The sequence below is a fragment of the Streptomyces sp. E11-3 genome (assembly GCF_046540415.1).
Lineage (GTDB): Bacteria > Actinomycetota > Actinomycetes > Streptomycetales > Streptomycetaceae > Streptomyces.
Genome location: NZ_JAZGRL010000001.1, coordinates 914654 through 970438, shown reverse-complemented (window position 1 = coordinate 970438; position 55785 = coordinate 914654). Strand labels below are relative to the sequence as shown.

The window sequence follows — 55785 nt, the reverse complement described above, 5'->3', positions numbered from 1 at the left end:
CCGGGAGGGGCAGGCGGATCAGGGGGCAGATGGAAGCAGGAGGGTCAGGAGGACGTCGGCGTACGCTCGGAGCCGGTCCGCGGCAGGGCGCAGGACTCCTTGAAGCCCTGGCTGGTCAGCCCTACCGCGGCGTTGAACCGGGAGCGCAGGTTCTCGACCGCCACCATCATGGTGAGCTCGACGAACGCCTCCTCACCCAGACGGCCGATCAGCCGGTCCGCCAACGAGTCGTCCAGGGCGTACGGGTCGGTGGTCACCGCCTCCGCGTACTCCAGGACGTCGCGCTCCAGCGGTGTGTAGACCGCGCTTTCGCGCCACACCGGGACGTCCTCCAGCTTCCGCGGGTCCATGCCGCTCTCGTGGTGCTTCCAGTAGCCGAAGTCCATGCACCACGAGCAGCCGATCGCGGCCGCCGACGCCATGACCGCCAGCGCCTTGAGCTCGTGATCGAGCGTGTTCCACCGGGCGATGGACTGCTCGTAGCGCACGGTGCCCCACAGCGCCTTCGGGTGGTGTGCCATGGCCTTCAGCGGGTCCATGGTCCGGCCGTACGCGCGCTTCGAGTACCACCGGACGAAGCGGTAGACGAGGGACGGGCGCGGAGCGAGCGAGATACGGGCCATGTCGGCCACCTCCCATGCGTGACGTTCGCTGTCACCCCTGCGACGGACGGGGGCCCGTGGAATGTGACATCGAGGCGGCCGCGGCCGGTGTGAACCGGATCACCGGATGCGGAATCCCTGAGCCGTCCGGCACGTTGAGCAGGGCATGACGGCATCTGAGGTCCCCCAGGAAGCCCTGCTCAAGCTCCTCTCCGAGTACGACGGAGGGGTGTTGGCCACCCTGAGGCGAGACGGTCGCCCCCAGCTGTCGAACGTCAACCACCACTACTACCCGGACGAACGGGTGCTGCGGATCTCGATCACCGATGGCCGTGCCAAGACCCGCAACCTCCGCCGAGACCCCCGCGCGAGCTACCACGTCACCAGCGACGACCGCTGGTCCTGGACGACTGTGGACGGCACCGCCGAGCTGACCCCGGTCGCTGCCGACCCGCAGGACGCCACCGTCGAAGAGCTGATCACCCTGTACCGCGATGTGCTGGGCGAGCATCCGGACTGGGACGACTACCGCGCGGCGATGGTGCGCGACCGGCGCCTCGTGCTGCGCCTGCACGTCGAGCGGGCGTACGGGCAGCCGAGCGCCTGAACCCCGAGTGCCCATAATGGAAACCCTGACCGACCCACCAGGAGGTCCCGTGACGGCCAAGCCATCCCTGCGCTCCGGGCTCCGCTCGCTGCGGCCTGAGGCCTTCGGCGCGGACGCGACGGGTGAGCGACTTGAGCGCATCCGCCGATCGCCGCATTTCGCCCAGGGACAGTTCCAGAACCCGGTCGGGGCGACGGTCCGCCCCGCCGGTTCGACGCTGGAGCTCGCCAAGCGGTACTTCCGCAGGGAGGAGCGCGCCCGCCGCGCCCCCACCGGTCCGGTGCCCGTGCATGCCACCACCCTCGCCGACCTGGCCCGGCCCCCGGCGAGCGGACTGCGGCTGACCTGGATGGGTCACTCCAGCGTGCTCGCCGAGATCGACGGCAAGAGGGTGCTCTTCGACCCGGTGTGGGGCGAGCGCTGCTCGCCCTTCGCCTTCGCCGGGCCCAAGCGGCTGCATCCGGTGCCGTTGCCGCTGGCCGCACTGGGGCCGGTCGATGTCGTCGTCATCTCGCACGACCACTACGACCACCTCGACCTCCCGACGATCAAGGCCCTGGCCGGTACGGACACGGTGTTCGCGGTGCCGCTCGGCGTGGGCGCGCACCTGGAGCGCTGGGGCGTCAGCGCGGACAGGCTGCGGGAGCTCGACTGGCAGGAGAGCACCAAGGTCGCGGGGCTCGAACTGACCGCGACCCCGGCCCGGCACTTCTGCGGCCGCGGCCTGCGCAACCAGCAGATGACCCTGTGGGCCTCCTGGGCGGTCGCGGGCGACAGACACCGGATCTACCACAGCGGGGACACCGGCTACTTCCCCGGTTTCGCGGACATCGGCGCCGAGCACGGTCCGTTCGACGCCACGATGATCCAGATCGGCGCCTACAGCGACTACTGGCCGGACATTCACATGACGCCCGAGGAAGGGGTACGCGCGCACCTCGACCTCCAGGGAGGTCCGCACGGCACCCTGCTGCCGATCCACTGGGCCACCTTCAACCTGGCCCCGCATCCGTGGGCCGAGCCCGGCGACGGCACCCTCGCCGCCACCCGGCGCGCGGGCGTCGACATCGCGCTGCCCCGGCCGGGCGAGCCGTTCGAGCCCGGTTCCGACGCCATGCCGTCCACGCCGTGGTGGCGCTCGGTCGCGCCCCCGGCGGAGGCGGAGGTGGCGGCGCCGGTACCCGAGAAGCCGGCGCTGGCCGAGCCCACGCGCGCGGCCGAGGGCACGGGCGAGCCCGAGCCGACACCGGCCGCGTAGGACTGACACCGGCCGGTAGGACCGACACCAGCCGCGTAGGACCGCCCGACCTGCGGTCATGTGCGCGTAGGACCGCCCGACCTGCGGTCATGTGTCCGTGGCCTGCCTCGGGGCGGCACGGCCGCGTGCCGCACCAGAGGCGACGCCGGTGCGCCCCGGACCGCCCGTTCCTATCCTGGAGAGGTGCCCACCCAACAGCCGGTCACCGTCGTGGAACGGGCCCGTGTGGCGGTCGCCCAGGAGGACTGGGCGACAGCGCGTCGGCTGTTCCGCGCCCAGGACCCGGCCACGCTGGGGCCCGCCGCGCTGGACGAGTTCGCCGACTCGGCCTGGTGGACCGGCCACCCGGAGGAGTCCATCGACCTGCGCACCCGGGTCTACGCCGCGCAGCACGCGGCCGGTGACCTGCGCGCGGCCGGCGCCACCGCCTGGATGATCTTCTACGAGTGCCGCGACATCGGCCGCCCCGCGGCCGCCGCGGGCTGGCTGCGCCGAGCCCGCCAGGAACTGGCCGCCACCCCCGACTGTCCCGAACGCTGCTACCTCGACTGGAGCGACGCGGAGGAAGCCCAGGAGGAGGGCCGTCAGCAGGACGCCCTGGAAGCCGCCCGCCGGATGGTCCGCACCGCGCACCGCCATGGCGATGCCGACCTGCTCGCGATGGCCCGGCAGGTCCACGGCAGCGTGCTGATCGCCCAGGGCCACGTCACCGAGGGCCTGGCGCTGCTGGACGACGCGATGTGCGCCGTCACGGCAGGAGAGCTGTCCTCGCTGTTCACCGGGTGGATCTACTGCCTCGCCCTCAGCGACTGCATGGCCGCCGCCGAGCTGGAGCGGGCCGTCGAATGGTCCGACGCGGCGATGCGCTGGTGCGAGGTGCTCGGCGGCGACAACCCGTTCCGCGGCCTGTGCCGCGTCCACCGGGTACAGGTACTCCAGCTCCAGGGCCACTGGAGCCGGGCCCAGACAGAGGCCGACCGCGCCCGCCGCGAGATGGCCCAGCTGATGCCCACCGACACCGTGACCATCGGCGCCGCGTACTACGAGACCGCGGAGATCCACCGGCGTCGCGGTGACCTGACCGCCGCCGCGCAGGCCTACACCCGCGCGCACGCACACGGCCACCACCCCCAGCCCGGCCTGGCCCTGCTCCGCCTCGCCCAGGGCCGTGCCCAGGAGGCCCTCGTCGGGCTGCGCCCGGCCCTAGGGCGTGTGTCGGAAGTCCCTCCTGCCCCGCGACGCCTGGCACGCACTCTCGCCGCACCGGGCGAAAGCCCGAATACGTCCAGTACGAGGGCTTCCACCCGGCACGCCGAGAGCACGCACCAGCCGCCGCAGGGCCCACCCTCCGGGCGGACGGAGGGACTTCCGACACACGCCCTAGCCGCCGTACCGGCCACCGACCGTCTCGCCCGAGCCGGCCTGCTCGCCGCCCTGAACGAGATCGCGCTGGCCAACGGCGACATCGCACAGGCGGCCGAGGCCGCCGACGCCCTCACCGCGCTCGCCACCGAAGCCCACCACCCGGCCCCGCTGCAGGCCATGGCGTACACCGCCCGCGGTGCCGTCGCGCTAGCCCAGGTGCAGCGCCCCGGTCGGCTCGACGAGGCGCTGCGGCTGCTGCGCCGAGCCCTCAGCCACTGGCTGACCCTGCGCGCCCCGTATCAGGCCGCCCAGGTCCGGATGTTGCTCGCCTCCGCCTGCCGGCGCGCCGGGGATCCGGAGGGCGCACGGCTGGAGCTGAGTTCCGCGCGGGATGTCTTCGAGAGTCTCGGGGCCGCCCCCGACGCCCGCCGCGCCGCCGCGCTGCTCGGCCGCGAGCCACCGCTGCCGGGACACCTCACCGCCCGGGAAGCCGAGGTACTGCGGCTGGTCGCCGCCGGCCGCTCCAGCCGGGAGATCGCCACGGACCTGAGCATCAGCGAACACACCGTCGCCCGGCACCTCAACAACATCTACGCCAAGGTCGACGTCTCCTCCCGCGCCGCCGCCACCGCCTACGCCTACACCCACGGACTCGTCTGACCCGGTCGACCGATATGGGTGATTCCGCCCATACCGGCCCGGGAACTGGGCTGTTTCCGCGATGCCGCCGCCCTGCCCCAGGAGGTACACCGGCCGTAGTGAAGCACCTGACCCGTCCCCGAAAGCCGGTGCCACCATGACCACCCTCACCGCCGACCCGCTGCTGGAGGCCGTCCACGGCGAGATCATCCGGCCCGCTGACCCGGCGTACGACGAGGCCCGCCGCGTCTACAACGCGATACACGACCGGCACCCCGCCGTCATCGTGCGCGCCGCCGACACGGCGGACGCCATCGCCGCCGTCACCTTCGCCCGGGACAACGACCTGCTCCTCGCCGTGCGCGGCGGCAGCCACGCCGTCGCCGGCTACGGCACCTGCGACGACGGCCTGGTCCTCGACCTCGGCCGGATGCGGGGCGTCCGCGTCGACCCGGAGCGCCGCACGGCCCGCGTCGAGGGCGGCGCCACCTGGGCCGACTTCAACCACGCCACCCACGCCTACGGTCTGGCCACCACCGGCGGCGTCATCTCCACCACCGGTGTCGCCGGTCTCACCCTCGGCGGTGGCATGGGCGTGCTCTCCCGCCGCTGCGGCCTGAGCTGCGACAACCTGCTGTCCGCCGACGTCGTCACCGCCGACGGCCGCGCCCTGACCGTGGACGAGGAACACCACCCCGACCTGTTCTGGGCGCTGCGCGGCGGCGGCGGGAACTTCGGCGTCGTCACGTCGTTCGAGTTCCGCCTCCACCCTGTCGCCGACATCCTCGGCGGCCCCACGGTCTACCCCCTGGACGGCGACGTCATCCGCCGCTGGCGGGAGCTGATCGCCGAGGCACCGGAGGAGTTGAACGCCCTGCTGGTGCTGGCACTCGGCCCCGTCGTGCCGTTCCTCCCCGAGCGCTGGCACGGCCGCCCGGTGTGTGTCGTCCTCACCTGCTGGACCGGCCCGTCCGAGCACGACGACCGGATCCGCGCCCAACTGGACTCGCTGGGGCCGGTTCTCGGCCAGTACGTCGACCGGATGCCGTACCCGGTGATCAACACGCTCTTCGACGAGGATCTGCCGCCCGGTCTCTACCACTACTGGAAGGGAAACTTCAGCCGCGAGCTCTCCGACGGCGCCATCGACGTCCACCTCACCTACGGCGAGACCATCCCGTCCATGGAGTCCGACACCGCGATCTTCCCCATCGACGGCGCCTGCCACCGCTTCGGCCCCGAGGACACCGCCTTCGCCTACCGCGACGCCGCGTTCTCCACCGCGTTCGGCCCGTCCTACCGCGACGCGGCCGACACCGAACACAACAAGGCCTGGTGCCGCGCCTACGACACCGCGCTGCGCCCGCACACCGAGGAAGCCGGCTACGTCAACTTCATGGACACCGACGACCAGCACCGGGTCCGCGCCAGCTACCGGCAGAACTACGACCGGCTGCGCGCCATCAAGCGCCGCTACGACCCTGGCAACCTCTTCCGCCTCAACCACAACATCGCGCCCTGAGCGCCCTGACCACTCTCGCCGCCAGCTGCCCGAGCTGCGGCTCACTGTCCGTGGTGGCGCGCTCGTCGGGAGCCGGCGCCGAGCGTACGGCCCGACGGGGCTGAGCGGCGGTCCGCGGGAGGCGCACGGCGTACGGGGGTGGACAGGGCTCCCGTACGCCGTACTGGCTGAAAACCGCAGGCGAACAGGCGTACGTGCGTCATGCGTACGGGTTCCGGGGTGATCCGGATGACCGTGCGGGGCGTCATACCAGAGCGGGAGTCTCTTCGCTGGACTTTGCCAACTGACTCTCGCACACGGCATGTTGGCGACTACTGTGTGTGCCCGCTGGGGCGACGCCGCGATGCCTTCCGATGGCTGGCGTGACCCCGCGCGCGATGCCGCATGCCGTCATCCGACCAACGTTCAGCCGAGCCCTACGCACCCCTCCCCGCCGCCGCCTCAGGAGCGGGGAACCCCCATCCGAGGACGCTGATGTCTCACCCTCGTGAACCCGCCGCACGCGCAGACCGCCGTGAGGGCGGGCGGCACGGCAGGCCGGGACCCCGCACCGCTCAGCCGCTGCCCGAGACCCTGATACGCCGTCAACTCCAGCGCAGCGCGGTCCTCCCGGCCGTCGCGGTGGCCCTGTGCGGAGCGGGCGCCGTCCTGTTCGCCCTCCGCCTGACATCCGCCCGGCCGACACTCACCCAGTGGGCCGTGCTCGCCGCCGCGGCGGCGGTCGCCGTCGCCGGGATCGCGGCCGCCGCCGTGGCCGCGAACCGCGCCGCGCAGACCGTGCTCGACCGCCTCATCGCACTGCGCCGCACCAGCGCACGCGGCCAGTCCGAGCTGCGTGGCGTCGTCGAGGGGCTGCGCCGTGGCGAACGCCCACCGGCCCGCACCTCACCCGCGCCCCCCAGCGCGTCGGCCGACGAGTTCGACCTGCTCACCGACGAGTTGAACCGCGCCCACGACATGGCGGTGGCCTCGGTCGTCCAGGCCGCACAGCTCTCCAGCCACGCGGGCAACGAACAGAAGGTCGAGGTCTTCGTCAACCTCGCCCGCAGGCTTCAGTCCCTGGTGCACCGCGAGATCCAGCTCCTGGACGAGCTGGAGAACGAGGTCGAGGACCCGGAGCTGCTCAAGGGCCTCTTCCACGTCGACCACCTCGCCACCCGTATCCGCCGCCATGCCGAGAACCTCGCCGTGCTCGGCGGCGCCATCTCCCGTCGGCAGTGGTCGAATCCGGTCACCATGACCGAGGTGCTGCGCTCCGCCATCGCCGAGGTCGAGCAGTACTCGCGGGTCAAGCTGGTGCCGCCGATCGACGGCACGCTGCGCGGCCACGCCGTCGCCGACGTCATCCACCTGGTGGCCGAACTGGTCGAGAACGCCTCGGTGTTCTCGGCCCCGCACACCCAGGTACTGCTGCGCGCCAGCCATGTCACGGCCGGGCTCGCCGTCGAGGTCGAGGACCGTGGCCTCGGTATGTCCGTCACCGAGCAGAACAAGATGAACTCCCTGCTCAGCGACCCCGACCAGGTCAATGTCGCCAGCCTGCTCTCGGACGGGCGCATCGGGCTCTTCGTGGTCGCCGCGCTGGCCCGCAGACATGGTGTCGCGGTGCGGCTGCAGACCAACATCTACGGCGGTGTCCAGGCCGTCGTCGTACTGCCCCAGGGGCTGCTCGGAGCCGAACAGCCCCAGCAGGGCCAGCAGGGCCAGCAAGGCCAGCAGGGCCAGCAGGGCCAGCAACCCCCAGGGGCCGTGCCCGCGGGGCCCGCACCGAACCGGGTCCAGGCCCCGCCCCCGCCGGTCGGCGCACCGGAACCGGCGCAGCTGTCAGCCGCGCCTGCGCCGCCGCAGCCCCGTACGGTCACCACCGCGCCCTCGCACGGCCCGGCGGTGTACCTCCCGCAGCAGGCGCGGCGGGACGACGCCCTGGCGGCGGGCGGCACCAAGGCCGCCCCGGCCCCCGCCAACGGCACCCCGCTGCCCGTACGCGCGACGCACGAAGCGCGGCCGACACCCGCCGACGCCGTACCCGGCATCCGCCCCGAGGACCGCGCGGCGGCCGCGGAGCACGCTCTGGCGGGCCCGGCCGACGGCGCGGCACGCGCCGAACAGGGCCGCCCCCGGCTTCCCAAGCGGCGCGCGCAGGAGCACATGGTGCCGCAGCTGCGGGAGGCGCCCGCCGCGCCGCCGCGGGACAGCGGCCATCTGGTGGGCCACGACCCGGGCCTGATGGCCGCCTTCCAGCGGGGCATCGGCCTCGCCGAAGACCAGGACCGAGACGAGCACCAGGACCAGGACCGGGACCGGGACCTGGACCTGGCTGCCGGGCAGGACCGTCAGGAGAGGAGCGAACCGGCCGGATGACCTCCATATGAATGCCGTACGACCTCGCCCTTCCCCAATCGCCGTACCCCCAAGGAGTCGATCCACCATGGCGAGCGATGTGCCGAGCGGCCACGCCTCCGACCTTGACTGGCTGTTGAGCGGGCTGGTGCAGCGCGTGCCGCACACCCGCAGCGCGGTCCTGCTCTCCTGTGACGGGCTGGTCAAGTCCGTGCACGGCCTGGAACCCGACAGCGCCGACCACATGGCGGCCCTGGCCTCCGGTCTCTACTCACTGGGCCGCAGCGCCGGCGCCAGATTCGGGGACGGCGGTGAGGTGCGCCAGGTCGTGGTCGAGCTCGCCGACACACTGCTGTTCGTGTCCACCGCGGGCTCCGGCACCTGCCTGGCGGTGCTCGCCGGGCGCGACGCGGACGCGGCCGTACTCGGCTACGAGATGGCGATGCTGGTCAAGAGCGTACGTCCGTATCTGGTCACCCCGGCCAGGCAGCCGGCCGTAGCCCCCGCGGCGCACTCCGCCCCGAGGTCCTGAGCGTGGCGGCCCCGCAGGACGGGCCGTGGCTAGACGACGCGGCCGGTCGGCTTGTCCGCCCCTACACGGTGAGCAACGGCCGGACCAAGCCGTCCGCCCCGCTGGACCTGCTGTCCCTGGTGATGCCCACCGGGGCGCTGCCCGCGGGGCAGTTGGGGCCCGAGCACAGCCAGGCGCTCGGGCTGTGCGACGGCCGCCCCACCTCGGTCGCGGAGATCGCGGCGCAGCTGCGGCTGCCCGCGGTGGTGACCAAGGTGCTGCTGGCCGATCTCGTCGACTGCGGGGCGCTCACCGCGAAGGCCCCCGGTTTCCGCCACCATCCCACCGACCGGTCCCTATTGGAGGCAGTGCTCGATGGTCTACGACGCAGGCTCTGAGCCCTTCCCCTCTGAGCCCCTTCCCGCTGAGCCTTTCCCCAACGCACTGAAGATCCTGATCGCGGGCGGCTTCGGGGTCGGCAAGACCACCTTCGTGGGCGCGGTCAGCGAGATCGAGCCGCTGTGCACGGAGGAGTTGCTCACCACGGTCAGTGCGGCCACCGACAGCCTGGACGGCGTCGAGCACAAGACCACCACGACCGTGGCCATGGACTTCGGACGGATCACGCTCGACGACCGGCATGTGCTCTACCTCTTCGGCACTCCGGGGCAGGAGCGGTTCTGGTTCATGTGGGACGAACTGTCCGAAGGCGCCCTCGGGGCGATCATCCTCGCTGACACCCGACGCCTTGAGGACTGCTTCGCTGCCGTCGACTTCTTCGAGCACCGAGACATCCGGTTCGTCGTCGCGGTCAACGAGTTCGACGGCGCGTACCGCTATGAACCCGACGAGGTGCGCGCGGCCATAGACCTCAAGCCCGACGTGCCGGTGATGCTCTGCGACGCACGCATCTCAAGTTCCGGCATCCAGACCCTGCTCGCACTGGTCGAGCACCTGCTCAACCCCATCCCGGCATCGAGCCACGGAGCGCGCACATGATGTACGACCCGACAGGGCACCTGCTGCTCACCCCCATCGACAACGACGCGCCCACCCGAGTGCAGCGGCTGCGGCGGCTCGGCCTCGGCGAGCACGCGGACCCGGCCTTCGACGCGTTCGCCGACCGGCTGGCCGAAGTCACCGGAGCGCCGTACTCGATGGTCAACTTCATCGACGAGAACCGGCAGTTCTTCGCCGGACTGCACACCCCGGCGGGCAGCCAGTCCGGTGCCGAACTGGGGGCGGCGGCCGCCAGCAGCGGGGTGAGTCGCTATATGGCCAGGGACCACGGCTACTGCCCCCATGTGGTGGTGCGTCGTAAGGCACTGGTCCTTGAGGACGTCTGCGACTACCCGCGGTTCGCGGGGAACCCGGTGGTCGACGAGATCGGCATCCGCTCCTATCTGGGGGCGCCGCTCATCGACCGTACGGGCATCGCGCTCGGCACGATCTGTGTCGTCGACACCGAGCCCCGCCCGTGGGGGCGGGCAGGGCTCGAGACGATCAAGTCGCTGGCCGCGGAGCTGGTCGGGCAGATCCACCGCCGTGAGGACGGCGGCATCTGATGGTGGGCCGCCTCAGCCCGCCATACGGCGGGCTATACGGCGGGTTCCAGATCGGTGCGCACCAGGTCGGCCAGCCGCTCCGACCAACTGCCCTTGGCCCTCCCCAGCGCGACCTCGGCCAGCCGCAGCAGCTGGACGTCCGAGGTGCCGGCAGGCGCGAAGATGTGGTGCGCGTCGCGCAGGAAGCGCTCGACGGGCCGGTCCGTGAAGAGGCCCGCCGCGGCGTGCACCTCCATGGCGTTGCGCGCCGAGTCCAGCGCCGACTCGACGTTCACCACCTTGGCGTTCATCAACTCGGCGTCGCAGGAGCGCCCCTCGTCAAGGAGATGCGCCGCGTGGTACGCGGCGAGTCGGCCGGTCATCACCCGGGACTGCATCTGGCCCAACTTGAGCCTGATGTTGGTCAGTTCGTGCAGGGGTTTGCCGTAGCGGTGCCGTTCCGCGCTGAATCGGACGGTTTCATCGAGCAGCGCCTGGTGGATGCCGAGCGAGACCGCGGTCAGATTCGGTCGGCCGTACAGCACGCTGGAGGAGTACGCGACGGCCAGCCCGTCCCCCTCCTCGCCGAGCCGGTTGGCGGCCGGGACCCGGCAGTTGTCGAAGACCAGCTCGCCGAAGCTGAAGCCGTGCAGGCCCATCGTGGGCCGCTCGTCGGCCAGCGAGAACCCGGGCGTACCGGACTCGACCAGCAGCGCGGTGAGGCCTTTCGAACCGGGTCCGGTACGCACCACGACACCATGGAGGTCACCCACATGGCTGTTTCCCACGTACACCTTGCGGCCGTTGACGATGTAGTCGTCCCCGTCCCGTACGGCGCTCGCCGTCATCCCGAGTACATGGCCGCCCGACTCAGCCTCCGTGACGGCGATCGTCGGCAGGCACTCACCGGCCGCCACGGCGGGCAGCCAGGTCTTCTTCTGCGAGTCGCTCCCGAAGTGGACGATCTTGGCAACGCCCAGCTGGGAGGCCTGCACCATGGCGCCCATGGCGCCGCTGACCCGGGACAGCTCCTCGATGACGATGGTCTTGGCGAGGTGCCCGGCCCCCATTCCGCCGTGCTCCCGGGCGATGGTCACACCGATCCAGCCCTGCCGGGCGATCAGCCGCGACAGCTCGTACTGAACGGTGCGGGCGGCTTCCATGGCGGCTATCCGGGGACGGACCTCCTGTTCGGCGAAGCCTCGTACTTCTTCCCGGAGCTGATGGTGACGCCGACTGGTGAAGTAGCTGTCCATCGCGAGCCCTCCTCCGCGAAACGCCTGCCCGCATAGTTGTTCGAGCAGGTGGTGCCTCCGCAGTGGCCCCGTCCCGAACCGGCCACCCCCTGCCGTCCGGTCCACTCCCCAGACATGCCCACCGGACATCTGACTGCCACATGCCGCAGGCAAAGCTTTCGCAGGTGAGTGGCCGACAGCAGTCGTCGATGCGGACACAGACGCGCGAAGTGTCATCAACAAGAGAGGGAATTCGGACACCACCGACCGCGGGTGTACGGCTCGCGTGCGGCGCCGTTCCATCCCGCGGAACCCCTGCGGCACCCTCAGGGCGCACGCCGTGTATCGCACGCCCCGCGCGTCACGCTCGCGGCCCAGTAGTACCGCACCGGGCGGTTCGTCCGGTAGGGGTCCCATGGCCGGAAGTCGAGCGTCAATTCCGTACGCGGGCGGTTGTCGGCCACACATCGGCGGCCGACGCGGCGACGGCGCGTGGGTGCACACGACGGCGCACACGCGGCGTGTGCGGATGCCGACTCGGCTCCCGGCGTGGCCACATGGGCACCGACGCGGCCCGTGCACGGCGATTGTCAGTGCGGTGTCCTACCGTCGTGCCATGACCACGTCCGACGATGTCCGTAAGCACGCGCTCGCCCTACCGGAGACCACCGAGAAGATCGCCTGGTCCATGCCCACCTTCCGGGTCGCCGGGAAGATGTTCGCCACCCTTCCGGAGGACGAGACCTCGATAGCCGTCCGCTGCCCCAAGGAGGAGCGGGACGAACTGGTGCTGGCCGAGCCGGACAAGTTCTGGATCGCCGACCACGAGGCGATGTTCGCCTGGGTCCGGGTGCGCCTGGATGCGCTGGAGGACACCACCGAGCTACGGGACATCCTCACCGACTCCTGGAGGCAGGCCGCGCCGAGCAGACTCCTTGAGGCACACCCGGAGTTGGACCCGCCGACGACGGCCTGATGCGCTCGCCGCCGTATCCGTCTCCGCCTCGCCCTCGCCCTCGCCTACGCCGCGACCCGCCGCCGGGCCAGGAAGTCACCGATCCGCGTGCGCAGGGAGGCCGGGGCGAGGCCGTGCGCGGCCAGGTGCTCGTCCGTGTCGCCGTAGTGGCGCAGCTCGCGCCGGGCGACGCCGGGACCGACGACGCGGTGCGGAAGGTCGGCGAGGGCGTCGCCCGCGGCGGCGGTGGCCTTGGAACCCGGCCAGGCCGATCTCGGTGAGTACGACGGGAAGCCTCGGGTCCTCGTCGAGCAGCCGCGGTCACCGCCGACCAGCCCGCGGCCTCGAAACGGGCGGAGATCCCACCGGGCCTGGCATGGCTCGCGGAGCGGTTGTCGATCACCAGCACGTGCGGCCGCTCCAGGGCGGCGGGGCCCGCGAAGGCGATGGCCTCGTGGTTGCTGCCCTCGTCGAGCTCGGCATCGACGACCAGCACCCAGACCCGCGGGTCAGTACGCCCCTGCGCCCGCAGCCCGAGCGCCGTACCGAACCCGATCGGCAGCCCGTGCCCGAGCGAGCCGCTGCCGATCTCGGCGCTCCGCGGTCGCGGGGGAGACACCGGAGCGTGCGACCTCAACCAAACTTGAGGTCAGCCCTCCGCCTGCCACCGTGGAAAACGGGTTCACGACCACCGCCCCGAGTGCGGTATTGTTTCCGTGCGCGTTCGGCCAGGGGAAACCCCAGGTCACACGGGCATCGGGACGTGGCGCAGCTTGGTAGCGCACTTGACTGGGGGTCAAGGGGTCGCGCACTTGACTGGGGGTCAAGGGGTCGCAGGTTCAAATCCTGTCGTCCCGACTCGAGAGAGTCGCAGATCAGGGGCCGTTTCAGAGCAATCTGAAGCGGCCCCTTGATTATTTTTGCTAGGCCGTTATGCGCTCAGCCGTTCCCGAGCGGGCGCAGGCACATGGCCACCGCGTCGACGGAGTCCTCAAGGCGCATCAGATACTCGTCGCCCGTGCAGTCCTCGACCCGTGCGGTGCGGTACTGCGCCTGGGATGAATCGCAGTCCACGCGCTGGAGGTTCTGCTCCGGCCAGGTGCTCAGGTTGCGTACGCAGTCCCCGACACCGATGGACGCCTTGCCCGACTCCCCGGACGAGTCGGAGTCGTCGCCGACGATCACACCGACCGTGATGAAGAACGCGAGCGCGAGCACCAACAGCACCATCGGCGCGAGGATCACCAGGGCAGGCGGGCGCAAGAGCACCCGGCGGCCCGGGTCGAGCGGTGGACGCCAGCCGCCGCGCGGCTCGGGCAGCCCGCGGAACAGGGCGCGCGGGCCGAGATTCATCAGGACCGTGATCGGCGTGAAGAAGAACGACAGCGGACCCCACCAGCCCTGCCACAGGGTGTCGCTGGTCATACGCCGCTGGATCGCCGTGCCGCACGAGCGGCAGAAGACCCCTTCGCGCTTCAGGAAACGCATGAGCACGACAATGCCCTGGTGACCGCGGACGACGGCGTACGCGGCGGGCAGCGCCCCGCACACCTCACACGGCGTCTCGCCGCCCGGTCCCATCCAGGGGTACCCCTGGTACGGGTGCTGCATCGAGGGCACGGGGCCGCCGGAATGTGCGGGGCCCTGATGGTAGGGCGGCGTGGACACGGTGTTGTCTCCCCCGTTGAGTCGGTCCCGGCGTGTCGTCGGCCGAGGGGATCACCCTAGACGTGTCCCGTGGGTCACCCTCCAGGGGGAGAACCGGCGTCTTCAGGCGGCCGGACGGTCCGCGCCGTAGCGCCGCGTGGCCCGCAGGGATCAGCTGTCTCGTAGCGTCCTGACGACCGTGATGGCTTGATCGAGCAAGTCGATGGGACAGCCCCAGTAGTCATAGATGCCGCCGCGGGCGCGGTTGCTGCCACAGACGACAAACACGCCGGTCCCCAGCTCGGTCTTGAGGTGGGTGGCCAGCCAGCCGACGAAACCGCTGTTGTCCACGTGATCGGGGAAGTGGAAGGAGAAGAGTCCGAAGCGTTCGACGTCGTCGCCTTCCTGGGTGAGCGGGACCAGGCGGCTCCAACTCTCCCCGTCCCGAACGACCGCAAGCGTCTCGGCGGTGAGCGCCGGTGGCTGGTCGGCCGGAGACTCCTCAAAACACCAGACGCCGTCGTGCACGACGAGTTCAGCCCGAGCGATCTCACGGCGTAGCCGCTGCTCGGTCTGTTCCGCGGACTCCATGCTCACACTGACCATCAGCGAGACTCCTTGATTGCGATCTTCCAGTCCTGGGCCAGGAGCCCGAGCAGCACCTCGTCCAGGAACTCGCCCAGCACCCAGGTCGAGGAGCGCAGCACGCCCTCGCGGACGAAGCCGTTGCGCTCGGCGGAGCGCAGCATCGCGGCGTTGTCCGACAACGTCTCGATCTGCAGCCGCTGCAGGCCGCGTACGACGAAACCGTAGTGGCACAGCACCGCGACCACGTCGGTGCCGAAGCCCTTGCCGCGGGAGGACGGCAGCAGCCCGAGGCCGATGTGCGCGGACCGGTTGTGGTTGTCGATGCCCCACAGCGCCGAGGCGCCGACCAGCGTGCCGCCGTCCAGCTCCACCACGGAGAACGGGACGTGTTGTTGCGCAGTGTCGTCCACCACGAACCGTGAGTTCTTCGAGCCGGGCGTGATCGGCCGCCATGGACGGTTTTGGGACCGCGAGTGGTGGACCACATCGTCGTGGAGCTCGGCCTGCAGGATCGGGATGTCGTCCTCATGCCGGGCCCTGAGCCCGACCTTGCTGCCTCTTAGCATGCGAGCTTCCTATCCGACCGGGCCGGCCGGCGGCAAACCAATAAGGGGTGGGCAGTTGGTGTAGCGGCGGAGCAGATGAGGGCGCCGGCGATGCAGACGAAGGCCAGGAAGCGCTCGGCTTCGGCCTGCGGGTCTGTGCCGAGGCGGAGGATCTCATTGTTCCGGGGTGACAGCAGCATCGGCAGCATCGACGCGTTCATGGAGGTCAGCTTCCAGGTCGTCATCGACAGCGCTCCAGCGTCCGTGCACCGTTGACGTGACCTCATGACGGAGGCCCCTGGAATCCGCCGTCGCAGGACGGGGCGTCCGTCGTGCGCCGGCCCGTCGAGGTGGCCGATCCGCCTTGGAATACTGGGAGTTGCTGGAACGAACCGGTAGTTTCGAGGAGGCGGAATCGTTGGAATCTGTGGTGGCGGCGAATGCTGGGGGCGCGCGGGCCGGGAGGCGGCATGCCGTAGTCGTCGGGGGGAGTCTCGCGGGACTGCTCGCCGCGAGGGTGCTCGCCGAGTACGCCGACCGGGTGACCGTCCTGGAGCGGGACCGGCTGGCCGCGGAGACCGGAGCGCGGGCCGGTGTGCCGCAGAGCCGGCACCCGCATGTGCTGCTCGAAGGCGGGCAGCGGGCGCTGGACGCGGTGCTGCCGGGTTTCATGGACGAGTTGCGGGCGGCGGGCGCGCCGCGGGTCGGGATGCCGTCGGACCTGGTGCAGTGGCAGGACGGCCGCTGGTTCCGGCGGATGCAGGCGACGACGCATATCCACACGGGTTCGCGTACCCAGCTGGAACAGCTCGTGCGGCAGCGGGTGTTCGCCCATCCCGCGATCAGCGTGATCGAGGGGACGGATGTCGTCGGGCTCCTCGGCGATGCCGAGCGGGTACGGGGTGTGCTGCTGCGTGAACGTGGCGAAGGCGTCTCTGGCGAGCCGCGGCCGCTTGAGGCCGATCTGGTCGTGGACGCCTCCGGGCGCGGTACGAAGGCCCCGCGGTGGCTGGCGGCTCTCGGCGCGGACGTCCCGCACGAGGAGACGATCGAGACGGGCCTCGCCTACGCGTCGCGCTTCTACCGCGACGCGAGCGGTCAACTGGGCACCGCGGCGCACGGCTTCTTCGTGGTCCCCAACCCCTCGCAGACCCACGGGGCCGTCGTCGTACCCCAGGAGGACGGCACCTTCCTCGTCACGCTCTCCGGGCTGCGCGGTGACGAACCGCCCACCAGCGAGGAGGAGTACGTGGCGTACGCCAAGCGGCTGCCGCACCCGATCGTGCACCGGTGGCTGCGCGGGGCCGAGCCGCTCTCACCGGTGTACGGCTTCCGGCAGACCGCGAACGTCCGGCGTCGCTACGACCTGCCCGGCCGACGCCCCGCCGGATTCCTGGCGACCGGCGACGCCCTGTGCACGTTCAACCCCGTCTACGGCCAGGGCATGACCGTCGCCGCGCAGAACGCCATCGCCCTGCGCGACGCGCTGGCCGACGTGCGCCGCACATCGAGCACGCACCGGGTGCAGCGGGCCCTGTTCGCGTCGTCCCGCCAGGCCTGGGACATCTCGGCCGGGTCGGACAAGCAGATGCCGGGCGCGACCGGCAACGCCCTGTCCTCACGTGCCGTGGACCGGCCGGTCGGCTGGTACCTGCGCCGCGTCCAGCAGCGCTACGCCAGTGATCCGGTCGTGGGCCGTGCCTTCCGGTCCGTGCTGACGCTCAACGCACCCGTCACGGCCCTCTTCGCGCCGCAGGTGGCGCGGCGGGCACTCTTCGGCCCGGTCCCGCCGTCGCCCGCCGAGCCGCCGATGGAACGCGAGGACGCGGCGGGTCAATACAGCTAGGGCCTGTCGATTAGGGCCCTTCGATGGGGAGACCGACGTAGTTCTCGGCCAGCTCGGCGGCGGCGTGCGGCGACGAGGCGATGCGGTCGAGCTGGGAGAGCTGCAGTCGCGTGTCGAAGGGGTTCTGGTCAGGGGCGGTGTGCAGGGTGGTGGTCATGAAGGACGAGAAGTGCTCGGCCCGCCAGACCCGGCGCAGGCAGATGTCGGAGTAGGCGTCGAGGAGTTCGGTCGACCCGGCCGCCTGGAGGTGGGCGAAGGCCCGGGCGAGCACGATGACGTCGGTGGCGGCGAGATTGAGGCCCTTGGCTCCGGTGGGCGGCACGATGTGTGCCGCGTCACCGGCCAGGAAGAGCCGCCCGAAGCGCATCGGCTCGGTGACGAAGCTGCGCATGGGCAGGACCGACTTGGCGGTGATGGGGCCGCGTTCGAGCCGCCAGTCGCCGTCGACGGCGAAACGGGCGTCGAGTTCGTCCCAGATCCGCTCGTCCGGCCAGTTGGCGGGGTCGTCGCCCGCCGGGACCTGCAGGTAGAGGCGGCTGACCTGAGGGGAGCGCAGCGAGTGCAGGGCGAAGCCGCGCGGGGAGTGGGCGTAGATCAACTCCTCGCATGAGGGCGGCACATCAGCGAGTACGCCGAGCCAGGAGTAGGGGTACGTTCGCTCGTACGTCCGGCGCAGGTGCTCGGGAAACGCCTCGCGGGCCACGCCGTGGAAGCCGTCGCAGCCGACCACGTAGTCGCAGGTCAGGGTCTGCTCGCGGCCGTTGTGGGCGAAACGGACGGCAGGGCGCTCGGTGTCCGCGCCCGTCACCTCGCGCACCTGCGCCCCGAAGAGCAGCGGTCCGCCCTCGGCGAGCTGGAGGGCTATCAGATCCTTGACCACCTCGGTCTGGGCGTAGATGGTCACGCCGCGCCCCTGAGCGAGAGAGGGAAAGTCGACGCGATGGGCGCGGCGGTCGAAGCGCAGCTCGATACCGTGATGGACCAGTCCCTCACGGTCCAGGCGTTCCCCGGCGCCGCAGTCGCGGAGGGCGTCGACGGTGGCCTGTTCGAGGACTCCGGCACGCTGGCGCTGCTCGACGTAGGCACGGTCGCGGCTCTCCAGGACGACACTGTCGACCCCGGCCTTGTGCAGCAGCCGGGCGAGCAACAGTCCGGCGGGGCCGCCGCCGATGATGCCGACGGTGGTGTGCATCAGAGTTCTCCCTCAGTACGGCTGCTGGGCTGGTTCACGTTGTCCTCGTTGTCTTCGTCGTCTTCGTTCAAGACGCGGTTCGCGACGGCGAAGGCGGAGTTGGCGGCCGGTACGCCGCAGTAGACGGCGCTCTGCAGCAGCACCTCGCCGATGTCTTCCGGGGTGAGACCGTTGCGCAGCGCGGCGCGGACGTGCAGGGCGAGCTCTTCGTGATGGCCGCCCGCGACCAGGGCGGTGAGGGTGACGCAGCTGCGCGTACGGCGGTCAAGACCTGGCCGGGTCCAGATCTCACCCCAGGCGTAGCGGGTGATCAGGTCCTGGAAGTCGGCGGTGAGCGGGGTGGTGCCCGCGATCGCCCGGTCCACGTGGGTGTCACCGAGGACGGCACGGCGTACGGCCATCCCCTGTGCGTGCCGGGACGCGTCCGCGGCGTACGGGCCGGGTGGCAGGTGCGCCCGCAGCGCGGCGAGGACGGCCTGCGGCCGCTCGACACCGGCCAGATGCGCGGCGCGGGCGAGTTCGACCAGACTCGCGCCGGGGATGTGGTCTGCGAGTTCGCGGGCGTGTGCGGGCCCGGTGGCCTGATCGTCGCGGCCGCCGATCACCAGGGTCGGCGTGCTGATCCGGGGCAGCTCCGCGCGGAGGTCGAAGGCGGCCAAGGCGTCGCAGCATGCCGCGTATGCCTCGGGGTCGGCGGCCTGCTGGTCGGCGACCAGGGCGGCCACCCGCGGGTCGCCGCTCGCCGCGAAGGCCGCCGTGAACCACCGGTCGGGTGCGGTGACCGTCAGCCGCCGTGAACCACCGGTCGGGTGCGGTGACCGTCAGCGGCCCGGTGCCCTGGGCGCGGACCAGTTCGGCGCGCTCGTGCCAGCGCTCCGGCGAACCGAACCGGGCCGATGAACAGACCAGCGCGAGCGAGGCGACCCGCTCGGGGCGGTGCACCGCGAGCCAGCTGCCGACCGCGCCGCCGAGGGAGATGCCCGCGTAGGCGAAGCGGTCGACGCCCAGCTCGTCCGCGAGCTCCAGCACCAGTTGGGCCAGGTCGGCGATGGTGGCACCGGCGGTCAGGAGCGAAGCGGGCGAACCGCCGTGTCCCGGCAGGTCCCAGCGCACCACGCGGTGGTGCCGCGCCAGCGTGGGCAGCTGCGGTTCCCAGACGGCGAGCGAGGTGCCCAGCGACGGGCCGAGCAGCAGCGCGGGCGCGTCGGGAGGGCCCTCGACGCGGTGGTGCAGCAGCGTGCTGTGGTCCGTCATCGGCACGCTAGGCGGCACGTTAGGCGGTGCGTTCGACGGCACGTTCATCGGTGCGTTCACCGGCACGTCAATCGGTGCGTTCATCGGTTGTCCTCGGGACGACGGGCGGGGTGTTCGGGTTGGCGCAACAGGGCACGGTCGGTCAGCGCCCCGGCCGAGCCGGGGTAGCCCGTCGGATCGAGCAGTTCCCGCAGCCGCTGCCGGGTCAGTACGCCGGACAGCTCCGGCTCGTCCGCCAGGACCTGCTCCACGGCCTTCTCCAGCGGGGCCTCCTGTTCGGCGGCCCGGCGCACGGCCTGGGCGAGGAGCCACTTGGCCGCCTCGCGTCCCACCGTCGGGGCGAGTGCGGCGAGCAGGTGCTCGGAGGCCAGAAGTCCGTGGGTCAGCGCGAGGTTCGCCCGCATCCGGTGCGGCAACACGGTCAGGCCCCGGGCGAGTTCGGCTGCCTCGCGGGCCGCCCCGCCGGTCAGCCGCAGTGCGTCCCTGAGCGTCTGCCACTCGGCGTGCCAGGCGCCGCCGGGGCGCTCGTCCTCCGCCACCATGGATCCGAAGAGCACGGCCGCGAGCGCGGGCACCTGGCGGGCGGCGGAGGCGATGAGGGTGGCTCGTACGGGATTGGCCTTGTGCGGCATCGCGGAGGAGCCGCCGCCGCTGCCCTCCGCGACCTCGCCGATCTCGGTACGGGAGAGTACGAGCACATCGGCGGCGATCTTGCCCAGGGCCCCGGTGCACAGCGCGAGCGCCGAGCCGAGTTCGGCGACGGGTGTGCGCAGGACGTGCCAGGGCAGGTCGGGCGCGGCCAGCCCCGACTCGCAGGCGTAGGCGGACAGCAGGCGCAACCCCGTGTCACTCTCCGCACCTGCCCGCGCCGCCTGTGACTGGCCGTATGCGGGGAAAGCCGCGAGGGTGCCCGCCGCGCCACCGAGCTGGACGGGCAGCGCGGCACGGACGCGGGCGAGGCGGTCGTGGGCGTCGAGGACGAGCGCGCGCCAGCCCGCGGCCTTGAGCCCGAAGGAGGTGGGCACCGCATGCTGGGTGAGGGTGCGGCCGGGCATCGGGGTGTCGCGGTGCACGGCGGCGAGGCGGCCGAGCAGGTCCGCGGTCTGTTCCAGGTCGTCGAGGAGCGGGGCCAGTGTCCGGGAGGCGACCAGCATGGCGGCCGTGTCCAGGATGTCCTGGCTGGTGGCCCCGCGGTGGACGTAATCGGCCGCCTCGGGATCGGCCTCGGATACGGCCCTGGTCAGGTCGGCGGCCAGCGGGATCACCGGATTGCCGCCGGCGCGCGCCCGCAGCGCGAGCGAGGCCAGGTCGAACGCATCGGCGCGGGCGGCGGCGGTGACCGCGTCGGCGGCCTGGGCGGGAGCCGCGCCGAGTGCTGCCTGGGCGCGGGTCAGCGCCGCCTCGGCGTCCAGCATGGCCTGGAGGAACGCGTGATCGCTGGTACTGGCCGCGGCCGCGCTGCCTGCCCACACGGGGGAGAGCAGGCCCGTATCGAGTGCCGCCGTGCCGTCAGCGGGGATCGGGGAACTCAAGGAACACCGTCTCCTTCGCGCCTTGGAGGTGGATGTCGAGGCGGTGCGTGCGGTCGCTCTCCCGCCGTGCGACCAGCGTGGCGCGCCGGTGCTCGGGCAGTCCGGCGAGCAGCCGGTCACCGGTCGGCTCGGCGAGATAGGCACGGGTGTAGAGGTGCTGCGTCAGCCCTCGGGCGAAGACGCACACGGACAGATAGGGGGCGGCGGCGGGCGGCGGCAGGGTGCGCACCGCCCAGTGGCCCGCCGCGTCGGTGGCCACTCTGGCGAACCCGGTGAAGTCCACGCCGTTGCGGCCGAGGTAGCCGCCGGTCACCGGGTCCCGGCGGAGCGATCCGGGTCGGCCGGACAGGGAGCCGTCGGGGGCCGCCTGCCAGAACTCCAGCAGTGCGTCGGGGATCGCGGCGCCCGCGCCGTCGTAGACGTGTCCGTGGACGGTGACGGTGTCCCGATGCCCGGCCGGGGCGATCTCGCCGCCGCCGGGGAAGGGCAGCGCGTAACCGTAGAAGGGACCGATGGTCTGGGACGGGGTGGGCACCAGCGGCACCGGGGCGGGCGCCAGTGGCGATGGGGTCGCGGGGAGCGGAGACGGGATCGCGGAAGGCGGAGGTGGGGTCGCAGGGGGCGGCGACGAGGGCGGCGGGAGCATCAGCGGTCCTCCTCGGGCTCGGTCCAGGNTGCCGGATGCCGAGCGCGAGGCCCGGCTGGCGCGCGCCGCGCCGATGCCGCTGACCCGGCATACCGTCACCCGGCGGGACGCACTCGCCGCGCTCCTGGACCAGGCCGCGCGCGACGGTTACGCCTTGGTCGACGAGGAGTTGGAGGAGGGCCTGCGCGCGCTCGCGGTCCCGGTCCACGATCGCACCGGGCGCGTGGTGGCCGCCGTGAACGTCGCCATGCACAGCGGCCGCCGCAGCGTCGAGCAGTGCCGCACGGAGCTGCTGCCCCGCATGCTGGCCGCGGCCGCCCGCACCGAGGCCGACCTGCACATCGCCAGCCGTTACGCGCCCGTCCCGGCCACCTGATCCCGGATCCGGACCTGCGGGACCCCGGCCGGGCGTGCGGGCCCTGGATCCGGAGCCGCGGGACCGGGACCGGACTCGCGGGACCCGGAGCTGGGTGTGTGGGACCTGGGACGGGGCGTGTGGGACCTGGGAGTGGACTTGCGGGTCCCGGGTCTGGACGTGTGGGACCTGGGATGGGGTGTGTGGGAGCCGCGGGATCTGGGGGCGGACTCGTGGGTCCCGGATCCGGACGCGCAGGCCCCGGATCCGGACGTGCGGGACCGGGACCGGGACCGGGCGGTCAGGTCCCGGGACCGGACTCGCGGGACCCGGAGCTGACCCGTGGGCCACTAGGGGGCGTCTCTCCGATCTTCGCGGATCAGCCTGCGCCCGCTGCGAAGCAGCTGATGTCTCGCGGTGCGGTGCATCGGCGTGCGGCCGGATCGCCCTCGTACTGGACGTACTTGGGTGATTCGGCCGTGCGTCGGAGGGGGTCCCTCCCTGCTCAATGGGGTCTCCCCTGCTCGAGCGCAGCCGAGAGCTTGGGGAAGCAGTCGAGAGCTTGGGGGCGCGTGCCAGGCGTCGCGGGCCCGCGAAGATCGGGGAGACACCCCCTAGGTCAGGCGAGCGCGCGCCGGTCCTCCGCGATGCGGTCCGGGTCCCAGCCGCGGCGGGGCACCGAGTCGAGCAGCAGGCGCGTGTAGGCATGACGGGGTTCGGTCAGGGTGCTCGCGGTCGGGCCGGACTCGACGACCCGCCCGGCTCTGAGCACCATGACGTCGTCGGTGACGTGCCGGACCACCGCGAGGTCGTGGCTGACGAACAGGAAGCCGATACCCCGCTCGCGCCGGATGCCCGCGAGCAGGTCGAGGATCTGGGCCTGCACGGACACGTCGAGGGCGGCGACCGCTTCGTCCAGGACGAGCACGCCGGGCTCCGCCGCCAGCGCCCGTGCGATGGCCACGCGCTGCCGCTGCCCCCCGGACAACTGGCGCGGCAGCGCCCTGGCCTCGCGCTCGCCCAGCCCGACCTGGTCCAGGAGTTCGGTGACCCGGCGGCCGCGTGCCCCGGCGTCCAGGGCGAAGTGCAGCCGCAGCACCTCGTCGAGGCAGTCGCCGACACTGATCCGGGGATCGAGTGAGAGATACGGGTCCTGGAAGACCATCTGGATCTCACGGGCGCGCGCCCGCCGCCGCGTGCGGCCACGGGCCCGCGCCGAGCGGTCCCGCCCGTCCAGCAGGACGGTTCCGGCGTCCGGCCGTTCCAGGCCTACGAGCATGCGGACGGTGGTGGTCTTGCCGCTCCCCGACTCGCCCACGATGCCCAGCGAACCGCCGGGCGCCAGCGTGAACGACACCCCGTCAACGGCCGTACGGCCGCCGTACTCCTTCCGCAGCCCTGTCACGACAAGGCCCGTCGCACCCGGCCCGCCGGTCGTACTGGAGGTCACGGTCACGGTCGAGGTCACGGCAAGATCCCTTCGTCGGCACGGAGGCACGCGGCGAGTCCCTCGCCGTGCCGGGTCAGTACGGGGGTCTCCACCGCGCAGCGCTCAAGGGCGTGCGGGCAACGCGCGGCGAAGGCGCACCCGGGCGGGGACTCGGCCAGGGACACCGGGCGGCCAGGGATGGGCCGCGGCGCCGGTGTATCCGGTTCGATGCGCGGCGTACAGGCGAGCAGCCCGGCCGTATACGGATGGCGTGGTCGCTCGAACAACTCATCGGAGCCCCGCGTCTCGACGATGCGCCCCGCGTACATGACGTAGATCCGGTCGCAGATCGCCGAGGCCAGCTCCAGGTCGTGCGTGACGAACAGCATGCCGGTGCCGCGCTCGGCCTGCAGGCGGGTGAGGATCGCCACGACCTCGGCCTGGGTGGTGACGTCGAGCGCTGTCGTCGGCTCGTCCGCGATCAGCAGTGCGGGATCGCCCGCGAGCGCCGCCGCGATGACGACACGCTGCAGCATGCCGCCGGAGAACTCATGGGGACGGCGGCGCAGCGCGCCGCGGGGGTCGCGGATGCCCACGGCCTCCAGGAGTTCCCGGGCGCGGGCGGTGGCCTGGGCGTCGGTCACCCCAGTGGCGCGCAGCCCCTCGGTGAGGAAGTCCCCGACCCGCCGCAGCGGATTGACCGAGGCCCACGGGTCCTGGAACACCATCGCCACCCGGCGTGCCCGCAGATCGCGTAGCCCCGCGCGGTCCAGCGCCAGCACCTCGCGTCCCTGGACGCGCACCCGGCCGTCCGCCGTCGCGTGCCGCGGCAGCAGGCCCAGCACGCTGCGGCAGGCGACCGACTTGCCGGAGCCGGACTCGCCGACCAGGCCGACCGTCTCGCCCGCCGCGACGCGCAGGGAGACACCGTCCAGGATCGGGCGGGCGGCGTGGCCCCTGGGGAGTCGCACACTGAGGTCGTCGATCTCCAGAAGAGTGTTCTGTGGTGTCGTCATGCCCCTCACCGCTCCCGTTTTGCGACCGGGTCGGCGATTCCCTCGCCGACGACGCCGAACGCCACGACGGCCAGCACGATGCACGCGGACGGTGCGAGCGCGGGCAGCATCGCGCCCTGCTGGAGCGCCGACTGGCCCTCGTTGATCATGGCGCCCCAGTCCGCGGCGGGCGGCTGCACCCCGAAGCCCAGGAAGGACAGCGCCGCCAGGTCCATCAGGGCGTAGCCGAAGTTGATCGCCGACTGCGCCAGGACGATCGGTGCGATGTTGGGCAGCAGATGCCTGACGCAGATGGTCCAGCCCGCCCAGCCCTGGACGCGATACGCCTCGATGTACGGCCTGGCCTTCTCCTGCTGGGCGATACCGCGCACCAGACGCCCCACGTAGGGCGTGTAGGCGATCGCTATGGCGATCACCGGAGCGGTCGTGCCGGGACCCAGTACGGCGACGAACATGATCGCCACCAGCAGGCCGGGGATCGCGAACACGAGGTCCATCGACCGGGACAGGATCGCGTCGGCCCATCCGCCGCGCCACGCGGCGACGACGCCGAGCAGGGTTCCCAGCAGCGTCGAGAGCATGACGACCAGGAGCGGGCCGAGCAGGCCGGTGCGCGCGCCGTACACCAGGCGTGACAGGACGTCGCGTCCGGACTGGTCGGTGCCGAGCCAGTGGTCGCCGGTCGTGCCCAGCAGGCTGGCCGACAGATCGACGGACTCCGGGGCGTACGGGGCGACAAGCGGCGCGAACAGCGCGGCGGCCACCAGGGCGACGAGCAGGATGACGGCCGCCGGGAACAGCGGCCCGTCGCCGAGGGCCCGCAGTCCGCGCAGACCGGCGCGTCGGTGCGGCACGGTGCTCGTGCTCGTGCTCGTGGCCGTGGACGGGGCCAGGGCCGGGGTCTTGGTCTCGGGCTCGGGCTCGGTCGTGTCGGTCATACGGCACTCCTTCCGGTCAGCGAGAGCCGGGGGTCGATGACCGGCATGAGCAGGTCCACCAGCAGGTTCACCAGGACGAAGGAGGCCACGGTGAGCAGGGTGATCGCCTGCACGACGGGGAAGTCCTTGACCGTCACCGACTGGACGAGCAGCGAGCCGACACCGGAGACGTTGAAGGCGGTCTCCACGATCGCCGTGCTGACCAGCAGTCCGGCGAACATCGTGCCGCCGACCGTGACGATCGGACCGAGCGCGTTGCGCAGGACGTGCCGGCGCACGACGGTGGCCTCCGCGACACCGCGCGAACGTGCCACCTCGACATGCTCACGCCCCAGTTCGTCGAGCATCGCCGAACGGGTCACCCGGGCGAGGAGTCCGGCGAGGGTGATGGCCAGAGCGAAGGCCGGGAGGGTCAGCTGGAGCAGCCGGTCCGCCAAGCCCTCAGGCGTGCCGCCGGGGCCCGGGAACCAGCCCAGCTGGACCGAGAACAGCGAGATCAGCCCGATGGCACTGACGAACGGCGGGGTCGCCGTGGCCACCCCCGTCCCCATCAGGACCAGGCGGTCCACCGGGCCCGGGCGCAGCGCGGCGAGTACACCCGCCAGCACGCCGAACACACCGATCAGGGCCGCCGCGTACCCGATCAGGAGCGCGGTGCCCGCCAGCCGTCCGCCGATGAGCGCGCCGACGTCCTGGCGGAACTGGACGGACCGCCCGAAGTCGCCTCCCAGGACGCCGCCCAGCCACTTCAGATACTGGGTGAACAGCGGGTCGTTCAGGTGGTACTGGGCGCGTAGCGCGGCCTTGGCATCCGGCGACGCCGGGCGGCCGCTGAGCAGGAACGAGACCGGATCGCCTGGGGCCAGGTGGACGGTGCCGAAGACCACGAAGGAGGTCACCAGCAGCACGGCCACCAGACCCAGCAGTCGGCCGGTGAGGTAACGGATCATCAGTTCGCTGATCCGATCAGCGCGGCCCACGGGTAGTAGAGCTGCGCGATGCCGGTCGGCGCGCCGGTCACCCGGCTGCCGAGGAACACGGTGTACGGCGCCTCGTACAAGGGAATGACGGGCAGCTCCCGTACGGCGATCTTCTGCAGCTCGGCCGTCAGTGCCGTACGGGCCGCCGGGTCGGGTTCCGCGTTCGCGCGGTCGAAGGCGGCGTCGTACGCGGGGTCCGACCAGTTTCCGTAGTTGCCGAAGTCGCCCGTGCGCAGGTACTGGTAGAACTCCAGCGGGTCGGGGGTGTTGTCGTACCCGTTGGTGATCACCAGGTCGATGCCCTTGCGGGCGCCCGGATCGGTGAAGAGCGTGCTGTAGGCCTCCGGGGCGACGGGTTCGAGCTCGACGTCCAGCCCGATGTCGCGGCCCGCCGCCTGGACGGCGTTGGCGACGACGCTGATCTCGGGGGCGATGGAGCTGGTCGCGATGACGACCTTGCGGCCCGCTGCCCCGGACTTCTCCACGAGCTGCCTGGCTTCCGCCACGTCGTAACCGGGGTCGGGCAGGTCGTCGAAGTACGCGTCGGTCTTCTCCGGGACGAGCGCCCAGGCGCCGCGTGCGGCAGGGGCCTTGGCCGGGATGCCCACACCTCCGGCGGCCGCGTCGACGAGGCTCTCGCGGTCGATCGCCATGGACAGGGCCCGGCGGACCCGCACATCGCCCAGCGCACCCTTGAAGTTGACGACGGCCAGGTCGGCGGCGGCGGTGTTCGGGCCGAAGAAGACCCGGCCCTTCTTCGTCGACCGGAGCTGCGCCAGCGAGGCCGACGGCACCATATAGCCGCCGTCCACGGAGCCGGACAGGAAGGCGTTGGCGCGCGCGGCCGGGTCCTCGATGAAGACGAACTTGACCGTGTCCGTCTTGGGGGCCAGTGAGGTGTCCCAGTAGGCGCCGTGCTTCTTGAGGGTGATGCGTTCGCCCTCCGCCCACTTGTCGAGCGCGTACGGGCCCGTGCAGTTGACCCCGCCCTTCGGGGTTCCGTAGTCCTGGCCCGCCTTGGTGAGGAACGCGGCGCTCTCGACGGTTCCGGGCGACGCGGCGAGGAGCTCGTTGAGCAGGACGTCGGGCTTGTCGAGCTTGATGGTCACCTGGAGAGGGCCGGTCTTGGTGATCGAGGCGACGTTCTTGAACGCCGAGCCCCACGCGGAACCAGTCGCGGGGTCCAGGTGGCGCTTGAGGGAGGCCACCACGTCGGCCGCCGTCATCGTCGAGCCGTCGTGGAACTTCACCCCCGCGCGCAGGGTGTACACCCAGGTCCTGGGGTCAGGGTTGGCCGCCTTCTCGGCCAGGCCCGGCTCGATCCGCATGTCCGGTGTGACGCGGAAGAGTTGCTCGCAGACGTTCGCGAGGACCGTGTTGGGCGGGTAGTCGTAGGCCCGCGCGTAGTCGAGCGAGTAGGGCTCGGCGTACAGCGACCAGGTGTACGACGACAGGGGGCCGTCGGCCGCCGGGGTAAGGGGCGACACCTCGTAGCCGGGGCCGTTGGACGCGTCCGGTCCGGGCCGCGAGGCGCCGGAGCAGCCGGTGGCGGCCGCGACGAGGACGGAGCTGCCGAGGAACAGGGCGAGGGTTCTGTGGTCGCGCAAGGAAGCCACCCCTTTCCGGGGGTAGGGACGGGCGCTGGGGGATGTCAGGGGAGTATTGATGCGGGAACGTTCCCGCACAAGGGTTTGCGGGAACGGTTTTTCCGAGGTCATGAGGGTCTCTCCGAAAGATCGCAGGGGAGGTGACGGAACGGGTCTCCGGCTGGCAGCATCAGGGCATGACCGCATCCCCGCGCCACGGCGGGCACGGCAATCCGGCCACCGTGCCCCGGGTCCGCCTCGTCGACGTCGCCCGGGAGGCGGGCCTGTCCAAGACCACCGTCTCCGCCGCGCTCAACGGCACCGGCCGCCTCTCACCAGCCGTACGCGAACGGGCGCGGGAGACCGCGCGGCGGCTCGGCTACCGGCCCAATGCCACGGCACGGCTGCTGCGCGCCGGGCACGCCCGGCTCATCGGCTACACCGTGGGGGAGTACGTCGCGGGCCGCTGGTCCTACATGGAGTCCCCCTACTTCGCCCAGCTCACCAGCACCACGGCGGCGGCCGCGCTGCGGCACGGCTACGCCCTGGTGCTGCTGCCCGCCGGTGCGGCATCGGGCGAGTGGACGGACCTGCCGCTGGACGCCGCGATCATCGCCGACCCGGTCGCGGACGACCCCCTCGTCGACGACTTCATCGCCGCGCGTATCCCGATCTTCACGGACCGCTCGGTCGAGGGCCGCCAGGGCGCCCACTGGGTGGACATCGACACCGACGCCGCGGTCCGCGACGTCCTGGACCATCTGCACGCCGAGGGCGCACGGAACATCGCGATCGTGTCGCTCGACACCACGACCCGCTTCCACACAGCCGCGGCGCACGCCTGCCGCACCTGGTGCGCCGAGCGCGAGGTACGGCACCACCTCACTCTCTCCGCCGAGCCGGGCAACGGGTCCGTCGTCGAAGCCGTCGAACGGGCTCTGGCGGCGGCCGAGGACGCCGACGCGCTGTTCGTCATCGCCGAGGCCACCCCGCCGCTCGTCCTGGACGCCGCGCGCCGTGCCGGCCGTTCGGTACCGGACGACCTGCTGCTGGTGTGCGTGAGCGAGGACACCTCGGCCGCGCACACCAGCCCCGCGATCACCACCCTGAGCCTGAACCCGGAAGGCGTCGCCGAGGCGGGCCTCGACCTGCTGGTCGCCGCCGTGGAGAGCGGCGACCAGCAGCCGACGGGCCGGGTCGTACCGACGCGGCTGGAGGTACGGGATTCGTCCCGGCGCGCCGACGGCGGACCGGACACGGCGCGCCGTCCGGTCTGACGCCGATGCTCCGCGGGCAGACGGGCAGACGGGCAGACGGGCAGACGGGCAGACGGGCAGACGGACAGCCGGACAGCGGCCGGGCCGTCAGGCACCGTGCACGAGCCGCCCGCCGACATACGTCCGCAGCACCCGCGCATCGGCGATCTCCTCCGGCGGCCCGGCGAAGATGTCGCGGTCCAGGACCACCAGGTCCGCGAGCAGGCCCGGCCGCAGACTCCCCGCATCGTCCAGGCCGTTCACATGGGCGGCCCCGGCCGTGTACGCGGCGAGCGCGGTGGCCAGGTCGAGACGCTGCTCCGGCAGGAAGACCCGGCCGTCGGACGCTCCGGGCTCCTGACGGTTGACGGCGACATGGAGACCCGCGATCGGGTCGGGGCTGCTGACCGGCCAGTCGCTGCCCGCCGCGAGTGTGGCGCCCGCCCGCAGCAGGGAACCGAACGGGTACTGCCAGGCGGCCCGTTCAGGGCCGAGGAACGGGATGGTCAGCTCGTCCATCTGCGGCTCATGGGCCGCCCACAGCGGCTGGATGTTGGCGATCGCGCCCAGCTGGGCGAACCGTGGCAGATCCCGCGGCTGGACGACCTGGAGATGGGCCAGGTGGTGCCGCGTGGCCCGGCGCCCGTTGGCCGTACGGGCGGCCTCGACGGCGTCCAGGGCCTCGCGCACCGCGCGGTCTCCGAGCGCGTGGAAGTGCACCGGGAAGTCCAGGGCGTCCAGTTCGGTGACGTACCCGCGCAGCGCCACCGGATCGACGAAGCTCAGGCCGCTGTTGGCGGTGGCGCAGCCGCAGGAGTCCAGATAGGGGCTGGTCATCGCGGCGGTGAAGTTCTCCGCGATGCCGTCCTGCATGATCTTCACGGAGTCCGCCCGGAAGGTGCCGTGCCCCAGTTCCGCGCGGCGCGCGACGAGTTCCGGTATCTGCTCGGCCCCACGCTCGCGGTCCCACCACAGCGCGCCCCTCACCCGCGCGGTCAGGGTGCCGTCGCGGGCGGCGGCCAGATAGGCGTCGGACGGATCGGGCTGCCCGTTGAAGGGGCCGAGCAGCGCGTCCTGCCAGCCGGTGACGCCCAGCGAGTGCAGCAGCCGCTGGGCGCGCAGCAGGCCGGTGCGGCGGTCTTCGGCGGTCGACGCGGGCACCAGCCGGGCGACCAGATGGGTCGCTCCCTCCTGCAGGACACCGCTCGGTGTGCCGTCCGCCTCCCGTTCTATCCGGCCGTCGGACGGATCGGGGGAGTCCCGGGTGAGGCCGGCCCGTTCGAGCGCGAGGCTGTTGGCCCAGGCGCCGTGGTGGTCACGGTTCGTCAGATACACGGGGCGGTCCGGCACCACCGAGTCCAGCAGCTGCCGGGTAGGCAGGCCACCCGCGAAGCTCTCCAGGGACCAGCCGCTCCCGGTGATCCACTCCCGGTCGGGGTGTTCGTCGGCGTACGCGCGCACCCGGGCCAGGTAGTCATCGGCCCGGACCGTGCCGGTGAGATCGCACGCGCCCAACTCGGCGCCGCCGTACACGGCATGGATGTGCGCGTCCTGGAAACCGGGGACGAGCAGCCGGCCCCGCAGGTCCACGACCTCGGTGCCGGGGCCGATCAGCTCCCGGACCTCGTCATGGCCGACGGCCGTGATCCGGTCGCCGGTGACGGCCAGGCCGCTGGCCCGGGTGCGGGCGGGATCGCCGGTGTGGACGGGACCGTGGGTGAAGACGAGGTCGGCAGGGCGCATCAGAACCTCCGGACGGGACCGTGGGTGAAGACGAGGTCGGCAGGGCGCATCAGAACCTCCGGGAGGGCGGGCGGGTTGGTCATCAAACCGGCGCGCGCGTTTACACGTCAATGGTGTTGTCATAAGGTGCGCCGCATGACGCAGCGAGTGGTCCCAGAACCGCAGCGGAGGCGCAGACGGCCGACGAAGCAGGGCACCGTGCTGTCCGAGCGGCTGATCGTCGAGACCGCGCTACGGCTGGTGGAAGAGCACGGCGCGGCCGCGCTGACGGTCCGTCGTCTCGGGGCGGCGCTGGGCGCCGACCCCAGCGCGGTGTACCGGTACTTCCGCAACACCGACGACCTGCTGCTCGCCCTCGCCGACGAACTCATCGGCCGGTCGTTCAAGGACTGGGAGCCGTCCGGCGACTGGCGGGCCGATCTGGGGGCCATCGGCCGGCGCATCCACGCCGCCTACCGCGCGCACCCGCAGGCCGCGCTCCTCGCGGCACACCGGACCACGGGCCGCGACCACGAGACCCGCGCGGTCGAGAGCATCCTCGCGCTGCTGCGCTCCACGGGCCGTCCGGACGGGGAAGCGGTACGGATCTACCACGCGTTCGTGGACCAGGCCCTGGCCTTCGCGGCTCTGGACGCGGCCGAACTCGCCCTGCCGGCAGCCGCGAGACAGGCCGACCGCCAGGTCTGGCGCACCCGCTACGGGCGGCTGCCCGCCGCCACCCATCCGCGCATCGCCGCCACCGCGCCACTGCTGGCCGCCGAGATGCGGCACAGCGGCTACCCGTTCGCGCTGGACCTGCTGCTGGACTCCGTCGAGGCCAGGCTGCCCGGGCGGCGCTGAGAGCCGCCGTCCCGCGCTCCGGTCAGAAGATGCGCGAATCAGCAGATGCGTGAATCAGCAGATGCGCGGGAGCTGCTCGCCCAGGGGCATGTCGACCACCCGCCGAGCGCCCACCAGCGTACGCAGGACGACACGGCCCCCGGGCCCGTCCGCGGTCTCGCCGATGCGTACGGCCTGGGCTCCCTCGGGGCGTGCCCGCAGTGCGGCCAGCGCGGCGTCAGCGGCCGCCGGGGCGACGAAGGCCACCAGGCAGCCCTCGTTGGCGACGATCAGCGGGTCCAGGCCCAGCAGATCGCATGCCGAAGCGACGGCCGGCGGTACGGGCAGGGTGCTCTCGTCGATCTCGACGGCGACGGCCGAGTCGCGGGCGATTTCGTTGAGGGTGGTGGCCAGTCCGCCGCGGGTGGGGTCGCGCAGGGTGTGGATGTCCGCGCCGTAGGGGGCGAGCGCTTCGACGAGGCGGTGCAGGGGCTGGCTGTCGGAGGCGATGTCGGTGGCGAAGCCGAGACCCTCGCGGGTGGAGAGCACGGCCGTACCGTGCAGCCCGATCGGGCCGGAGAGGAGGATCGCGTCGCCGGGGCGGGCGCGGGCCGCGGAGGGGGTGAGCCCCGGGATACGGCGCCCGATGCCGGTGGTGTTGAGGAACAGCTTGTCGGCGGCGCCGCGTCCCACGACCTTGGTGTCGCCGGTGACGACCGGGACCCCGGCACTGTGCGCGGCCTTCCCGGCGGAGGCGAGGAGCGACTGCAGCTCGGCGAGCGGGAGCCCTTCCTCGGCGATCACCGCGAGCGACAGCGCGAGGGGCAGGGCGCCCCGCATGGCGAGGTCGTTGATGGTCCCGTGGACGGCGAGGGAGCCGATGTCCCCGCCGGGGAAGACGAGCGGGCTGACGACGAACGAATCGGTGGAGACGACCAGTTCGGGGAAGTCCGGCAGCAGCGCGGCATCCTCCAGCGGGCCGTCCGGAAGATCGCCGATGGCGGGCAGGACGAGGGTGTCGAGCAACTCCGTCGTGAGGCGGCCGCCCGCTCCGTGGCCGAGCAGAATCCGCTCGTGTTCCGCGTACGGGACGGGGCATTCGCCGTTCATGTCGGCAACTCCTTCGTTCTTCCGGCGGAGTAGAAGGCGGCGCAGGTGCCCTCGGTGGACACCATGGGGGCGCCCAGCGGGGAGCGCGGGGTGCAACGGGTGCCGTAGGCGGGGCAGTCGGTGGGCAGGGCGGCGCCGGTGAGGATCTCGCCCGCGATGCAGTCGGGGTCCTCGACCGGTCGCAGGCCGGTGACGTCGAAGCGGCGGACGGCATCGAACTGCTGGTACTCATCGGCGAGTTCGAGGCCACTGGCGGGGAGCGTGCCGATGCCCCGCCAGGCCCGGTCGGTGACGCGGAAGACGCGGCGGACCGCATCCTGGGCCTCGGTGTTGCCAGCCCGGCGCACCGCCCTGACGTACTGGTTCTCCACCTCGTGGCGGCCCTCCTCCAACTGCCGTACCGCCATCAGGATGCCTTCGAGCAGGTCGAGCGGTTCGAAGCCGGTGACGACGATCGGCACCTCGTAGCGGGCCGCGATCGGCTCGTACTCGCGCCAGCCCATCACCGCGCACACATGGCCCGCCGCGAGGAACGCCTCCACCTCGCAGTGCGGGTCGTCCAGGAGCGCGGTCATCGCGGGCGGTACGAGGACGTGGCTGACCAGCAGCGAGAAGTTGGGCAGGCCCAGGTGGGCGGCGTGCAGCACGGCCATGGCGTTGGCGGGTGCGGTGGTCTCGAAGCCGACGGCGAGGAAGACGACCTCACGGTCGGGCTCCGCCTGCGCGATCCGGACGGCGTCCATGGGCGTGTAGACCACGCGTACGTCCGCGCCCCGGGCGCGCTGCGAGAGCAGGTCGCCCCCAGCGGTCCCCTGCGACGAGGCGCTGCCCGGTACCCGCAGCATGTCCCCGAAGCTGGCCAGGGTCACGCCCGGCCGGGCGGCGATCGCCATGGCCCGGTCCAGGGTCTGCAGCGGGGTGACGCACACCGGGCACCCGGGCCCGTGGATCATGCGGATACCGGCGGGCAGGAGTTCGTCGATGCCCTGGCGGACCAGGGTGTGGGTCTGGCCGCCGCACACCTCCATGATCCGCCAGGCGCGGGTGGACACTCCGCGTAGCTCGTCCAGGAGGCTGCGGGCGAGCGCGGGGTCGCGGTACTCGTCGAGATACTTCACGTGCCCTCCGGGCCGGCGAGGTCCATCCGGGTGTCGACGACGCCCTCGACCGCGCGTACGGCCCGTGCGAGCACCGGGACGAGCGCGGTGTCGCGCAGGTGGCCGCTGAGCGTGACCACGCCGTCGGATACGGAGACCCGCACCCCGGCGGCGCTCGTGAGGTGGGCCAGGACCGTGCGGCGGATCTCCTCGGCGATCTCCTCGTCGGGGCGCAGGAACACCTTGAGCAGATCGCTGCGGCTGACCACGCCCTGCAGCAGGTTGATCGCGTCGACCACGGGGAGTCGCTTGACGCGCCGGTGCGCCATGATCCGTGCGGCCTCGGCGAGTGTGGCGTCCGGGTGGACCGTGATGGCCGGGCTGCTCATCAGCTCTCCCGCGGTGACCGCACCCGCCTTGGCCAGGTCGGACAGCCGGCGCAGTACGTCGTACCGGGTCGGGTCGTCGTCCCGGAACTCCTCCTTGGGCAGCAGGTCCGCCTCCGACACTACGCCGATGACGCGGCCTTCGCCCTCCAGGACGGGCAGGGCGCTGACCTTCCACTGCTTCATCAGCTCGACGATCTCCTTGAACGGGGCGTCGCGGCCGACGGCGATGACGGTGTGGGTCATCACATCGCTCACGATGTGCGGAGAGTCCTTGAACGTGGGCTGAGACGTGGGTTCGGGCACGGTGTGCCTCCTCAACTGGTGCTGCGGCGCTCGACGGTGAGGTCGAGGAAGTGGGTGGAGCAGGAGATGCAGGGGTCGTGGTTGCGGATGGCCCGCTCGCACAGCTGGGTCAGCTGGGCGTCGTCGTCGACGGTTCGCTCGTTCAGCGCCCGTTCGGCGACACGGCGCAGGTCCTCCTCGATCGCCCCCTGGTTCTGCGCCGTGGGCGGCACGAGCTGGGCGTCGGTGACCGTGCCCTCGGCGTCCAGGAGATAGCGGTGGTAGAGCAGCCCGCGCGGGGCCTCGGTGGCGCCGTGGCCGGTGCCGGCGGCCGGGGGCACCTCGACGTACGGGCGCTGAGGCTCCTGGTAGTTCTCGATGATGCGCAGTGCCTCGTCGACGGCGTAGACCACCTCCACCGCCCGCACCAGGATCGACCGGAACGGGTTGCGGCACACCGCACCGGCGCGGGGGTCCCCGAGCCCGGCCTCGCGGGCCGCCTCGACGGCCGTGTGCGACAGCTGGCGCCCGCTGATCGCGAAGCGGGCGAGGGACCCGGTGAGGTGGCGCCGTCCGTCAAGGCGGGAGTGCAGGGCGGTGGAGTGCGGCAGGTGCTCTTCGCGGACCCGGTTCGGGAAGTCGCCCATGGGAAAGGTCTCGGACCGTCCGTCGGCGCGGAGCACGGCCGGCGTGCCGCTGTCGATGGCGTACGTTCCCGGGCTGGCCAGCGCCAGGAAGTCGGCGTCGATTTCGGCGTCGGGGAAGTCGAAGGCGGCGACCCAGCGTACGGTCTCCCAGGCGTCGTCCGCCGCACGCCTCAACTGCTGGGCGAGCGGCTTCAGTTCGAGGGGCGAGGGTGCGCGGTGGAAGCCGCCGACGCGGACGTTGACCGGGTGGATGGCGCGGCCGCCCAGCAGTTCCAGGATCGCGTTCCCCGCCTGCTTCAGGCGGAGCCCGCGCTCGACCTCCGCGCGGTGGGTGCGCGCCAGCTCGATGGCGCTGTCGCAGCCCAGGAAGTCCGGGGCGTGCAGCAGGTAGATGTGCAGGGTCTGGCTCTCGATCCACTCGCCGCAGTACAGGAGTCGGCGCAGCTCCTGGATCCGCGGGTCAACGGTGACCTGGCAGGCGTCCTCGATGGCCGCGCAGGCGCTCAGCTGGTAGGCGACCGGGCAGATGCCGCACACCCGGGCGGTGATGTCGGGTGGTTCGGTGTGGGCGCGGCCGCGCAGGAACGCCTCGAAGAAGCGCGGCGGTTCGTAGATCCGCAGCCGCGCCTCGGTGACCGCGTCGCCCTGGACCGTCAGGTGCAGGGCGCCCTCGCCCTCGACCCGCGAGAGCGAGCCGACGTGCAGGACGCGCGAGCCACGGTGCGTCACGACCGGTCCTCCTTGTCGAAGGCGGCAGCGTTGAAGGTGTGCAGGAAGCGCTCGATGTCCTTCTCGTCCATGCCGTCGCGGTCCAGCAGCGGAATGAGAGCGGGCAGGTTGGCCGAGCCGACCGGGCCGAAGCAGCCGTAGCAGCCCCGCCCGTACGCCGGGCAGATCGCCCCGCACCCGGCCTGCGTGACCGGGCCAAGGCAGGGGGTGCCATGGGCGACGGTGACGCAGACCGTGCCGCGCCGCTTGCACTCGAAGCACACGCTGTGCCGGGGGATGTCGGGTTTACGGCCCGCCAGGTAGGCGGTGATGACCTCAAGGAGCTGGCCACGGTCGATCGGGCAGCCGCGCAGCTCGAAGTCGACGTCCACATGGGCCGATACGGGGGTGGAGGTGGCGAGCGTGTCGATGTAGTCCATCGAACGGGGCGGCGCGGAGCGCCTCGTTGAGGGGTGGTGGTCGGGTGACGGGCGGGAGTAGACGGTGCGGCGGAACTCGTCGACATCGGCGAAGTTGCGCAGCGCCTGGATGCCGCCCGCGGTCGCGCAGGCGCCGATGGTGACCAGATGCCGGGAGTTCGCCCGGATCTCGCGGATCCGCTCGGCGTCCGCGGCCGTGGTGATCGAGCCCTCGACGAGGGACAGGTCGTACGGTCCCGGACTGACCGCACTGGACGCCTCCAGGAAGTGCGCGATCTTCACCTGCCCGGCGAGCGCGAGGAGTTCGTCCTCGCAGTCGAGCAGGGTGAGCTGGCACCCGTCGCAGGAGGCCAGTTTGAAGACGGCCAGAGTGGGCGCAGCCATGTCACAACTCCTTTACGGACAGCAGGTGTTCGGCCTGGTCCCAGCCGACGACCGGGCCGTCCCGGCACAGCAGCAGCGGCCCGAGCTGGCAGTGTCCGCAGTGCCCCGTGGCGCAGCGCATGTTCCGCTCCAGCGAGACGCGGATGCGCTCGCGTGGCACGCCTCGGTGGGCGAGGTCGCGGGCGGTGGCGCGGATCATCGGTTCGGGCCCGCAGACGAAGGCGGTGGTGCTGTCGGGGGCGAAGCGGGCCCGGTCCAGGAGCCGGGTCACCAGACCCACCTCGCCCGTCCAGTGGGCGTCGGGTCGGTCGACGGTGACCTCGGTGTACGTGGTCGGCCACAGCCGTGTCTCCGCGCGGCAGACGAGATCGTCCGGGGTACGGGCACCGACCAGGACATTGATGCGCCCGTACGCCTGCGCGTCCGCGATCGCGTCCGTGATGAGCGGCCGCAGCGGGGCGAGCCCGATACCGCCCGCGACGACCAGCACGTCCTGGCCGAGTGCCTTCTCCAGCTCCCACCCGGTGCCGTAGGGGCCGCGCACCCCGAGGACGTCCCCGACCCGCGCTTCGTACAGCCCGTCGGAGACCGCGCCGACCCGGCGGATCGTGTGCGCCAGAACGCCCGTCGTCCCGATGGAGCTGACCGAGACGGGGATCTCGCCCCGCCCGAAGGCGTACACCATCGCGAACTGCCCCGGCACAAAGCCCGGCAGGGCCTCGGCGACCGGGTCCAGACGGAGCGTGACCGTGTCCGAGGTCTCCCGCCGGCGGTCGATCACCCGGTACGGCACGGGCGTGGCGGTCATCGCCCTGCCTCCTCGTCCGGTGCCCCCGCACGTGCGTCGTTCAACGCGGTGACCTCTTCGGTGATGTCGATGCCGACCGGGCACCAGGTGATGCAGCGGCCGCAGCCCACACAGCCCGAGGAGTCGAACTGGTCGTACCAGGTGGAGAGTTTGTGGGTGAGCCACTGGCGATAGCGGCTGCGTGGCGATGTCCGCACCGGCCCGCCGTGGATGTGCGAGAAGTCCAGGTCGAAGCAGGAGTCCCAGCGCTGCCACCGCTCGGCGTGGTCGCCGGTGAGGTCGGTGACCTCCTCGGTGGTGGTGCAGAAGCACGTGGGGCAGACCATGGTGCAGTTGCCGCAGGTCAGACAGCGCGCGGCGACCTCGTCCCAGCGGTCGGCGGAAAGGCTGTCGCCCATGAGCGTGCGCAGGTTCACCGGGGGCATGGAGCGGCCCATACGGTCCCTGGCCTGCTCGACCGCACCCTCGGCGGCCGTCCGCGTCGCCGTGTCCGCTGTGCGGTGCGGGACTTCGGCGATCAGCTCGGCCCCGGCCTCGCTGCCGACGCGTACGAGGAAGCGATGACCCGCCTCGTCGATGACCTCGGTCAGGGCCAGGTCGTAGCCGGGGCCCGCCGCAGGGCCCGCGCCCATCGAGACACAGAAGCAGGTCGCTCCCGGCTCGGTGCACTCGGCGGCTATCAGGAACGCTCCCCTCCGGATCAGGAACGCTCCCCTCCGGCGTTCCTGATAGCCGCTGTCCTGGTAGTGCCCCCCGACGAGTACCCGGTCCTGGATGGATATCGCCCGCAGATCGCAGGGGCGGACGCCCAGGAAGGCGTACGACGGCTGCTCGGTCTGCTCCGCGTGCACGGAAAGCTCCCCCTCCGGCCCGCGGTCCGCGCCCCACAGCTTCTGCCGCTGCGGGTGCAGGAACGTCTTCCAGGACTGCGGCCCCGAGGTGTGGGCGAAGGCCGCCCCGTCCTCGCGGCGCACCAGGCGGTAGTGCCCGGCCTCCAGCTCCGTGCCCCAGCCCCACGGGAGCCGCTCGGCACTGTCGAGCTCGGCGAGCACGATCGCGCCGCCTCGGACCGTGGGCCCGATGACGGTACGGCCGTCCGCCACCAGTGCCGCGACCAGGGCGTCAAGTCCTGCCCGGTCGAGGACTGCCGTGGCTTCGATGGCGGACATCGCACCCTCCTTCGACCGTTGTGCGACACCATCAGCGTGCTGGCTGCGGCCTGGTAGGGGCAGGGGCCAATGGTCCTGCCGAGTGGCCGTTTCACCTCTTTCGGCGGCCGCTCATCCCGTGCCGGGCGAGGACAGGTTCTTGGTGAGCTCCGTGGTGATGTCCGCGGCCCACGCCCTGATCTGGGTGAAGTCGCGGAAGTCACCGCCCTGCCCGTTCTTGATGAGCCTCCGGGCCATGCGGCCCTTGGCGCCCTCCTCCAGCCGGCCGCCGAAGGTGGCGTGCCCGCGGGCGCCGACCCGGCGCGCCAGGCGACGTACCCCCAGCACCGGTGGGATCTCCTTCTCGGTGGCCGAGCCGTCCAGCGGTCCACTGCTGAACAGCCACACCGGCACCGCTGTGAGGGACCGGCGGTGGCGGCGGGCGAAGCGGCGGGCGTCGCGATGCCAGAGGCCCATGTACAGCGCGCCACCGATGACCACCGCGTCGTACGGGCGGAGGTCCCCGACCAGCGCGGCGGGCCGTACCTGTGCCGTGAAGCCTCCCTCACGCAGGACCTCGGCGATCGCATAGGAGATCTCGGCGGTCGAGCCGTTCTTCGTGCCGTAGGCGATGAGTACCGTGCGTGTCATGGTCTGTGCCTCCTCACAGTTTGCGCAGCCAGTCGTCGGCGATGCCGTGCAGCGCCTGTTCGGACGGCGGCAGCCGGGAGTCGTCGAAGCGGTAGGTGAGCTTGTCGACCACGGCCACCACCCCGTCGATCTGCCGGGTCATGCGCACCGCCACCGGGGTCTCGCTGCGCCGTTCCAGCTTCCCGTCCAGCGTCACGACGCCCTCGTTCACCTTGACGTCGATGGCCCGGGGGCCCAGCCACAGGGTGCGTACGAGCACCTCGTCGATCACCTCGCGGCGTATCGCCTCATCCGGGCGCAGGAACACCTGGAGCAGGTCGCGACGGGTGACGATGCCGACCAGGCGGTCCTCCTCGTCCACGACGGGCAGGCGCTCGACGCGGTGGCCGGCCATCGTGCGGGCCGCTTCGGCGATCGTGTCCTTGGCGTGCACCGTGATGGCCGGCTTGGACATCAGCTGCCCGGCCGTACGGGCATGCGCCTTGGTGCTCCGCGTACGGCTGCCGGGAGTGAGGTGCGGCCAGTGGAACCGGTGTTCGGTCTTGGGCGGGTCGGTCGCCTGCCGGGCCATGAGGTCGGTCTCGGAGATCACACCGACCACCTTCTCGTCGGCGTCCACCACCGGCAGGCCGCTGATCCGGTGCTCGTTGAGCAGCCGTGCGACCTCCTTGAAGGGGGTGCCGTAGCGGACGTGCACGACCTCGCTCGTCATCACCGAGCCGATCTTGCTGTGCTTCATGGGTGCTCTCCTTCTCGGCGCGGGCCGGCTCCTCAGCGGAGCCGCCTCAGATAGGGGTCCTTGGCCTTGCGGGGCGCGAGCCGCACCCGGACGTCGAGCGCGGTGACGCCACCAGGCCAGGCCAGGACGGGGTTGAAGTCGGCCTCGGCCAGCTGCGGCAGATCGCTCGCCATCCGCGAGATCCGCAGCAGCAGCCCTTCCAGACCCTCCAGGTCGACCGGACCGCCGCCAGCTCGGCCGAAGAGCAGCGGTGCGCAGCGTGGCGAGGTGATCAGGTCGTGGACGTCGTGGTCGGTGAGCGGGGCCAGCCGCCCGGCATGGTCGGCGAGTACCTCCGTCGCCGTACCGCCGAGGCCGAACAGGACCAGGGGCCCGAACACCTCGTCCTGGACGACGCCCGCGAACAGCTCGATGCCGCGCCGGGCGAGCGGCTGCACCACCACACCGGTCATCAGGTGCCCGAAGCGCAGCTCGAAATCCCGGTAGGCGGCCCGTACCTGGGCATCGCCGCGCAGGTCGAGGTGGACCGCGTGCAGTTCGCTCTTGTGCAGCAGGCCCGGCCAGTGGGCCTTCAGCACCACCAGGCCGTCAGGACCCTTGAGCCGTTCCGCCGCGAGGACGGCGTCGTCCTCGCTCTGGGCCCAGCCCCAGGGCAGTTGCGGGATGCCGTAGCAGTCCAGCAGCTCGGCGCAGGTGAGCGGGTCGAGCCAGCCGCCGTCCGGGTGGTGCTCCAGCCAGGTCTCGGCCACCCCATGGGCCCGGGGGGTGTCCACACCGTCGAGCGCGGGCACGCTGCCCGGCGGCCGGGCCAGCCAGGCGGCCCGGTCCGCGGCGTGTGCGAGGGCACGGGCCGCGGACTGCGGATCGGCGTACGCGGGCAGGGTGCCGTCAGCGCCGGCCAGCGGACGCACCCGCTGCTCCTGGTCGACGAGGACTGCGGCGACCGGCTTGGAGCGACCTCGTCCGGGTGCGTGGGTGAGGGCGCGGACGAGGTCGTCGCCGGTCGCCGCGGCGAGCGCGGTGGGCACCAGCGCCACCAGGATCGCGTCCACCGCGCCGCTCTCGGCGATGCGGTCAAGGCAGGTGCGCAGCTGTTCCTCGGTGACGGCGGCGGTGGCATCGACGGGGTTGGTGGCGACCGCACCTCGCGGCAGTGTCTCCAGCAGCTCGCCGACCAGGTCGGTGCCCAGCGGTGGGACGGTGAGACCGGCCTCGGCGCAGGCGTCAGCGGCCAGCACTCCGGTGCCTCCCGCGTTGGTGACCACGGCGACCCGGCGCCCCGGCGGCAGCGGCTGGGAGTGCAGGAGGGCGGCAGCGTCCAGGAGTTCGGGAATGGTGCGGGTGGCGGTGATCCCGGCCTGGCTGAACAGCGCCTGCCGCGTCATCGTCGTCGTGGCGGCGGCCGCCGTGTGCGAGGCAGCCGCCCGCCGACCGGCCTCCGTCCGCCCGGCGTCCACCGTCAGGATCGGCATCCGCCGGGTCACCCGACGGGCCGTACGCGAGAACGCCCGCGGGCTGCCGAACGATTCGAGGTGCAGCAGCGCCCGATCGGTGTATCCGTCCGACTCCCACCACTGCAGCAGGTCGTTGCCGCTGACGTCGTACTTGTCGCCGAGCGAGACGAAACTGGACACCCCGATACCGAGCCGCTCCAGACCGGCGAGCAGGGCGATGCCGACGCCGCCCGACTGCACGGCCACACCGGCCGTGCCCGGCCTGGGATGGGCGGCGGCGAACGTCGCGTCCAGGCGCACCGCCTCGTGGGTGCTGGCGATGCCCAGGCAGTTGGGTCCGACCAGGCGCATCCCGTGGCTGCGGCAGGCGGCCAGCAGTGTCCGCCCCTGCTCGGCGTCCAGGCCCGCGGAGATGACGAGCAGCGCGTGCACGCCCAGCTTCCCGCACTCCTCGGCGACCCCCGGCACCTCGGACGCGGGCACCGCGACCACCACCAGGTCCGGGGCCTGCGGCAGCGCGCTCACCGAGGGGAAGGCGTGTACCCCCAGCAGGGACGTGACCGTCGGATGGACGGCGTACAGCCTGCCGCTGAACCCACCCGTGCACAGATTGCGCAGAATCGCCCGCCCCACGGAGCCGGGTTTGCGGCCCGCCCCGATCACGGCGATCGACCGCGGTCGCAGCAGCGGTGTCAGACTGGCGACTCCTGCGGTACGGCCGCGTGCGTCCACCGCGCTCAAGTAGTGGTTGTTCTGGGCGAGTTGAACGGTGCAGTGCACCTCGGTTCCGTCGAAACGGCGCGCGGTGCGCAGCCCCAGATCCGCGAAGACCTTCAGGACCCGGTGGTTCTCGGCGAGCGCGTCGGCGGTGAACGCGGTGATGCCGTCCGCGCGGGCCGCGGACACCAGGTGCTCCAGGAGCAGCGTGGCGACGCCACGGTGGTGCCAGTCGTCCGCGGTGGCGAGCGCGATCTCGGCGGTGTTCGCCGCGGATCCGGCCGGCGCCCGCTCGTACTCGGCAACGCCGATCAGGCACCCCTCGGCTTCGGTTTCGGCAAGCAGCGCCCGGTAGGCCGACCCCTGTGGGCGGCACATCCGGTCAGCGGCCAGCTGGGCCGACGTCCGGCTCAGTCCGAAGAACCGCCAGCGCAGGTTCTCCGCCGACATGTCCTCGTGCAACCGCAGCACGGCGGCACGGTCGGAGGCGTCAACCGGCCGGATGCGCACGGTCGTACCGTCGGCGAGCAGAGCGTGGACCGTGTCCTCGGTCCCCGGTACGTCGGTCATCATGGCCCCTTCGTAGGTGGCTTGCCACCCTCAGCGTCCGGCGCCGGGGCCGCCGCCCCCAGGGGCTGCTCGGGCACATGCCTGGGCCGCTCGGCCCCGCCCGCCCGGAAGTGGAGCGGGATCAGCCCGGCAGCGGTTCGCCCAACTCGCCCTCGACGGCCCCGGCCATGGCGCGCAGCACATCGAGGGTGCGCTCGGCCTCCGCCTCGTCGACCGTCGTGATCGCGAAGCCGACGTGCACGATGACGTACATGCCGACATCCGCGTCGGGTGTGTACGCGAGGCAGGCCTCACGCCGGATGCCGCCGAAGTCGACGGTGGCCATGCGCAGTCCGGTGCTGTCGTCGATCTCCAGTACGCGACCCGGGATACCCAGGCACATGCCGATCACTCCCTCGCCAGACGGGCGGCCGCGACCGCGGCCTGTCCATAGCTGATGCCGCCGTCCCCGACCGGGACGGCACGGCCCACCAGGACGCGCAGGCCCTGGGCACGCAGACGGCGGCGTACCTCGGTCAGCAGCCGCCGGTTGGTGAAGCAGCCACCGGCCAGGCAGACGGTCCGTGGAGCGCCCTCGGCCACGGCGCGGGCGACCAGCTCCGCGGTGACGGCGGCGAGCGTGGTGTGGAAGGCGGCGGCGCACCGGCCCACGGGTTCGTCGGCGGCCAGGCGGTCGAGCAGGTCCACCAGGGTCGGGGTCGGGTCGTACACCCACAGCCCGTCGGCCCGTACGAGGCGGTGGTCCAGCGGCAGTACCCGCTGGCTGCCCGCCGCGGCCTCCAGGCGCACCGCCGCCTCACCCTCGTAACTCACGCTGTCCGCAAGCCCGATGAGACTCGCGACCGCGTCGAAGAGCCGACCCGCGCTGGAGGCGCGCGGACAGTTCAGGTCACGCTCCACCATGGCGCGCACGGTGTCCACGGCACGGTGGTCGAGCCGCCCGGTGAACTCGCGGGTCAGCCAGTCGTGCGGTCGGGGCGTCCCGAGCGGCTCGGCTCCGTACAGGTAGCCGAGCGCCATCCGCCACGGATGCCGCACCGCCGCCTCCCCACCGGGCAGCGGCGCGGTCGCGAACCGGCCCACGCGCCGGTAGCCCGCGAGGTCGGCGACCAGGATCTCGCCGCCCCACAGGGTGCCGTCGTCGCCGAACCCGAGCCCGTCGTAGGCGACCCCGGTGAACGGCCCGGTGAGGCCGTGCTCGGCGGCGACCGCGGCGACGTGGGCGTGGTGGTGCTGCACCCCGATGCGGCGCACGGGCTGCTCCTTCGCCCACTGTGTGGAGAGATAGCCCGGGTGCAGGTCGTGCGCGATGACGCGTGGTGTGATCCCGGTGAGCCGCCTGAGCCCGGCGTACGACGTGAGAAAGGCGTCGTACGTCGCCACATCCGCCAAGTCGCCCGTATGCGGGCCCACATGGGCCCGGTCGGCGGCGGCGAGCGTGAAGGTGTGCTTGAGCTGGGCGCCCGCTCCGGCCAGCGGCACGGGCGCCGGCACCCGCAGCGGGAGGGGGGCGGGTGCCAGTCCGCGCGCCCGCCGCACCGTGAGTACGGTGCGGCCGGTCACCTGGACGACCGAGTCGTCGTAGCGGGCCTGGATGGGCCGGTCGTGACCGAGGAACCCGTCGGCGACCGGGGCTAGGGGGCGTCTCTCCGATCTTCGCGGGCCCGCGACGCCTGGCACGCGCCCCCAAGCTCTCGACTGCTTCCCCAAGCTCTCGGCTGCGCTCGAGCAGGGGAGACCCCATTGAGCAGGGAGGGACCCCCTTCGACGCACGGCCGAATCACCCAAGTACGTCCAGTACGAGGGCGATCCGGCCGCACGCCGATGTACCGCACCAGCCGCCGCGGGCTGATCCGCGAAGATCGGAGAGACGCCCCCTAGGGCGGCAAGTGCTTCGGCGTCGTCGACGGCGATGGGCTCATCGGCGAGATTGCCGCTGGTGACGACGAGCGGTCGGCCGACGTCGCGCAGCAGCAGATGGTGCAGACCGGTGGTGGGCAGGAACAGTCCGACGCGGTCGGTACCGGGATGGACACCGGCCGCGAGTGTGGCGCGGGCCCCGGCGCGGGCTCGGAGCAGGACGACGGGCCGCGCCGGAGAGGTGAGCGCGGTACGTTCCGTGCCGCCGATCCGCGCCAACCGCCCCGCCGCCGCGAGATCCGCCACCATCACCGCGAACGGCTTCCCTGGCCTGCGCTTGCGACGCCGCAGCTCGCCCACGGCCGCGGCGTCGGTCGCGTCGCACACCAGCTGATAGCCCCCAAGGCCCTTCACCGCGGCGATCCCACCCGCGTCGACGACGGACACCGCGGCCTTCAACGCGGCCTCGCCCGTCAACTCGCCCCAGCAGAGCCGGGGCCCGCACGCCGGGCAGGCCAGCGGCTCGGCGTGGAAACGCCGCTCACCCGGGTCCGCGTACTCGGTGGCGCAGGGCACGCACAGCGGGAAGTGGCGCATGGTCGTCCGGATCCGGTCGTACGGCAGGTCCTCGATGACCGTGGCCCGGGGCCCGCAGTCGGTGCAGTTGATGAACGGATAGCGGTAGCGGCGGTCACCGGCGTCGAACAGCTCGGCCAGGCACGCCGCACAGATCGCCGCGTCGGGCGGGATCTCGCGCGCTGTGGCCGGTACCCCCGTGGGGCCGCTCGACAGAACGGCGAAACCGGATCCCACCGCGGGTCCGGACTCGGCCGTAGTGCTCATACGGACGCGGCGCACCTCCGCGAGGACCGGCGCATCCCGGCGCAGCCGCCCCCCGAACTCCTCCACCGCGCCCGAAGCCCCGGCCACCAGGCCCTCCACATGCCCGTCCACATTGGCCACCCAGCCGTCCAGGCCGAGCCGGGTGGCGGTGCGGTACACGAAGGGCCTGAAGCCCACGCCCTGGACGATCCCGGTCACTTCGAAACGGCGTACGGAACGCACCACAGCGGCTCACCCCCGTGCCGCGGCACCGCTGTGCCGGATGATCTCGGCCGCCACGCTCTCGGCGAGCGGCGCCACCACGGCCGCGACCGCGGGCGTGAGCCCGGTGCCCATGGAGGTGTCGGCGCCCTCCACGGCGTACGCGACCAGTCGGCCGGGCAGCCGCCCGAGCACCCGCGCCAGCTCGACGGCCTCACCCAGGCCGAGCCCGTGCGAGCTGGTCGTCGGCGGCTGGCTGAGCCGCTCGGAGTCCAGCTCAAGACGGTGTACGCGGCCGGGGGTGCCGGGATGCGCGTGCGCCGCGTCGACGACCACCGCCAGGTCGGCGCCTTCCCACAGACCGATCAGCCGCCCCGGGTCGCCGTCGCAGAGGGCGAGCACCGTGCCCGGCGGCAGCGGGCGCGCCGCCGACCGCTCCCGCAGTCTGGCCACGACGGCCCAGCCCACGCCGTCATCGCGCCGGAAGTCGTTGCCGACCCCGATGACGGCCATCCGCATACGCGTCCCCATAGATCCACTCTCGCGACCCCGGCCACGCCCGACACAGGGGCCGAGTGGCCCTTTCCGGGGCCGACTCGCCACTGTCGGGTGCGGGTGCGGGGTCTCAGGTGAGCGTGGCCAGCGCCGCGTCGAGGCGGCGGGTGGCTTCGGCCGCGATCGGTTCGAGGGCGGGCAGTTCGGTGAGCGTGACCAGGGTGCCCGGGTCCATGGCCTGCACCACCGTGCCGGAGCCGTCCGCGCGGACGACGACGTTGCAGGGCAGCAGCAGGCCGATGGTGCGGTCGACCTCCAGGGCCTGGTGGGCCAGGGGCGGGTTGCAGGCGCCGAGGATCAGGTAGTCCTCCATGTCGTGGCCGAGTTTCGCCTTGAGCGTCGCGGTGACGTCGATCTCGGTGAGGATGCCGAAGCCCTGTGCGGCCAGGGCCTCGCGGACCGCGGTGACGGTGGTGGCGAAGTCGCGGTCCAGACGGACGGTCCGGTCGTAGCCCATGTCGATACGTCCTCTTCTGCGCGGGGGTGGTTCTGGCGCCATCGTCGCTCCGTCACGATGCTGGGCACAGGGCCGATCGGGTCCATCCCCCGGGTTGACCACCTGTCCCGGTGAGGGAAGGAAGCGGCGGGGTCGCCGGGTTTCCGGTACGCGCAGCGAACCGGGCGTACCGGTTGTGCGGGACCGAGGAGGTTGAGCCGGATGACGCAGGACACCGATGTCGTGGTGATCGGGATGGGGCCGGGTGGTGAGCAGGTGGCCGGGCGCTTGGCTGAGTCCGGGCTGCGGGTGACCGGCGTCGAGGCGGAGCTGGTCGGCGGCGAGTGCCCGTACTGGGGCTGTGTGCCGAGCAAGATGATGATCCGTGCCGCGAACCTGCTGGCCGAGGCCCGCCGTATCCCCGGCGTCGCCGGGCACGCGGAGGTCACCCCCGACTGGGCGCCGGTCGCGGCCCGGATCCGCGCGGAGGCCACCGACGACTGGAACGACCAGGTGGCCGTGGACCGGTTTACGGCCAAGGGCGGGCACCTCGTGCGCGGCCGCGGGCGGTTGACCGGACCCGGGCGGGTGTCGGTGAACGGCGAGACATACCAGGCCCGGCGCGGTGTGGTGATCGCCACCGGCACCCGCTCCTGGGCCCCGCCGATCCCCGGCCTGGAGGCGGTCCCGTACTGGACGAACCGCGATGCTGTCGCCGCCAAGGAGCCGCCCGGCTCGCTGCTCGTGCTCGGCGGTGGCGCGATCGGCCTCGAACTCGCTCAGGCCTTCGCCCGGTTCGGCACCCAGGTCACGGTCGTCGAAGCCCTCGACCAGGTGCTGCCGCTGGAGGAGCCGGAGAGCGGCGAGCTGATCGCCGATGTGCTGCGGGCCGAAGGCCTCGTCGTACGCACCGGGGCGCGGGCCGCGTCAGTACGCCACGACGGGACCACCTTCACCCTGACCCTGGACGGCGGCGAGGAACTCACCGCCCAGCACCTGCTGGTCGCCACCGGACGCCGCCCCGAGCTCAGCGGCCTCGGCCTGGACACCGTCGGCCTCGACCCGGCGGCCCGCGCCCTGGAGGTGGACGAGCACATGCGGGCCGCGCCCGCCCTGTGGGGCGTGGGCGATGTGACCGGGCGCGGCGCCTTCACCCATGTGGCGATGTACCAGGCGGAGATCGCCGTACGTTCCGTCCTCGACCAGGAAGGCCCCGCCGCGGACTACCGGGCCCTTCCCCGGGTCACCTTCACCGATCCCGAGGTCGCCTCGGTCGGCCTGAGCGAGGCACAGGCCAGGGAGCGGGGGCTGCGGGTGCGTACGGGGATCGCCCGGGTGCCGTCATCGGCGCGCGGCTGGATCCACAAGGCGGGCAACGAGGGCCTGGTCAAGGTGGTCGAGGACGCCGACCGCGGCATTCTGGTCGGCGCCACGGCCGCGGGCCCGGCGGGCGGCGAGGTGCTGTACGGGCTCGCGGTGGCCATCCAGGCCAGGGTTCCCGTCGACCCCCTGCGCCACATGATCTACGCCTACCCGACCTTCCACCGCGCCGTGGAAGACGCCCTGGCCCAGCTGCGCTGACCGCGAGGAGAGGGTGAAGGTGAGGGGCCATCCGAGGATGGCCCCTCACCTTCTCGCGTGCCGCGACGTAACCCAGGGCCCGTCACACGACGGCCCACAGGCCGAGCGCGACCAGGAACGCCGAGATGCCGAGCGTCGTCTCCATCACCGTCCAGGTCTTCAGCGTCGTCTTCTCGTCCATCCCGAAGAACCGGCTGACCAGCCAGAAGCCGGAGTCGTTGACGTGCGAGAGCACCGTGGCGCCCGCCGCGACCGCGACGACGATCAGGGCGATCTGGAAGTCACCCAGGTTGGCGTCGGCCACCGAGGTCGCTAGGAGCCCTGAGGCGGTGGTCAGCGCCACCGTCGCCGAGCCCTGCGCGACCCGCAGCAGCGTGGCGATGACGAACGCCTGCAGCATCAGCGGCATCCCGAGGTCGGAGAGCGAGTCGCTGAGCGCCGCGCCGATGCCGCTGAACTTCAGGACGCCGCCGAACATCCCGCCCGCGCCGGTGATCAGGATGATCGAGCAGATCGGGCCGAGCGCGCCGTCGAGGGTCTTGGTGACCTGCGACATCGAGGAGGCACGCGGCATGGCGAGGATGGCGATCGCGATCAGGACCGTGATCAGCAGCGCGATCGGGGTGTTGCCCAGCAGGCTCAGGAACGCGACCCAGCCCTGTCCCTCGTCGAGGACATCGGCCGAGACGAGCGTGCTCAGGACGGTGTTGAACGAGATCAGGACCAGCGGCACGAGCAGCAGCAGGAGCACCATGCCGAAGGACGGCGGCCTCCGGTCGAGCGCGGCCTCCCCGTCGCCCTCGCGCTCCGCCGCGCTGTTCCCCTGACCGTCCCTGACCTCACCGAAGAGGACTTCCGGTACGGGGACATGGATACGGGCGCCCAGGAAGCGGGAGACCAGCAGCACACCGACGTACCAGGCGATCACGGCGATCGGCACGCCCACGAGCATGGTGACGCCGATGTTGCCGCCGAGCACCTCGGCCGCGGCGACCGGGCCGGGGTGCGGCGGGGTCATCGCGTGCATCGCGGCGAAGGCTCCGGCCGCGGGCAGCGCGTACAGCAGCAGGGAGCCGCCGAAGCGGCGGGCCACCGTGAGGATGATCGGCAGGAAGACGACCAGACCGGCGTCGAAGAAGATCGGCAGGCCGAAGAGCAGCGCGGCCACACCCAGCGCGAGCGGTGCTCTCTTCTCGCCGAACCGGCCGATCAGCGTGTCGGCCAGCACCTGGGCGCCGCCGGTGACTTCGAGCAGCCGCCCCAGCATCACGCCGAACGCCACCAGGAGCGCGACCGAGCCGATCGTGTCCCCGAAGCCGAACTTCAGCACGCCGGGGATGTCGGCGAGCGGGAAGCCCACGGCCACCGCCGTGATCACGCTCACCAGGACCAGCGACACAAAGGCGTGCAGCTTCACCTTCATGATCAGGAACAGCAGCAGGGCGACGGCGCCCGCCGCGATCAGCAGCAGCGTGGCGGTGCCGTACGCCGGCTCAATTGCTTCCATGAGAACACTCCATCGAATTCTCCAGACCTGCGGTGTCCGGGCCGGGCCCGAGCCTGTCCGTAAGGGCCGCGGACGCCCGCGCCACGAGGGCCTCGGGGGCCGCTGTGACGGGGACCGCGGTGCCGTGCTCGTCCGCCTGGAGCGGTTCGAGCGTGGCGAACTGCGAGTCGAGCAGGGTGCCGGGCATGAAATGGTCGCGACGCGCGGCGAGCCGCTCGGCGATCAATGCCCGGTCGCCCGTCAGATGGACGAAGAAGAGACCCGGCGCGGCGGCGCGGAGCCGGTCGCGGTAGGCGCGCTTGAGCGCGGAGCAGCTGACGACACCGCCGCGTCCGGCGCGGCTCGCGGCCCAGGCGCCGATGGCGTCGAGCCAGGGCTCCCGGTCGCTGTCGTCGAGCGGGGTGCCGGAACGCATCTTGGCGATGTTGGCCGGCGGGTGGAACGCGTCGGCCTCGGCGTACGGAACGCCGAGCGCGTCCGCCAGCAGGCCGCCGACCGTGGACTTGCCCGTACCGGACACGCCCATCACGACCACGACATGGGGGGTGGACATCTGGAACCTCGCTGTCTTCTTCGACCTCGATGCCGGAGCAAACACAAGCTCATATGTATGACGTATTCAAGAGCTCGCAATCAAAACGTCATACTTATTTGCGAGGGCGGGTGACCACGTAAGGTGAGAGCCGTACGGGGTGGAGCGCAGGCGGTACGGACACGGGAGACCCATGACCAGCGACGGGCGGGGCCTGCACGGGAAGCTGCTGGCACGTCTGGGGCCCGAGATCACCTCGGGCGCGTACCCGCCGGGGACGGTCCTGCGCACCGACGAGCTGGAGCAGCGCTTCGACGTGTCCCGCACGGTCGTCCGCGAGGCGGTACGGGTCCTGGAGTCCATGCACCTGGTGGAGTCACGGCGCCGGGTCGGGGTGACGGTGCGTCCCACCGAGGAGTGGCACGTCTTCGACCCGCAGGTCATCCGCTGGCGCCTGGCGGGCTCCGACCGGCCACGCCAACTGCGCTCGCTGACCGTGCTGCGCTCGGCGATCGAACCGGTCGCCGCGGGACTCGCGGCCCGGCTGGCCACGTCGGAACAGTGCGCCGAGCTGACGCGGCACGCACTGGGCATGGTGGCCACCTCGCGCGGCCAGCAACTGGACGCCTATCTGGTGCATGACGTGGCGTTCCACCACGTCATCCTGCGGGCGTCGGGCAATGAGATGTTCGCCAAGCTCGGCGATGTGGTCGCCGAGGTGCTGGCCGGGCGCACCGAGCACCGGGTGATGTTCACCGACCCCGACCCGGCGGCGGTGACCCTGCATGTACGGGTCGCGGAGGCGGTACGGGCGCGGGACGCCGAGCGCGCGGAGCGGCTGACCCGCGAGATCACCGTCGGCGCGATGGCGGAACTGGACGTGCTGGCGCCGTAGCGCCCGGCATCCGGCCCGCCCCAGAAGGGCGGGCCGCGCCAAGCCTGAGAGCCTGTCTTTGAACCCCCGCCTGCGCCCCGACGCCCGGCACGCACTCTCGCCGCACGGCGCCGCAGGACAGGTGGCTCCTTCCCCAAGCTCTCGGCTTCTCCCCCACTCTCGGCTCCGCTCGAGCGGGAGGTGCCCCCCTGAGCAGGGGAGACCCCATTCATGACCTGTACCGCCGCACGCCGAGAGCACGCACCGCCGGGACATAAGCCGCTTCGCGGCGGGCGCTGCGCCCGCGCTCCGCGCGGACGACGGGGGTTCAAAGACAGGCTCTCAGCCGTGCAGCCGCACCGGGATCTCCTGCCAGCCGTACGCGATGAACGACGGCACCTGCCGCAACTCGTCCGGCTTGACGGCCAGTTGGAGGTCCGGGTAGCGCTCGAACAGCGCCGGGAGCGCGGTCAGCGCCTCCACTTTGGCGAGCGGCGCGCCGATACAGCGGTGCACGCCGATGCCGAAGGCCAGGTGGTCGTCGGCGCCACGGGAGGCATTGAACTCGGTGGCGTCGGCGCCGTAGTGCTCAGGGTCGTACCCCGCGGCGGCGTACGTGGTCACGATCGCGTCGCCCGCCGGAATGGTCACCCCGTCCACGGTGATGTCGGTGACCGCGAAGCGCAGCGGCAGCGTGGCGATGGACGGGTGCACGCGCAGCACCTCGTCGACGACGGCGTCCCAGCCGATCTCGCCGGAGCGCACCGCGGCCAGCTGCTCCGGGTGCGTGAGCAGGGCCACCACGGCGTTGCCGATGAGGTTGACCGTGGTCTCGAACCCGGCGCCGATGACCAGCAGCAGCGTGTAGAGCAGTTCTTCGTCGCTGAGCCGGTCGCCCTCCTCGTCCCGGACCTTGATGAGCTCGGTGGTCAGGTCGTCGCCGGGATTCTCGGTCTTGAAGCCGATCAGCTTGCCCAGCACGGTGCCGATCTGCTCCTGCACGAACGCCGCGTGTTCCGGGCTCGGGTCGGAGGTGTCCATGATGGCGGCGATCAGTCGTCCGGTGTCCCCGACCAGATCGTCAGGGACGCCGAACAGCTCGCAGATCAGCCGCATCGGCAGCGGGTGGGCGTACCCGTCCCGCAGGTCCACCGTGCCGGCCGGCTCCGCCGCGGCGGCCGTGGTGTCCAGGGACTCCAGCAGTTCGGCGGTGATCTGCTCGACCCGGGCGCGCATCGCCTCGGTGCGGCGGGCGGTGAAGCTGGGGGCGACCAGCTTGCGCAGCCGGGTGTGGTCGGGGCCGTACGTTGACAGCATGTTGACCACGCCGACCCAGCCGAGTACCCAGCCCCAGGCCGGGTGTTGGCCCACCTCGGACCAGAGCGACCAGTGCTGGCGCGGGTCCTTGCTGACTCTGGGGTCGAGGATCAGGCTCTTGAGGGTGTCGTACCCGGTGGGTGCCCAGGCCGGTATCCCGCCTGGCAGCTCGACGGGTACCACGGGGCCGAGCGCGCGCAGCCGGGCGCTCTCGGCGGGGATGTCGGCACCGAACGGGTCGAGGGCCACACGGGTGGGCTCGGTCATGCTGAGTCTCCTGGCTGGTCGGGGGTGCGGGGGGTGTAGCGGACGGGCAGCGCCGTCAGGGAGCGGTGGAACGGGCCCGGGCGCCAGGTGAGGCGCTCGCGGGGGGTGGTCGGCTCCAGGTCGGGGAGCCACTGGGTGAGTCGTTCGATGGCCTCCGTGGCGATCAGCAGTGTGTGCTGCTTGACCGGGCAGGCGTGTTCACCGGCCGACCACGACAGGTGCGAGGCGTCGTGCGGGTGGTGGGCTCCGGCGAACTCCCGCTCGGCGAAGTGCCCGAGCGCGCCGTACGAGACGACCACCGGAATCGCCGCCTGGACCCAGACGCCGTGGAAGCTCAGCGGCTCACGGGCGAAGTGGATGCCGTAGTTGGACAGCGGCGTCTCGTACCGCAGCACCTCGACGACGGCGTCCATCACCGGCCGCGAACCGCTGGTCAGCGTCGAGTAGTAGGCGGGGTTGCCGAGGATGCGGGACAGCGCGTTGGAGACCAGGTTGGCGGTCGGCTCGTAGCCCGCGCCGAGGGTGAGGAAGACCTGCCAGGTGACCTCCTCGGGAGTGAGGCCGAAGGGGTGGTCGAGCAGCCAGCTGGTCAGGTCGTCGCCGCGCTGGGCGCTCTTGGCGCCGACGAGCTCCAGGACGTAACGGCCGTACTCGGCCTCGCCCTGGGCGGACGCCTCACCGCCCTCCATCATCTGCCCGAGCGCGCCGCCCAGCCGTCCGCTCTCGCTGTCCGGCAGCCCGAACAGGTTGTTGAAGACGAGCGCCATCAACGGGCGGGCGAAGTCGGCGACCAGGTCGGCGCGGCCCTCGGGGCCGACCCTGGCCACCAGGATGTCCACCGCGCGGTGCACCCGCTCGCGCAGGTCGTGCGGCTCCACCAGGTCGAAGGCGTCGACCAGGGTGCGCCGGTAGCGGATGTGCGCCTCGCCGTCCGCGAACAGAGAGTTGGGCCGCCAGCGCATCATGCCGAGGATCGGCGCGTCCTCGGCGACCGTGACCTCCCACGGGCGCGGGTCGTGCGACCAGGTCGCGTCGTCGTGCAGCAGGTCCAGGGCCGCGCGCCGGTCGGTGACGACGTACGCCGGGACACTGGGCGCGAGTTCCGCCCAGCCGATCGGGCCCTGGGCCTTGAGCGCCGCGTAGTAGCGGTGCGGGTCGGCGGCGAAACCGTCCTCCCACAGCCGTACCGGCGCGGACAGCGAGAACGCTTCTGCGGGGGCGGGGTAGTTCACCAGGTCTCCGGGCTGTTGCGGGCGATCAGGTGCTGGACGAGGGAGAGCAGTGCGTCGATCGAGGAGTGGCCGTCCCGGGCGTCGCAGGTCACCATCGGCGTGTCCGGCTCCAGGTCCAGGGAGCGGCGCAACTGCTCCTCGGTGTACGGGCGTGAGTCGGGGAAGGTGTTGAGCGCGACGGCGTACGGCAACCCCATCTCCTCCACCAGGCCGAGCACGTCGAAGGAGGCGTCGATCCGCCGGGTGTCGACCAACACCAGGGCCCCGAGCGCCCCGTGGGCGATGTCCTCCCACAGCGAGCGGAAGCGCTCCTGGCCGGGGGTGCCGAAGAGATACAGCACGATCCCGCCCGCGAGGCTGATCCGCCCGAAGTCGATGGCGACGGTCGTGGTCGCCTTGTCCCGCACGCCGGCCAGGTCGTCCACGTTCGCCGACGCCTCGGTCAGCTGCTCCTCGGTGTGCAGCGGACGGATCTCGGAGACCGAGTCGATCAGCGTCGTCTTGCCGACCCCGAACGGCCCGGTCACCAGGATCTTCACCAACTCGCGGGCACTGTCCGGCAGATGCGGACCGCTCTGGCCCGAGCCGCTGGGGCGCGCGGCGCTATACCTTGAGGGCGCGGAGGCCATCGGCGACTCTCTTCAGCAGGTCGGTGTCGGGCTGGGCGGCGAACGGAATCGGCGGGCGGGCGCTCACCAGACCCTGGTCGATCAGCGCGGCGGCAAGCACCCGTACCGCGGAGACCGGCAGCTCCAGCAGCGCCGCGGACTCCACCACGGTGAGCGATCCGCCGTCCAGCGTCTCCAGCAAGGAGAGCTGGGCGGCGGGGAGTTCGGTGGGCAGCGGCCCGTCGGCCCCGGTCAGGACCGACAGCCGCTCCAGGCTGTTGCGGCTGGGCCGCGCCACCCCGCCGGTGGCGAGATAGGCGGGGACCAGCGGGCGGCCGCTCCGGCGGCCGGTCATGCCCCGCTGCCGCCATCGGCTCCGCGGGGCGCGGCCGCCATCGCCTTCTCGCCGAGGCGCGCCACCTGCGAGTGGACCCGGTGGGCGAGCAGGTCGAGCCGCACCTCGGGGTCGCCGAAGGCGGCCACACAGGTGGCGTGCGGGGTGGGCGCGACCAGGATGTAGCCGTGGTCGGACTCGATGACCACCTGGCGCACCTCGGCGCTGTCCTGGTCGGCGAAGGCCGCCGCGGCGGTACGGCAGGCGCCCTGCACGGTGCTGGTGATGGCGGCGACGCGCTCGGCGGAGGCCTGCGACAGGGCCGCGGAGTATCCCGAGATCAGGCCGTCCCTGGTCAGCAGGACGGCGGCCAGGACGTGCGGGATCTCCAGGATCGGATCGAGCACCCAGGCCGTGTCGCCGGTGTCGCGGCTGGTCATCTGGGGGTGTTCCCTTCGGTGGTGTCGACGGGAGTGGTGTCGACGTAGGTGGTGTCGGAGGAGATGGGCTCGGGGGCGGTTGCTTCGCCGGGGGAGTCGGCGGG

Annotated in this window: 53 protein-coding genes, 1 tRNA gene and 3 pseudogenes; 17 read left to right on the top strand and 40 right to left on the bottom strand. The window is 72.1% G+C overall.

Annotated elements, in window-relative coordinates; all coding sequences use genetic code 11:
* Positions 1-44 precede the first annotated feature (44 nt).
* Positions 45-623, bottom strand: coding sequence for a carboxymuconolactone decarboxylase family protein (locus U9R90_RS04315; RefSeq protein WP_411055023.1), 579 nt, complete (start codon positions 621-623; stop codon positions 45-47).
* Between the two features lie 145 nt (positions 624-768).
* Here U9R90_RS04315 and U9R90_RS04310 point away from each other — a divergent pair, with 145 nt between their 5' ends.
* The 9 genes from U9R90_RS04310 (at position 769) to U9R90_RS04270 (ending at position 10409) form a co-directional block, all read left to right on the top strand.
* Positions 769-1209, top strand: a complete 441-nt coding sequence (locus tag U9R90_RS04310) for a PPOX class F420-dependent oxidoreductase (protein ID WP_411055022.1) — start codon at positions 769-771, stop codon at positions 1207-1209.
* Positions 1210-1258: 49 nt separating this feature from the next.
* The gene (locus U9R90_RS04305; RefSeq protein WP_411055021.1) at positions 1259-2467 is read left to right on the top strand and encodes an MBL fold metallo-hydrolase; all 1209 of its coding nucleotides are present in this window, start codon (positions 1259-1261) and stop codon (positions 2465-2467) included.
* Positions 2468-2650: 183 nt separating this feature from the next.
* On the top strand, positions 2651-4492 hold the full coding sequence (locus U9R90_RS04300) for a LuxR C-terminal-related transcriptional regulator (protein WP_411055020.1): 1842 nt from the start codon (positions 2651-2653) through the stop codon (positions 4490-4492).
* Between the two features lie 136 nt (positions 4493-4628).
* Positions 4629-5993: an FAD-binding oxidoreductase gene (locus U9R90_RS04295; RefSeq protein ID WP_411055018.1), complete on the top strand. Its 1365-nt coding sequence runs from the start codon at positions 4629-4631 to the stop codon at positions 5991-5993.
* A gap of 474 nt (positions 5994-6467) precedes the next feature.
* Positions 6468-8354 carry an ATP-binding protein gene (locus U9R90_RS04290; protein ID WP_411055017.1) on the top strand — a complete coding sequence of 629 codons (1887 nt, stop codon included), beginning with the start codon at positions 6468-6470 and terminating at the stop codon, positions 8352-8354.
* 67 nt (positions 8355-8421) lie between these two features.
* Entirely contained in the window at positions 8422-8865 is a 444-nt protein-coding gene (locus U9R90_RS04285) for a roadblock/LC7 domain-containing protein (protein WP_411055016.1), read from the top strand.
* Positions 8862-9242 carry a DUF742 domain-containing protein gene (locus U9R90_RS04280; protein WP_411057635.1) on the top strand — a complete coding sequence of 127 codons (381 nt, stop codon included), beginning with the start codon at positions 8862-8864 and terminating at the stop codon, positions 9240-9242. Before U9R90_RS04285 ends, U9R90_RS04280 begins: the two co-directional genes overlap by 4 nt.
* On the top strand, positions 9220-9843 hold the full coding sequence (locus U9R90_RS04275) for a GTP-binding protein (protein WP_411055015.1): 624 nt from the start codon (positions 9220-9222) through the stop codon (positions 9841-9843). Before U9R90_RS04280 ends, U9R90_RS04275 begins: the two co-directional genes overlap by 23 nt.
* Positions 9840-10409, top strand: coding sequence for a GAF domain-containing protein (locus U9R90_RS04270; protein WP_411055014.1), 570 nt, complete (start codon positions 9840-9842; stop codon positions 10407-10409). The genes U9R90_RS04275 and U9R90_RS04270 overlap by 4 nt, the downstream gene beginning before the upstream one ends.
* A gap of 32 nt (positions 10410-10441) precedes the next feature.
* Here U9R90_RS04270 and U9R90_RS04265 read toward each other — a convergent pair whose 3' ends face one another.
* On the bottom strand, positions 10442-11644 hold the full coding sequence (locus tag U9R90_RS04265) for an acyl-CoA dehydrogenase family protein (protein ID WP_411055013.1): 1203 nt from the start codon (positions 11642-11644) through the stop codon (positions 10442-10444).
* Positions 11645-12239: 595 nt separating this feature from the next.
* On the opposite strand from U9R90_RS04265, the gene U9R90_RS04260 reads away from it, so the two are divergent.
* Entirely contained in the window at positions 12240-12599 is a 360-nt protein-coding gene (locus U9R90_RS04260; RefSeq protein WP_411055012.1) for an MmcQ/YjbR family DNA-binding protein, read from the top strand.
* A 44-nt stretch (positions 12600-12643) separates the two neighbouring features.
* Here the strand turns inward: U9R90_RS04260 and U9R90_RS04255 are convergent.
* Together U9R90_RS04255 and U9R90_RS04250 are read right to left on the bottom strand one after the other, a co-directional pair.
* Positions 12644-12829 (bottom strand): annotated as a pseudogene (locus tag U9R90_RS04255) (transketolase); the annotation flags it as partial.
* 8 nt (positions 12830-12837) lie between these two features.
* A pseudogene (locus U9R90_RS04250) lies at positions 12838-13173 on the bottom strand (transketolase); the annotation flags it as partial.
* A 162-nt stretch (positions 13174-13335) separates the two neighbouring features.
* On the opposite strand from U9R90_RS04250, the gene U9R90_RS04245 reads away from it, so the two are divergent.
* A tRNA-OTHER gene (locus tag U9R90_RS04245) sits at positions 13336-13436 on the top strand.
* A gap of 81 nt (positions 13437-13517) precedes the next feature.
* Here the strand turns inward: U9R90_RS04245 and U9R90_RS04240 are convergent.
* From U9R90_RS04240 to U9R90_RS04225, 4 genes are all read right to left on the bottom strand, one after another.
* Positions 13518-14189 (bottom strand): hypothetical protein, encoded by a 672-nt coding sequence (locus U9R90_RS04240; protein ID WP_411055011.1) that lies wholly within the window; start codon positions 14187-14189, stop codon positions 13518-13520.
* A gap of 207 nt (positions 14190-14396) precedes the next feature.
* A complete protein-coding gene (locus U9R90_RS04235) occupies positions 14397-14831 on the bottom strand; it encodes a DUF6196 family protein (protein ID WP_411055009.1) in 435 nt (144 codons plus the stop codon).
* On the bottom strand, positions 14831-15379 hold the full coding sequence (locus U9R90_RS04230; RefSeq protein WP_411055008.1) for a GNAT family N-acetyltransferase: 549 nt from the start codon (positions 15377-15379) through the stop codon (positions 14831-14833). Before U9R90_RS04230 ends, U9R90_RS04235 begins: the two co-directional genes overlap by 1 nt.
* Positions 15373-15603, bottom strand: coding sequence for a hypothetical protein (locus tag U9R90_RS04225; protein ID WP_411055007.1), 231 nt, complete (start codon positions 15601-15603; stop codon positions 15373-15375). The genes U9R90_RS04230 and U9R90_RS04225 overlap by 7 nt, the downstream gene beginning before the upstream one ends.
* A 182-nt stretch (positions 15604-15785) precedes the next feature.
* On the opposite strand from U9R90_RS04225, the gene U9R90_RS04220 reads away from it, so the two are divergent.
* Positions 15786-17204 (top strand): FAD-dependent oxidoreductase, encoded by a 1419-nt coding sequence (locus tag U9R90_RS04220; protein ID WP_411057634.1) that lies wholly within the window; start codon positions 15786-15788, stop codon positions 17202-17204.
* A gap of 10 nt (positions 17205-17214) precedes the next feature.
* Here U9R90_RS04220 and U9R90_RS04215 read toward each other — a convergent pair whose 3' ends face one another.
* The 5 genes and pseudogenes from U9R90_RS04215 to pcaG form a co-directional block, all read right to left on the bottom strand.
* Positions 17215-18396 (bottom strand): 4-hydroxybenzoate 3-monooxygenase, encoded by a 1182-nt coding sequence (locus tag U9R90_RS04215; protein ID WP_411055006.1) that lies wholly within the window; start codon positions 18394-18396, stop codon positions 17215-17217.
* Positions 18396-19121, bottom strand: coding sequence for a 4-carboxymuconolactone decarboxylase (pcaC, locus tag U9R90_RS04210; protein ID WP_411055005.1), 726 nt, complete (start codon positions 19119-19121; stop codon positions 18396-18398). Before pcaC ends, U9R90_RS04215 begins: the two co-directional genes overlap by 1 nt.
* Before the next feature lie 202 nt (positions 19122-19323).
* Positions 19324-19650 (bottom strand): annotated as a pseudogene (locus tag U9R90_RS04205) (alpha/beta fold hydrolase); the annotation flags it as partial.
* 80 nt (positions 19651-19730) lie between these two features.
* The gene (pcaB, locus tag U9R90_RS04200; protein ID WP_411055004.1) at positions 19731-21182 is read right to left on the bottom strand and encodes a 3-carboxy-cis,cis-muconate cycloisomerase; all 1452 of its coding nucleotides are present in this window, start codon (positions 21180-21182) and stop codon (positions 19731-19733) included.
* Positions 21160-21717, bottom strand: coding sequence for a protocatechuate 3,4-dioxygenase subunit alpha (pcaG, locus tag U9R90_RS04195; protein WP_411055003.1), 558 nt, complete (start codon positions 21715-21717; stop codon positions 21160-21162). The genes pcaB and pcaG overlap by 23 nt, the downstream gene beginning before the upstream one ends.
* On the opposite strand from pcaG, the gene U9R90_RS04190 reads away from it, so the two are divergent.
* Positions 21695-22204: an IclR family transcriptional regulator C-terminal domain-containing protein gene (locus U9R90_RS04190; protein WP_411055002.1), complete on the top strand. Its 510-nt coding sequence runs from the start codon at positions 21695-21697 to the stop codon at positions 22202-22204. The two genes, pcaG and U9R90_RS04190, sit on opposite strands and share 23 nt — an antisense overlap.
* A 598-nt stretch (positions 22205-22802) precedes the next feature.
* Here the strand turns inward: U9R90_RS04190 and U9R90_RS04185 are convergent.
* The 5 genes from U9R90_RS04185 to U9R90_RS04165 are packed head-to-tail and all read right to left on the bottom strand — an operon-like array spanning position 22803 to position 28153.
* Positions 22803-23651 carry an ABC transporter ATP-binding protein gene (locus U9R90_RS04185; protein WP_411055001.1) on the bottom strand — a complete coding sequence of 283 codons (849 nt, stop codon included), beginning with the start codon at positions 23649-23651 and terminating at the stop codon, positions 22803-22805.
* Entirely contained in the window at positions 23648-24628 is a 981-nt protein-coding gene (locus U9R90_RS04180; RefSeq protein ID WP_411055000.1) for an ABC transporter ATP-binding protein, read from the bottom strand. The genes U9R90_RS04185 and U9R90_RS04180 overlap by 4 nt, the downstream gene beginning before the upstream one ends.
* A gap of 5 nt (positions 24629-24633) precedes the next feature.
* The gene (locus tag U9R90_RS04175) at positions 24634-25566 is read right to left on the bottom strand and encodes an ABC transporter permease (RefSeq protein WP_411054999.1); all 933 of its coding nucleotides are present in this window, start codon (positions 25564-25566) and stop codon (positions 24634-24636) included.
* Complete coding sequence (locus U9R90_RS04170; RefSeq protein ID WP_411054998.1) at positions 25563-26516, bottom strand: ABC transporter permease; 954 nt, start codon at positions 26514-26516, stop codon at positions 25563-25565. Before U9R90_RS04170 ends, U9R90_RS04175 begins: the two co-directional genes overlap by 4 nt.
* A complete protein-coding gene (locus tag U9R90_RS04165; RefSeq protein ID WP_411054997.1) occupies positions 26516-28153 on the bottom strand; it encodes an ABC transporter substrate-binding protein in 1638 nt (545 codons plus the stop codon). The genes U9R90_RS04170 and U9R90_RS04165 overlap by 1 nt, the downstream gene beginning before the upstream one ends.
* 176 nt (positions 28154-28329) lie before the next feature.
* Between U9R90_RS04165 and U9R90_RS04160 the strand changes: the two genes are divergently transcribed.
* A complete protein-coding gene (locus U9R90_RS04160; protein WP_411054996.1) occupies positions 28330-29409 on the top strand; it encodes a LacI family DNA-binding transcriptional regulator in 1080 nt (359 codons plus the stop codon).
* Positions 29410-29496: 87 nt separating this feature from the next.
* Here U9R90_RS04160 and U9R90_RS04155 read toward each other — a convergent pair whose 3' ends face one another.
* Positions 29497-31131 carry an amidohydrolase gene (locus U9R90_RS04155; protein WP_411054995.1) on the bottom strand — a complete coding sequence of 545 codons (1635 nt, stop codon included), beginning with the start codon at positions 31129-31131 and terminating at the stop codon, positions 29497-29499.
* A gap of 135 nt (positions 31132-31266) precedes the next feature.
* On the opposite strand from U9R90_RS04155, the gene U9R90_RS04150 reads away from it, so the two are divergent.
* Positions 31267-31971, top strand: coding sequence for a TetR/AcrR family transcriptional regulator (locus U9R90_RS04150; protein ID WP_411054994.1), 705 nt, complete (start codon positions 31267-31269; stop codon positions 31969-31971).
* A 54-nt stretch (positions 31972-32025) separates the two neighbouring features.
* Here U9R90_RS04150 and hypE read toward each other — a convergent pair whose 3' ends face one another.
* The 14 genes from hypE to U9R90_RS04080 all read right to left on the bottom strand — a co-directional run bounded on the left by hypE (position 32026) and on the right by U9R90_RS04080 (position 47010).
* Positions 32026-33060, bottom strand: coding sequence for a hydrogenase expression/formation protein HypE (gene hypE / locus U9R90_RS04145; RefSeq protein ID WP_411054993.1), 1035 nt, complete (start codon positions 33058-33060; stop codon positions 32026-32028).
* Positions 33057-34178 carry a hydrogenase formation protein HypD gene (gene hypD, locus U9R90_RS04140; RefSeq protein WP_411054992.1) on the bottom strand — a complete coding sequence of 374 codons (1122 nt, stop codon included), beginning with the start codon at positions 34176-34178 and terminating at the stop codon, positions 33057-33059. The genes hypE and hypD overlap by 4 nt, the downstream gene beginning before the upstream one ends.
* On the bottom strand, positions 34175-34789 hold the full coding sequence (locus U9R90_RS04135; RefSeq protein WP_411057633.1) for a CBS domain-containing protein: 615 nt from the start codon (positions 34787-34789) through the stop codon (positions 34175-34177). The genes hypD and U9R90_RS04135 overlap by 4 nt, the downstream gene beginning before the upstream one ends.
* Positions 34790-34860: 71 nt before the next feature.
* Positions 34861-36204, bottom strand: a complete 1344-nt coding sequence (locus tag U9R90_RS04130) for a Ni/Fe hydrogenase subunit alpha (RefSeq protein ID WP_411054991.1) — start codon at positions 36202-36204, stop codon at positions 34861-34863.
* On the bottom strand, positions 36201-37007 hold the full coding sequence (locus tag U9R90_RS04125; protein ID WP_411054990.1) for an oxidoreductase: 807 nt from the start codon (positions 37005-37007) through the stop codon (positions 36201-36203). Before U9R90_RS04125 ends, U9R90_RS04130 begins: the two co-directional genes overlap by 4 nt.
* A 1-nt stretch (position 37008) precedes the next feature.
* On the bottom strand, positions 37009-37815 hold the full coding sequence (locus tag U9R90_RS04120) for an FAD/NAD(P)-binding protein (protein ID WP_411054989.1): 807 nt from the start codon (positions 37813-37815) through the stop codon (positions 37009-37011).
* A complete protein-coding gene (locus U9R90_RS04115; RefSeq protein WP_411054988.1) occupies positions 37812-38984 on the bottom strand; it encodes a 4Fe-4S dicluster domain-containing protein in 1173 nt (390 codons plus the stop codon). Before U9R90_RS04115 ends, U9R90_RS04120 begins: the two co-directional genes overlap by 4 nt.
* Before the next feature lie 111 nt (positions 38985-39095).
* A complete protein-coding gene (locus U9R90_RS04110; protein ID WP_411054987.1) occupies positions 39096-39614 on the bottom strand; it encodes a flavodoxin domain-containing protein in 519 nt (172 codons plus the stop codon).
* Between the two features lie 13 nt (positions 39615-39627).
* Positions 39628-40353 carry a CBS domain-containing protein gene (locus U9R90_RS04105; RefSeq protein WP_411054986.1) on the bottom strand — a complete coding sequence of 242 codons (726 nt, stop codon included), beginning with the start codon at positions 40351-40353 and terminating at the stop codon, positions 39628-39630.
* A 32-nt stretch (positions 40354-40385) separates the two neighbouring features.
* Complete coding sequence (locus U9R90_RS04100) at positions 40386-43094, bottom strand: GNAT family N-acetyltransferase (protein ID WP_411054985.1); 2709 nt, start codon at positions 43092-43094, stop codon at positions 40386-40388.
* A gap of 121 nt (positions 43095-43215) precedes the next feature.
* Entirely contained in the window at positions 43216-43476 is a 261-nt protein-coding gene (locus U9R90_RS04095) for a HypC/HybG/HupF family hydrogenase formation chaperone (protein ID WP_411054984.1), read from the bottom strand.
* 5 nt (positions 43477-43481) lie between these two features.
* On the bottom strand, positions 43482-46022 hold the full coding sequence (locus tag U9R90_RS04090; RefSeq protein WP_411054983.1) for a carbamoyltransferase HypF: 2541 nt from the start codon (positions 46020-46022) through the stop codon (positions 43482-43484).
* A 6-nt stretch (positions 46023-46028) separates the two neighbouring features.
* A complete protein-coding gene (locus U9R90_RS04085; protein WP_411054982.1) occupies positions 46029-46529 on the bottom strand; it encodes a hydrogenase maturation protease in 501 nt (166 codons plus the stop codon).
* 94 nt (positions 46530-46623) lie between these two features.
* On the bottom strand, positions 46624-47010 hold the full coding sequence (locus U9R90_RS04080) for a DUF302 domain-containing protein (RefSeq protein WP_411054981.1): 387 nt from the start codon (positions 47008-47010) through the stop codon (positions 46624-46626).
* Positions 47011-47211: 201 nt separating this feature from the next.
* Here U9R90_RS04080 and U9R90_RS04075 point away from each other — a divergent pair, with 201 nt between their 5' ends.
* Positions 47212-48570, top strand: a complete 1359-nt coding sequence (locus tag U9R90_RS04075) for a dihydrolipoyl dehydrogenase family protein (protein ID WP_411054980.1) — start codon at positions 47212-47214, stop codon at positions 48568-48570.
* An 82-nt stretch (positions 48571-48652) separates the two neighbouring features.
* Here the strand turns inward: U9R90_RS04075 and U9R90_RS04070 are convergent, their stop codons facing one another.
* Both U9R90_RS04070 and U9R90_RS04065 read right to left on the bottom strand, forming a co-directional pair.
* Positions 48653-50077 carry a GntP family permease gene (locus tag U9R90_RS04070; protein ID WP_411054979.1) on the bottom strand — a complete coding sequence of 475 codons (1425 nt, stop codon included), beginning with the start codon at positions 50075-50077 and terminating at the stop codon, positions 48653-48655.
* The gene (locus tag U9R90_RS04065) at positions 50064-50630 is read right to left on the bottom strand and encodes a gluconokinase (RefSeq protein ID WP_411054978.1); all 567 of its coding nucleotides are present in this window, start codon (positions 50628-50630) and stop codon (positions 50064-50066) included. The genes U9R90_RS04070 and U9R90_RS04065 overlap by 14 nt, the downstream gene beginning before the upstream one ends.
* Before the next feature lie 172 nt (positions 50631-50802).
* Here U9R90_RS04065 and U9R90_RS04060 point away from each other — a divergent pair, with 172 nt between their 5' ends.
* Positions 50803-51504 (top strand): FadR/GntR family transcriptional regulator, encoded by a 702-nt coding sequence (locus U9R90_RS04060; RefSeq protein ID WP_411054977.1) that lies wholly within the window; start codon positions 50803-50805, stop codon positions 51502-51504.
* Positions 51505-51825: 321 nt separating this feature from the next.
* On the opposite strand, the gene U9R90_RS04055 is transcribed toward U9R90_RS04060, so the two are convergent.
* Genes U9R90_RS04055 through U9R90_RS04035 form a run of 5 tightly spaced genes read right to left on the bottom strand, consistent with a single transcriptional unit; the run spans position 51826 to position 55681 of the window.
* Positions 51826-53067 (bottom strand): cytochrome P450 family protein, encoded by a 1242-nt coding sequence (locus tag U9R90_RS04055; protein ID WP_411054976.1) that lies wholly within the window; start codon positions 53065-53067, stop codon positions 51826-51828.
* The gene (locus U9R90_RS04050; protein WP_411054975.1) at positions 53064-54299 is read right to left on the bottom strand and encodes a cytochrome P450; all 1236 of its coding nucleotides are present in this window, start codon (positions 54297-54299) and stop codon (positions 53064-53066) included. Before U9R90_RS04050 ends, U9R90_RS04055 begins: the two co-directional genes overlap by 4 nt.
* Positions 54296-54928, bottom strand: coding sequence for a GTP-binding protein (locus U9R90_RS04045; protein ID WP_411054974.1), 633 nt, complete (start codon positions 54926-54928; stop codon positions 54296-54298). Before U9R90_RS04045 ends, U9R90_RS04050 begins: the two co-directional genes overlap by 4 nt.
* Positions 54903-55262, bottom strand: a complete 360-nt coding sequence (locus tag U9R90_RS04040) for a DUF742 domain-containing protein (protein WP_411054973.1) — start codon at positions 55260-55262, stop codon at positions 54903-54905. The genes U9R90_RS04045 and U9R90_RS04040 overlap by 26 nt, the downstream gene beginning before the upstream one ends.
* Positions 55259-55681, bottom strand: a complete 423-nt coding sequence (locus U9R90_RS04035) for a roadblock/LC7 domain-containing protein (RefSeq protein ID WP_411054972.1) — start codon at positions 55679-55681, stop codon at positions 55259-55261. The genes U9R90_RS04040 and U9R90_RS04035 overlap by 4 nt, the downstream gene beginning before the upstream one ends.
* Positions 55682-55785: the final 104 nt, after the last annotated feature.

Coding starts and splice junctions, on each gene's coding strand:
- U9R90_RS04075 (WP_411054980.1), top strand. CDS start 47,212: ATGACGCAGGACACCGATGTCGTGGTGATCGGGATGGGGCCGGGTGGT.
- U9R90_RS04115 (WP_411054988.1), bottom strand. CDS start 38,984: ATGTCCGCCATCGAAGCCACGGCAGTCCTCGACCGGGCAGGACTTGAC.
- U9R90_RS04260 (WP_411055012.1), top strand. CDS start 12,240: ATGACCACGTCCGACGATGTCCGTAAGCACGCGCTCGCCCTACCGGAG.
- U9R90_RS04065 (WP_411054978.1), bottom strand. CDS start 50,630: ATGTCCACCCCCCATGTCGTGGTCGTGATGGGCGTGTCCGGTACGGGC.
- U9R90_RS04270 (WP_411055014.1), top strand. CDS start 9,840: ATGATGTACGACCCGACAGGGCACCTGCTGCTCACCCCCATCGACAAC.
- U9R90_RS04095 (WP_411054984.1), bottom strand. CDS start 43,476: ATGTGCCTGGGTATCCCGGGTCGCGTACTGGAGATCGACGACAGCACC.
- U9R90_RS04135 (WP_411057633.1), bottom strand. CDS start 34,789: ATGACCCACACCGTCATCGCCGTCGGCCGCGACGCCCCGTTCAAGGAG.
- U9R90_RS04035 (WP_411054972.1), bottom strand. CDS start 55,681: ATGACCAGCCGCGACACCGGCGACACGGCCTGGGTGCTCGATCCGATC.
- U9R90_RS04240 (WP_411055011.1), bottom strand. CDS start 14,189: ATGCAGCACCCGTACCAGGGGTACCCCTGGATGGGACCGGGCGGCGAG.
- U9R90_RS04315 (WP_411055023.1), bottom strand. CDS start 623: ATGGCCCGTATCTCGCTCGCTCCGCGCCCGTCCCTCGTCTACCGCTTC.
- U9R90_RS04040 (WP_411054973.1), bottom strand. CDS start 55,262: ATGACCGGCCGCCGGAGCGGCCGCCCGCTGGTCCCCGCCTATCTCGCC.
- U9R90_RS04285 (WP_411055016.1), top strand. CDS start 8,422: ATGGCGAGCGATGTGCCGAGCGGCCACGCCTCCGACCTTGACTGGCTG.
- U9R90_RS04085 (WP_411054982.1), bottom strand. CDS start 46,529: ATGGGGACGCGTATGCGGATGGCCGTCATCGGGGTCGGCAACGACTTC.
- U9R90_RS04055 (WP_411054976.1), bottom strand. CDS start 53,067: ATGACCGAGCCCACCCGTGTGGCCCTCGACCCGTTCGGTGCCGACATC.
- U9R90_RS04150 (WP_411054994.1), top strand. CDS start 31,267: ATGACGCAGCGAGTGGTCCCAGAACCGCAGCGGAGGCGCAGACGGCCG.
- U9R90_RS04155 (WP_411054995.1), bottom strand. CDS start 31,131: ATGCGCCCTGCCGACCTCGTCTTCACCCACGGTCCCGTCCACACCGGC.
- U9R90_RS04290 (WP_411055017.1), top strand. CDS start 6,468: ATGTCTCACCCTCGTGAACCCGCCGCACGCGCAGACCGCCGTGAGGGC.
- U9R90_RS04310 (WP_411055022.1), top strand. CDS start 769: ATGACGGCATCTGAGGTCCCCCAGGAAGCCCTGCTCAAGCTCCTCTCC.
- U9R90_RS04160 (WP_411054996.1), top strand. CDS start 28,330: ATGACCGCATCCCCGCGCCACGGCGGGCACGGCAATCCGGCCACCGTG.
- U9R90_RS04060 (WP_411054977.1), top strand. CDS start 50,803: ATGACCAGCGACGGGCGGGGCCTGCACGGGAAGCTGCTGGCACGTCTG.
- U9R90_RS04105 (WP_411054986.1), bottom strand. CDS start 40,353: ATGAAGCACAGCAAGATCGGCTCGGTGATGACGAGCGAGGTCGTGCAC.
- U9R90_RS04275 (WP_411055015.1), top strand. CDS start 9,220: ATGGTCTACGACGCAGGCTCTGAGCCCTTCCCCTCTGAGCCCCTTCCC.
- U9R90_RS04170 (WP_411054998.1), bottom strand. CDS start 26,516: ATGATCCGTTACCTCACCGGCCGACTGCTGGGTCTGGTGGCCGTGCTG.
- U9R90_RS04080 (WP_411054981.1), bottom strand. CDS start 47,010: ATGGGCTACGACCGGACCGTCCGTCTGGACCGCGACTTCGCCACCACC.
- hypE (WP_411054993.1), bottom strand. CDS start 33,060: ATGAACGGCGAATGCCCCGTCCCGTACGCGGAACACGAGCGGATTCTG.
- U9R90_RS04045 (WP_411054974.1), bottom strand. CDS start 54,928: ATGGCCTCCGCGCCCTCAAGGTATAGCGCCGCGCGCCCCAGCGGCTCG.
- U9R90_RS04215 (WP_411055006.1), bottom strand. CDS start 18,396: ATGCACACCACCGTCGGCATCATCGGCGGCGGCCCCGCCGGACTGTTG.
- U9R90_RS04295 (WP_411055018.1), top strand. CDS start 4,629: ATGACCACCCTCACCGCCGACCCGCTGCTGGAGGCCGTCCACGGCGAG.
- U9R90_RS04100 (WP_411054985.1), bottom strand. CDS start 43,094: ATGACCGACGTACCGGGGACCGAGGACACGGTCCACGCTCTGCTCGCC.
- U9R90_RS04180 (WP_411055000.1), bottom strand. CDS start 24,628: ATGACGACACCACAGAACACTCTTCTGGAGATCGACGACCTCAGTGTG.
- U9R90_RS04230 (WP_411055008.1), bottom strand. CDS start 15,379: ATGCTAAGAGGCAGCAAGGTCGGGCTCAGGGCCCGGCATGAGGACGAC.
- U9R90_RS04265 (WP_411055013.1), bottom strand. CDS start 11,644: ATGGACAGCTACTTCACCAGTCGGCGTCACCATCAGCTCCGGGAAGAA.
- U9R90_RS04110 (WP_411054987.1), bottom strand. CDS start 39,614: ATGACACGCACGGTACTCATCGCCTACGGCACGAAGAACGGCTCGACC.
- U9R90_RS04235 (WP_411055009.1), bottom strand. CDS start 14,831: ATGGTCAGTGTGAGCATGGAGTCCGCGGAACAGACCGAGCAGCGGCTA.
- U9R90_RS04175 (WP_411054999.1), bottom strand. CDS start 25,566: ATGACCGACACGACCGAGCCCGAGCCCGAGACCAAGACCCCGGCCCTG.
- U9R90_RS04225 (WP_411055007.1), bottom strand. CDS start 15,603: ATGACGACCTGGAAGCTGACCTCCATGAACGCGTCGATGCTGCCGATG.
- U9R90_RS04070 (WP_411054979.1), bottom strand. CDS start 50,077: ATGGAAGCAATTGAGCCGGCGTACGGCACCGCCACGCTGCTGCTGATC.
- U9R90_RS04125 (WP_411054990.1), bottom strand. CDS start 37,007: ATGGCTGCGCCCACTCTGGCCGTCTTCAAACTGGCCTCCTGCGACGGG.
- U9R90_RS04120 (WP_411054989.1), bottom strand. CDS start 37,815: ATGACCGCCACGCCCGTGCCGTACCGGGTGATCGACCGCCGGCGGGAG.